We start from the raw sequence: 55,985 nt of genomic DNA on the forward strand, positions 1-55,985 counted from the left end.
GATTCGCCCTACGGGGCACCGCCGCCGGCCGAGCGTTGCCGAGACGCGCGAACACCAGTTGTCCGTACTCACCGGTTCTGCCTGACCTACGATGACGCGATGAAGTTCGTGATGGTGCCGGGCGGCCGGCAAGGCGGATGGGCGTTCGACCCGGTCGCCGCCGAGCTGCACCGAAACGGCCACCACGTCGAGGCAGTGACCCTGTCAGGACTGGAGCCGGACGGCCCAGCCGATGCGGACCGTCCCCCCAACCCCGACACCCACATCGACCAAGTCACCGAGATCATCGACCACAGCGACGCCACGCCCGCCGCACTGTGCGGACACAGCTACGGCGGAATGGTCATCGCCGGCGTCGCCGACCGGCTCAGCCACCGCCTCCATCACCTCGTCTTCATCGACGCCTACGTCCCCCACCACGGGGACTCATGCCGGTCCCTGACCAGCAACACCTTCCGGGAACCGTTCATCACCGGCGCCCGCCCCGACGGCCGATGGGTCACCGCCCCCCCAAGGACTCGCCCCCCCGCGCCCGACCCCACCCCCTGACCAGCCTCATCCAGTCGATCACACTCCAAAACACCCCCAGCCCCACCCTCGGCCGAACCTTCATCAGCGGCGGCACACGGCCCGGCAGCCCCTTCCTCACCCTCACCGAACAACTGCGCAACAACCCACACTGGCACGTCTGGTGACGCCGCCGGCGCCGCGGCCGCGTACGCCGAACTCCTGCCGGACATGATGCGAGTACAGGGCGACGACCACCCCCACACCCTCGCCACCCGCGAGGATCTGGCCTACTGGCGAGAGCAGGCGGGAGATGCCCCCGAGTGCGACGAGCTACTGGATCTGGGCGACGACTACTTCAACACCATGCACGGCTGCCACAACGAGGCCTCCTGACGGGCGCAAGCAAATTGCACCCGTCAGGCGTGTCTGGGGCCGTGTGGCCACGCGAGGAGAGCCAGCAGGTCAGGCAGACGCCAAGCCTGATGTTCCTCAAGTCAGAGTCCAACGCGCCTTCTGCTGGGCATCCTTGGCCCATGTCGCTTCCGGTCATCGCCATTGTCGTGGCGTCGCTGAGCGCCCTCTTCACAGGGGTTAACACCGTGATCTCCTACCGGGCGTTCCGCAGAGTCCCGCCCAAGGTGACGGTACAGATATGGCCCAAGAGCTCGTAACACGATCATGCGACCCAGCCCCAGTAGTCGTTGGCTTTGTTCACGAGATCGGACAGTAGTTGTTCAGCACTTCCGACAGCACCCCGGCCGGGCGCTATTCGAACGTCCGGCGTCGGGTTGTCGAGGAGTGATCGTGGTGAGAGACCCGCGAGCACGATGTGATTGGTGTCGAAGGGGCGGTGCGGTGCCTAGCCCGGGTTAGGGTCTGTCCGGCGGATCTTGCCAGGCTCTTCCTGAGCACAGCCGGTGCTGTGGCACTTGACGGTGCTTCCGATCAATTGGGTCGACACCCGTTCCGAGCTGCGGGAAACTCCTCGCGATGACTCAACGAACCGACACGCCTCTCATGTGGGACGAGCGTACGCAGCTGGTCACCTTCCTGGACTACGCCCGTGACACCGCGCGAGCCAAGTGTGAGGGCGTGTCCGCCGAAGACGCCCGCAAGGCCCCGCTTCCGAGTTCACCGCTGATGACGTTGTGCGGGCTGATCAGCCATCTGCGTTGGGTCGAGTACTACTGGTTCCAAGTGATGTTTCTGGGCGAGGAGCTCGCGGGGCCGCTCGCTGAGGCAACCGACGATGATCCCGACCCTGAGATGCGGACAGCAGCCAACATCCCGTTGCCCCAGCTTCTTGCCGAGTACGAGGAGCAGAGCTCCCGCTACCGTCGCCTGGTGTCCGACCACGACCTGAACTCAACGGCCAAGCGTTCCATCAGCGACGGCCGCCACGTCGACCTGCGGTGGGTGATCCTCCACCTCATTGAGGAGACGTCCCGCCACAACGGCCACCTCGATGTCGTGCGTGAGCTCGTCGACGGGCGGACCGGCGCCTAAGACCTGTCGTGCGGGTCATGGGCGAAGCCACAGTCGGATCGCTGCCACGGAGACCGTGCCGTGGAAAACGTAGGCCCGCTTGTCGAACCGGGTGGCCACAGCCCGGAAGTTCTTCAGCGCATTGATCGTCCGCTCGACCTCGTTCCTCCGGTTGTAGATCGTCTTGTCGAAACCGGCAGGCCGTCCGCCCTCGCTGCCACGGCGTTTCCGGTTGGCTCGCTGGTTCTTCGGTTCGGGGATGGTGTGCTTGATCTGGCGCCTGCGCAGGTAGCGGCGGTTTCGCCGGGAGGAGTACGCCTTATCACCGCCGAGATGCTCCGGCCGGGTGCGAGGGCGGCCTCCACCGAGCCGGCCGACGCGGACGCGTTCCATGACGGGGATGAGCTGCGGGGCGTCGCCCCACTGGCCCGGAGTGATCAGCAGGGCCAGCGGGCGACGGCCGCCTTCACCAGCGAGATGGATCTTGCAGGTCAGTCCGCCCCGGGAGCGTCCGAGTCCCTCGTCGGGACGGTGCTGCCGGGGCGTGCGTCTTTTCCCCGGCACCCGCGGAGGTCTTCTTCGCGCTCCGGCAGCGTGCTGGTGAGCCCGGCAAGTAGTGGAGTCCACGCTCACCATGGACCAGTCGATGCGGCCTTCCGCGTCTGCGTCGACCAGGACGGACGCGAAGAGCTTGTCCCATGTGCCGTCCGCCGACCAGCGCCTGTGCCGCTCGTACACCGTGTTCCACTTCCCGAAGCGCACAGGCAGATCCCGCCACGGCACCCCCGGTCCGATTCCGGTACAGGATCCCGTTGATGACCCTACGGTGGCCAGCCCAACGGCCGCCGCGCTGCACGGACTTCGGCAGGTGCGGCTTCAGCCGGGCCCACTCCTCGTTCGTGAGATCTCCCCGCAGCATGAACACGCCAACGAACGGCCTCTCCCGGAAGTCACATGACCTGCCGGACAGGCCCTAGTCCGATGGCTTGGCCGTGAGCGCCGCGCCTGTCCGGGTACGCAGGTGCACGGCCGTACGGCCCGTGCGGCGAGTCGTCACCAGCCCCGCATCGCGCAGAGCGCCGAGGTGCTGGGAGACGGCGCTGGCGGTGACACCCAATCGGGCGGCGAGGTCGGGGGTGCTCAGCGGTTCGCCGAGCTCGGCGAGCAACGCGGCGCGGGTGCGGCCGAGGACGGCGGTGAGGCCGGCGGACGTCGCACGGGGCTGTTCCCAGAGCAGCCCGACGCCGGACGCCGGGTAGCGGATGGAGGCGGCAGTGCGCGGGGAGTAGTCGACGATCACGTCCGGCCAGCCGAAGACGGACGGCATCAGCACCAGTCCGTGCCCGCCCGCCTCGACCGTCCACACGGCACCCGGGCGGCGGCGCCCATGCACCACCAACTCGCCCTCCCGCCACACCACATCGCGGTGCAACTGCGTGAAGAGTCCCTCCACCCCGCCGTCCACCAGCGCGACCGCACGTTGACCCAGGTCCGCCTCCAGCACCGCCCGCATTCGCCCCCAGTGCGGGGCCACCAGCCGGGCGTAGCAGCGCGTCAGCGCACCGGCGACCCGTTCCAACAGCAACGTCGGCCCCGGCAGTTCCCCGGCCCGGGGCCCCAGAGCGGCGGCGCACTGCGCCTCGACGTACGCCGGGTCCGTCGCCCGCAAACCCGTCAGCTCGGCGTCGAACGTCGGCAGACGCTCCTGCGGCACCGGGAACAGGAACGACGGCAGGCAGCCTTCGAGCAGCGTCCGCAGCAACGGCAACTCCGACTCCCCTGCCAGCGCCAGTTCCGCGTTGCGCACCCACGGCCGGTGCACCTCGTGCCCGCCGATACCGAGCGCCGCTCGTACCCCGAGCACCGTCTCGGCCAGCGGCGACACCGCGAGCCGCACCCGCGCCACCTCGGCCGCCGAGAGCCGGATCTCCACCGCCATGTCCGCCCCGCCCTCTGATCGTTTAGCCGTGGCTGAACGATAGCCGGGCCCGACCCCCACCCCGCAGGCTGTCCGCCATGGATTTCTTCACCTCGTACGACGGAACCACGCTCGCCTTCCGCACTCTCGGCGGCGGCCCGCCGCTGCTCTGCCTCCCCGGCGGCCCCGGCCGCGCAGCCGAGTACCTTGGCGACCTAGGCGGCCTGTCCGCCCACCGCACCCTGATCCTGCCCGACACGCGCGGCACCGGCGCCTCCGCGACGCCCGCCGACCTGGCCACCTGCCGAGTCGACCGCCTGGTAGCCGACGTGGAGGCGCTGCGCCGCCACCTCGGCCTGGACCATTTCGACCTGCTCGGCCACTCCGCCGGCGGCAGCCTGGCCATGCTCTACGCCGCCGCCCACCCTGACCGGCTCGACAGCCTGACCCTGGTCGCCCCCTCGTTCGCCGCCGTCGGACTGCCCTCCGACACCGGCGTGGACGAGGTGATCGCCGCCCGCGCGGCCGAGCCCTGGCACGCCGAGGCCGTGACGGCGCACCAGCACATGAGGGCCGCAAATACCTTCGCCGAGGCCGCGCCGTATCGATTCGCTTTCGAGCCGCTGATGTACGGCCGCTGGGACGACGCCGCCCGCGCCCACGCCGCCGCTGACCCCACCCAGCGTGCGCTCCCCGTCAGCGAGCACTACTACAAGGACTACACACCTGACACCAAGGAACTCCGGCGCCGCCTGGGCGCTCTGCCCTGCCCCGTCCTGCTCGTCGTGGGCGAGGTGGACCTGTGGCCCACCTCCAAGTCCGCCGCCGATGCCGCCTCGCTCTTTCCCAAGGTGACGCTCGCCATCCAGTCGGGCGCCGGCCACTATCCGTGGCTGGACGACCCCCAGGCATTCACGGCAACGGTGGAGGGCCTCCTCTCCACAGTCGGCTGACAGCACGCCCCGAGCAGGCTGCCGCCATCGGCAGGCGAGTCAATTTAACGGCTGATCTTGGTTGTTGGCGGTCGGTTGTTGCTCGGGGTCAGGCGGCCCTCGAAGGCGATCTGGAACGCGTTCAGCGGTGCTTTCCAGCGCATGGTCCACCGCTTGCGGCCCTTCCCGGTCGGGTCCAGGCTCATCAGTGCCGGGTCAGGTCACGGTGGCTTCGCCGGTGAGAGCCTGTGTCTGAACTTCAGGCGCTGATTGGAGCCGTTCCCAGCGGTCGAGGCGCTAGCCGGCGACGTTTTCGGCTGGGATGCGGACGACGAGGTCCGTGTCCATGTAGATCCAGGGGATGAGGAGTGTCTGGTAGCGGGCCACTTGGATCGGGTCGGTGATGCGGGTGGCCCGGCCGGTGACCATGACGCTCCAGCAGGTGCGGGTCTGCTGGTCGAGGTGGTCGGCTTCGTATGACGTCTGCCGCCGCCTGGGCACTACGATGCGATCATCCGCCCGAGCAGGGACAACCTGGCTCGGCCGCTGTCGCTCGCGACGGCCGGGAACCGTAATCCCGGCGCCGCGACGAACGTGTGGCGGTGCCGGTCGAGAACACCGCACCCGGCACGCCGCCCGGCGGCGCCACACCACGCTCGACCCGTTCTCGACCAGTAGCACAATCCGTCCCACTCGGGGTGACAGTGATGACGCCGACGTCCGAACCCGCGCGCGAAGCAGAGCCCCTGCACATCGCGAAGAAGTACGTCTCCTGCTACAACGACCAGAACTACGACGAGCTGACCGCGATCCTGCACCCGAGGTCGTTCCGCTTCTCCCACCACAATCGCGGCGTCTACGCCGAGTCCGCGGCCGAGTTCGTGGAACTGCTGCGCCGCATGGGTGCCGAGGTCTTCCCGGACCGCCGTTTCACCGCGATCCGCAGCGCGCACGTCTTCGACGATGTCGTCCTGCTGGACACCAGGTGGAGTGGCCGGCCGATTGTCACCGTCCCCGGCCGTTTCGAGGCGGGCACGGAGCTGGTCATGTACATCAAGTCGTTGATCGTGGTCGATGACGGTGTCATTAGCGAGATCCGCGACCACAACTGACATTCAGCCGCCTCGCCAACCGTGCCGCGACGAGGATCGCCGGTACCGGCAGACCGACGGTCCGGTATCCGGGTGTGCTGGCGATGGCCACCGAGCTGACGCTCCTCAGCATTACCGATGAGGTCAGCGCGGCACGGCGACCGAATCGGTCGGCATACAGGCCGAGCCGACCAGGGGCCGAGCGGGCGCATGAGAACACCGACGGCGAACACGACGGCGGTGGGCACGGTCGCGACAAGTGAGCTCACCGCAGGGCAGAGGGGTTTCCGGTGGGCGCGCCGGTGTTGATCCAGACGCTCTTAGTCTCGCCAGCCATAGCGCCGCTCGGGCCGGCCGGCGGCGCCGTAACGCAGGGAGACATCCGCCGTGCCGGTGGTGTGGAAGTGCTCCAGGTAACGGCGGGCGCTGACACGGGAGATACCGGTGGCGGCCGCGCATTCGGCGGCCGACAGGGTGCCGTCCGCATCGCGGAGCGTGCGTTCGACGAGGTCGGCGGTCTCCACGCTCAGGCCCTTCGGGAGCCTGGCGACGGCCGAGGGGACGTGCCCTGCGCACAGCACGCGGTCGATGTCGGCCTGGCCGCGCACCACCGTGGTGAGAAGCCGGCCGCGCCGTTCGGCGTACCGGTCCAGGCGGGGCTTCAGGTCCTCGTAGTCGAAGGGTTTGAGGAGGTAGTCCACGACACCGTGGCGGACCGCGCCGCGCACGGTGTCAGCCTCGCGCGCGGCACTGATGACCATGAAGTCGCAGTCGTGTCCCGCGGTGCGCAGCCGCGGGATGACATCCAGGCCGAAGACATCGGGCAGATAGAGGTCGAGGAGGACCAGGTCCGGGCGCAGTTCGTCGACCGCGGTGATGGCCTGCTCTCCGGTCCCCGCGGTGCCCACGACCCTGAACGGCGGCACCCTCTCGACGAAGGTGCGGTGGACCCGAGCCACCATGAAGTCGTCGTCGACGACGAGAACATCGATCGTGCCGGAGGTGTCCCTCACTGTGCTCCTCCTTCCTCGATCGCTTCCGTCGAGTGGCTCACGGACATGCGCGCGGTGAACCGGGCCCCTTCGGCGGTGTTGGTCACCCTGATCTCCCCGCCACGCCGTTCACAGACGAGCTGGGTGAGGGCCAGGCCGATGCCACGCTCGCCCTCCGCGGCGGCCTTGGTGGTGAAACCGTGGTGGAAGACCTCCCGGGCGAGTTCGGGCGCTACCCCCGGGCCCGAGTCGCACACCACGATCTCCACGCTGGACGCGTCCTGCCGGAGTTCGACCTCGACCCAGGGCTCCCGGCCGTCGGGGCCGCTCCCGGCGGCGGCGTCGATGGCGTTGTCGACCAGGTTGCCGACCACAGTCGCCACGTCGGCGGCATCCTCCGGGGCGAGCCGGCCGAGAGAGGTGTCGTCCGAGACCTTCAGGGTGATCTTTCGTTCAGCCGCGAGGGAGTCCTTCGCCATGAGGAGAGCGGCGACGGCCGGATCGTGGACGCGGCGGCCGATGGTCATGTCCAGGGACTGGCGGCGCCGGGTGAGCGCCCGGACGTAGTGCACGACCTCGTCCTGCTCACCGATCTGGATGAGTCCGGAGATGGTGTGCAGCTGGTTGGCGAACTCGTGTGTCTGGGCCCGCAGCAGCTCGGACGTGCTGCGGAAGGAGCCGATCTCGCGTTCCAGCCGCGCCAGTTCGGTGCGGTCCCGCAGGGTCGTGACCGAGCCGAGCAGGCGGTCGTTCTTCGTGACGGTCATCCTGTTCATCACCAGCACACGACCGTGCCGTATGACCACTTCGTCGGGTCCGTGGTCCGCTTCGGGCCGGGTGCCGGTGAGTACGTCGTGCAGACGGCCGTCGATGCCGAGCTCGTCCAGCGTCCGGCCCACGCACTCGTCAGGCAGGTCGAGCAGCTGTCTGCCCACCTCGTTGACCAGAGTGAGGCGCTGCTGGGGGTCCAGGGCGATCACGCCCTCGGCGATCCCGTACAGCATGGCCTCGCGGTGTTCGGCGAGCCCGGTGATCTCTCGCGGCTCCAGACCGAGCGTCTGCCGTTTGACCCGTCGGGCAAGGAGCCAGGAGCCGGCCAGACCGAGCCCGCTGGCGATGCCCAGATAGGCGAGGAGATAGGAGGACGCCCCACTGAGCCGCTGCCACACCGTCGGGGACGCCTCCCCGATCATGACGATGCCCAGGGTCCGCCCCAGGTCACCGCTGGCCGCGCCGAGCACCGGCACCTGCGCCACCAGTTCGCGGCTGCCGTCCCAGGTGAGCGAGCCGGACCAGCCTCGTCCGCGGGCCACCCCCGGTCCGAACCGCAGCCGGTCACCGATGACCGTCGGGTTGGTCGAACTGACGATGCGACCGGAGGAGTCGGTGATGGTCACGGAGCTGACCCCGGACTGCACCAGCGTGGAATGCGTCAGCGGGGCCAGCGTCTCCTCCGGCGCTGGACGCGGGAGCTGGTTGCGCACCAGTGGATTGGCGGCCAACTGCTCGGCCATCGCACTCACGCGGCGGCCCTCGACCCGGCTGAAGGTGGCCTCCGACTGGGCGAGCGAGAGCGCCGCGACCGCCAGCAGCACGACCACGACGATGGCGAGCTGCAGCGCCAGCATCTCGCCCGCGAGGGTATGGCGGCGAAAACTGGTGACCACAACGAACTCAATTTCTACTGCTGACACAAACTGGGCGGCTCGCACCTCGGGCTGCACAATCATGACGTCCACCCCGGCGGCTGCGGAAGAGAGGTGCCATGAGAGGTCGCTCGCACGCCCTTCGCGGCGCCCTTCTCGCGCTGTCGCTGCTTCTCGTCACCGGGTGCCAGATGCTGCCCGACGGGGAATCGGCCGACACCGGGCTGCGGATCATGGTTCCGAACACCGCCGGTGGCGGATACGACACCACGGCCCGGACGGTGGCCCGCGTGCTTCAGGAGACCGGCGTGGACTCCGGCGTGCAGGTCTTCAACCTGCCGGGAGCAGGCGGCACGGTCGGCCTGCAGCGCATCGTGAACGAGCGGGGCAACGGCAGGCTCGTCCTGCAGATGGGTCTCGGAGTGATCGGTGCGTCGTACGTGGCGCACACGAAAGTGTCCGTCCTCGAGACCACTCCGCTGGCCCGGCTGGTCGAGGAGGCCGGCGCGGTGGTCGTGCGTCGTGACTCGCCCTACCGGTCGATCGACGATCTGATCGCCGCCTGGAAGAGGAACCCCGCGCGCTTGAAGGTCGGGGGCGGATCCTCACTCGGCGGACCGGACCACCTGCTGGCCATGGAGTTGGCCAAGGCCGTCGGTATCGGCCCGCACCGGGTCGGCTACGTCGCCTACGACGGCGGTGGCGGCGACCTGCTGCCCGCTCTCCTCGACGGCAAGGTCGACTTCGCCACCACCGGCTTCGGCGAGTTCCTCGACCAGATCGACGCCAGTCAGCTCAGGGTCCTCGCGGTGACCAGCCCACGACCGATCGGCGCGCTGCCCGGAGTACCGACCCTCAAGGCGTCCGGCATCGACCTGGTCTTCAGCAACTGGCGGGGAGTCGTGGCGCCGCCCGGCATCCGGGGCGCCGACCGGAAGCGGTGGATCGACGCGCTGACAGCGATGCACCGGTCCCGGCAGTGGAAAGCGGAACTCCGCCGCCACGGCTGGACCGACGCGTTCACCACCGGCGACGCCTTCGCCGCATACCTTTCCGAACAGGACACCTCCGTAGCCCGTCTCGTCAGGGATCTCGGACTGGACTGACCGGGCCACCGCCCGCCCCTCCTGACACCAGCCGCACCACCACCCTTCTGCGCTGCGGCTCACTTCGCCATGCCCATCAAGCCGTCCACCTCAACCCGTCTGTCGAAAGGCGCACCCGCATGACGCCGCACACCTGGTGGTTGCTGCTCATCCTCACCATCGCGATCACGGCCCTGATCTACCTCATCAACTCCCGCCTGCGCATCCATCCGTTCGTCGCGCTCATCGTCGTCGCCGTCAGCACCGGCCTCGCCGCCGGAGAGCCCGCCACCAAACTGGTGGAGTCCCTCGAGGACGGTGCCGGCGGCACCCTCGGGGACGTGGGCATCACCCTGGCCCTGGGCGCCATGCTCGGGCGTCTGCTGTCCGACTCGGGCGCCACCGACGCCCTCGCCCATGCCCTGATCGACCGCTCCAGCACCCGCAGGCTGCCCTGGCTGGTCACGGCCGCGGCGTTCGTGATCGGCATCCCGATGTTCTTCGAGGTCGGCCTGATCGTGCTGCTGCCGCTGATCTTCAGCGTGGCGCGCAGGCTGGAGGCCCAGGGAGGCACGAAGGGCTCCCCGTACGTCCTGCTCGGCGTACCGGCCATCGCCGCGCTGTCCACCCTGCACGGCATGCTGCCGCCGCACCCGGGGCCGCTCACCGCCATGACCGGCCTCCACGCCGACCTGGGCCTCACCATGGTCGTCGGCTTCGTCTGCGCCGTCCCCACCGTGATCCTGGCCGGCCCCGTCTACGCCCGTTGGATCGCTCCGCGCCTTGCCGAGGTTCGCCCGGACGAGGCTCTTGTCGCGCAGTTCACGGGTGCGTCGCAGTCTGTCCGAGAGAAGTCGCCCGTCAGCGTGACGGTCGGTGCTTCGAATACGTCATCGGCGGATACGGACGTCACCTCCCGTTCCGGGATACCGACCGGGTTGGCCATCACCGCGGTGCTCGTCCCTGTCGCCCTCATGCTGCTGCGGACCCTCGCCGAAACTGTGCTCGACGAGACGAGCACCGTGAGTTCCGCGCTGACCTTCCTGGGCGAGCCCGTCGTGGCGATGCTCGCCGGGCTGCTCTTCGCTCTCGGCGTGACCGCTCTTGGCACGGGCCGCTCCGGCGAGGAGATCCGCGCGTCCCTGACGGACAGTCTGAAGTCCATCGCCGCCATCCTGCTCATCATCGGTGGCGGTGGTGCGTTCAAGCAGGTTCTCCAGGACTCCGGCATCGGCGACGCGATCGCCTCCGCCGCCGAGGGGGCGCATCTGAACGTCATCGTGCTGGGCTGGCTGATCGCACTCCTGCTGTCGCTGACCACCGGTTCCGCCACCGTCGGCATCGTCTCCGCCACCGGCATCATCGCCCCCATGGTCAGCGGAGGCGGTCTGGAGGCATCGCTGCTCGTGGTGGCCATCGGGGCAGGTTCCCTCGGGCTGAACTACGTGAACCACGCCGGTTTCTGGCTGGTCAAGGAATCCTTCGGCATGGATCTCACACAGGCCACGAAGACACAGACCGTGGTGCAGACGTTGGTGAGTGTGCTCGGCCTCGGAATGGCGCTCCTCCTGTCCGTGTTCGCCTGACAGCCACCGAGCGGTGTGCATCGTGAAGGTGCACACCGCTCAGTGAGCTTCTTCGCGCTGGTCCCTGACAGGTGACAGGCCGTGAAGCGCAACGAGCGAGGCCCTCGAGCTGTTGATCGAGATGTCTGACGTCTCAACCACGCTGGTCGGGGGCCTCGTTGGTCATCTGCCCTGCCGCACTCGACCTGCCCCATGCACGCGTGGAGTGGGTAACCGTGCTCGTCGTCACCCGTGCGGGTGGCCGGCGCTGCAAGCTCCGTCCATCCCAGCGCGCGATGGTGGCACGGGTGTACCTGCGCGAGCACATCACCCTGGCGAAGATCGCTTCCGGGTCGGGATCAGCGAGTCCACCGCCCACGCCTACACCAGCCAGGTCATCGACCTGCTCGCCGGATGTGCGCCTGGACTGCTGAAGGTCCTGCGCGAGGCCGACGCGGACTTCAATCCTGCTGGACGGCACGCTCGCCGAATGCGACCGGGTCGGCGACGGACGCGCCGACTACTCCCACAAGCACCGCAGGCATGGGGTGAACGTGCAGGTGGTCACCAATCCGGACGGTCGGCTGCTGTGGCTCTCACCCGCGCTGCCCGGCCGGGCTCACGACCTGACCGCGGCCTGCACCCACCGGATCATCCGCATCTGCGAGCGCCAGGTCGTCCCCATCCTGGCCGATCTCGCGTACCAGGGCGGCGGCCCCTGGGTGACCACCGGCATCAAACGCAGGCCCCTGCAGGAACTCACCCCCACCGAGAAGACCGTCAACCGGGCCCTGGCGGCAGCACGGGCACCGGTCGAACGCGGCGTCGCGCGCCTGAAGTCCTGGCGGATCTTCCGTAGATCCCGCTGCAGTCCAAACTGCATGACGTCATCCATGAAGGGGCGGGGCCGGTCAAGTGCGGTGCTTATCCGGGTCTTTCCTACTGCTCGTTGGGATGAGGGCGTGCTCGGCCGGGAGGACGGGCTGTTCCCGTTCCCCGGTATGTGCTGTGGGCCCGCCCGCGGGCGGGCTGTTGTAGGGGTGTGCTCTTCACCAGTGTGATGTCCGAGGTGGCGGCGCTCGGGCTGCCGGTCATCCATCCGCCGCGCCCGCGTCACGCATGGTACGTGGGGCGGCATGGTGTGGTTCGGCACACGGCCGGCGGGATCAATCAATCGCGCGGCCTCGCCGCGGTGCGGGGGCCAGACGTCATAGCGATCGCGCGCCGGTCGTGGGTCCGGATGCTGCTCACACCGGGTCCCGGCGGGTCAGGCAGCGGACCTCGCCGTCGCGCAGCCCGTAGTAGACCAGGGTGAGCAGCTTGCGGGCCGCGGCGGCCTTGGCGATATTGCGTGCCCCGGCGCCGCGGCGGGCCTCGATGCGGTCCCTGTGGGCGCGCATCGGGGTGCTCTCGGGGGCGTGCTGGACGGCCTCGCCGGCCGCCCAGCGCACCAGCTTGGAGCCCTGCTTGGTCAGATGCCCGCGTCGGACCACCGTGTCCGACTCCCGGTGGCGCGGGGTGAGCCCGGCCCATGAGCACAGATGCTGCGGGTCGGGGAAACGCGTAACGTCGGCGATCTCGACGGTGAAGACCGCGGCCAGGACCGGACCGATACCGCCGATCTTCTGGATCGCGCGGTAGCCGGTGTCGCTGGCCAGGCGGGCGGCGGTCTCCTTGTCCAGCATCCCGATCTGCTGGCGAGTTCGTGTGGGAGGAGACCTCAATCGCCTCCTGTCAGGCGCTGGAGCGGACCGGGAACGACGCCAAGCCGGCGTTCATGGCCGAGCGGCTCGCCGGTCCGCATCGGGCATCGGTGCGGGGCACTCAGCCGCCGGCCTCGAACGATGCCCGCCGCAAGGCCCGTCTTGGTCACCAGTAGTGGCGTCGGCCAGCGACCGCGTGACCCATGGACCCCATGATCCACATCACGGCGCCGACCACCGCCAGGATGATGCCGATGGTCCACAAGATCGATATGCCGGTGAGGAAACCGACGACAAGCAGGATGATGCCGAGAGCGATCATGACGTACCTCCTGGCGTGGGCTGATGCGCTGGCTTCCGAGTGCCCCGCCTCCTGGGTGCCATTCCCCGGAACCAGCCCGGCAGCAGCTTTCCGCCCGCCAGGATGGTGCGGGTGACCATCACCCCAGACCTCTGGCACCACTACGGCCGGACCCGCGCAGAGCAAGACCGCGCTGTCCCCGACGCCTTCCACTGGATCTGGAGCCAGGACAGCGGCGTGGGTGTGGGATGCCGCCTCCCTGTCGATGTGGTCTGGCTGCAAGGTGCTACACGGACCGTCTGAACTGCACGTTTCCCCTCCGAGGAGAGCGATGCCGTACACGCCGCCTACCTGGCCCGTCTCCGTCAAGGGCGTGGCAGTGGACAGCCGCCGACGCGTCCTGCTGCTGAAGAACGAACGCGAGGAGTCGGAGCTGCCCGGAGGCCGCCTCGAACAAGTCGAACCCACACCGGAATTGACGGTGGAGAGGGAGATCGAGGAAGAGACCGGCTGGACGGTGAAAGCACGTCAGCTCCTGGACGTGTGGACCTACCAGCCCTTGCCCGAGACCCTGCCGGGCCGGCGCGTCGTGATCGTCACCTATGGCTGCACCGTGCTCACCCCTGACATGAAGCCGGTAGTGAGCAACGAGCACCAAGAGCTCGGCCTGTTCACCTCCGCCGAAGTCCCCGGGCTGACCATGCCCGACGGGTACAAACAGTCCATCGTCACCCGGTACGAGCGGATGTAACCGGCCTCGACGTGCTGACTGCCCATCACTCTGGTGGCCGCCGATGCCTTGGAGACGGGTGGCGCGAGAGAACTCACCAAGGTGTGTCCCGGAACGCCGACCGCCTCAGCGCCACGGTGAACCAACGTCAGGTCGACAACGCGGCTTCGGCCTCCAGCGGGGAGACCGTGGCCGGTGAACAGCCGAGCCGGTCACCGAGGGCGGCGACCGTCCAGGACCGGTGCACGCGGCCAAGACGGATGAGAGCGCAAGGCCGCCGTTGGAGTCGAGGCATCTCAGCCCGGCTTCTGCGGCGGCGCCCGCGACGGGATGCGCCCGGCGGGCCCCCGCCGGAGGCGCCGACACCGGCGACGTACGGACCTCACCGAACAGCTCCGGCCGCAGGGAACTCAGCGTCTCCGCGGCCACCTGGATCGGCACGGCGTCCGCGTCCGCGTCCTCGTCGTCGGTGGCCAGCAGACGCTCCGCCTCCACCAGGTCCTCGCCCTCCGCGCCGAGCGCCACCAGAGCAGCGCGGCGAAGCGCCGCCGCCGATACCACCGGCCTGACGCTGTTCGCGACGGTGCGGCGCGCTGACGAGCCGGAGTGATCCCCCCGCAGCCGGCATCGAGTTCCTCCCTGACGCGGCATCCGTCGTCAGTCGAGGCCTTCGATGATGCGGAAGTCGCGCTCGACGCAGTCAGCAAGTACGGCCAGCGCCTCCTGGTAGGCCGTACTCGCGCGTGCGGCGACCGCCTGTTCGAAGCTGTCGAACTCGATCAGGATGGTGCGCTCGGCGATTCCGGCGTCGTGTGCGACGACCCGGCTGCCGCGGGAGAGCGTCCGCCCGCCCGCGGCCTTGACGGCTGGACCGGCCAGCTTGTCGTAGGCAGCAAGCCTCTCAGGGTCTGCGATGGTGCGGTAGACGCTGACCCAGTAGCCCTTGGCCACGGTACCTCCTGTGTTCGGAATTGATGATCAGAAGCATGCTCGGATCCATGGCCGGCGCGCGGTGGGTCAGCCGGCCGACGCAGACGGCGTCGAAGTCGGACGGCTTCGATCAACCGGCTGGGGCTGCGAACGGATGGGGCCCGGGTGAACGTCGGCGGGCGAGGACGAGCCAGAACCGGTCGAGTCGATGACCGGCCTCGCCGGAACGGCGGCGGCCCGGACGGACACGAAGAGGAGCCGACAAGCAGGTACGAGTCGCACCAGCACGACGTGATCGGCCATCACCCCTTCGCCCCTGCCCCGGATGCCGCCAGAACCGGCCCGGCTCTCACAGGAGCAGTGGGACCTGGTGCGCACCGGCACCCTCGCCTTGAACGCGCAGGCCTCATCGCATGACCTTGCGCACGATCGCTGCCTGGCCGCCGACTCGGATCCGGTGTCCCGTGCGGTCGCGGTGGACGGTCGCTGTGACGGTGGATGGGCTGCCGAGGTGGTCACCCATGTCGACAGCGAGGCGGTATGTGCCGAACCCGGCAGCATGCGCTGCCAGACAGGCCGTGCTGTTGGCGTTGGCGATGTCCTCGGGGACGCCGATCGACGGGGCGAACATGCGGGCTGCTGCTCGGCCGTGTCGGTTGGGGGGCGAGTAGGCGTAGCAGCCCAGCAGACCGTAGCGGTCACAGGCTGCGCGCAACAGGGTTGAGTCCGGGGCGAGTTCGGCCAGTGCGGCGCGGGATCGGAGGGGCAGCAGAAGCCTCGGCCGCCCGTTCGACGCCACGCAGGCGTAGTCGCCGACCGCGTCCTTTGTCAGTCCGAGGCTGCTTGCGACTGCCCTCAGTTCGGGTCCACCGGCGCTGCGCAGGCTGACCGGGCCCGGGTCGAACGACGCCGTCAGGCCGTCACCGTTTCGGCTTGCCCGACCGTCGAAGCGGCGGTGGGCCGTACGCAGGACGGCGCGGTAGTCTTGGTCGCCCCCTTCCCGTTCGGCGAGCACAGCGAGGGCGGCGACGGTGCCGTGGCCGCAGGCGGGCAGTTCGCCGTGGGCGGTGAAGAACCGCAGTGTGTACGCGGGCCGACGACGTTCGATTCTGGTAGCGCGGAGGAAGACGGCGTGCGATGTTCCCAACTCCGTGGGAATGCAGCATCGCTCCTCGTCGGTGAACGGCGCATCATCCACAACGGCGGTCGGGCTGCCACCCGCGCCGTCTCGCCGGCATGCGTCGACGACCGTTACCTCGGGCATGGCACCGGGCCGGTGGTCAGCAGCATGGTCAGGTCCAGTGCGGGCGCGCTGTGCGTCAACGCCCCGACCGAGATGAGGTCGACGCCCGTCCCGGCGATGGCGCGAACTGTGTCCAGGCTGATGGTGCCCGAGGCCTCCAGCAGGATCCGGGAAGCGTCGGCCCGCCCGGCCCGGACCTTCACGACCTGCTCGATGTCGGAAACCGGCATGTTGTCGAGCATGATCCAGCGGGCTCCGGCGTCCAGGGCCTCGACGGCCTGGGTGACAGTCTGCACCTCGACATCGCTCTCCACGGTCTGCCCGGTGCGCGCCGTCCCGCGCCTGACCGCCTCGATCGCGGCGGTCACCCCGCCCGCCGCGGCGATGTGGTTCTCCTTGAGCAGGACCATCGCCGCGAGATCGAGGCGGTGGTTGTGGCCGCCGCCGGCGGTGACGGCGTACTTGTCCAGGGCGCGCAGGCCCGGCGCCGTCTTGCGCGTGTCCAGGATGCGTGCCCTGGTCCCTGCCACAGCTTGGACGTAGCGGTCGGTCAGCGTCGCGATGCCGCACATGCGCTGCAGGAAGTTCAGCACCGTACGCTCCCCGGTGATCAGGCTGCGCGCCGAACCGGACAGACGCACCAGGACCTGGCCGTCGGCCAGTCGGGCGCCGTCGGCGACGGCCGGCTCGACGTTGGCCTCGGGGTCGACCTGCGCGAAGACCTCGGCGACCATGGGGAGGCCAGCGGCGATGCCGCTGTGCCGGGTGCGGATTTCGGCCGTGGCCGCCAGGTCCTCGGCAACGCTTAACTCGGTGGTGATGTCCTTCCCTGACGCGTCCTCGGCCAGGGCGGCAGCGGCGGCGGCCCGCGCTGCCGCCGAGGGGAACTCGGTCGTGGTCATCCGGTCTCCAGCTCTGAGTGGACATGGGGTTGGTGGCGGCAACCGCTGACGAGGCAGCACTGAAGTTCCGCCGGGCCGGTTTGCAGGACCTGATCGATCCTGTACTCGATCTCCCGCGTGCCGGTCACCCGTCCCGCGCCACGAACAGGTCCCGGGTGGGAGCCGTCCGTGCGACTCGGCGCCGACGTCGAACCCGGGACACCATGCGCATGGACCGGTCCTCCCAGCCGGTCGCGCCTCCGTCGACACGGGACTTCAGGAACGCCTCTCACCCGGCTCGTCAGGGCAGGTGCCACAACGGGTCCCCTCCGTTTCGATTTCCGAAGCGGTCACCGATGCTAGCGTGTCGGAATCCGAAGCATCAACCCTGCAGAGCTGGACATCCCGACGTGACAACACCCAGACCTGGCAGTCCTGTTCGCGGCTCGACCACCGGCCGCCCCCTCATGGCCGCACTCGATCTGTTCGGGCGGCGGTGGAGTCTGCGCATCCTGTGGGAGCTTCGCGCGGGTCCGCTTGGATTCCGCCCCTTGCAGAAGCAGTGCGACGACATGTCCTCCAGCGTGATGCGCCAGCGCCTGACCGAACTGCTGGACGCCCAGGTGATTCACCAACTACCGGACAGCCGCTACGAACTCACCCCGCTCGGACAGGAGGCGCGCCACGCCCTGAACCCCCTCGCCCGCTGGGCGGAACACTGGGCGGCCACGATCGACCCGCAAGAGCCGGACCACACCGACGACCCGTCCGCCGGCCGCGTCCCACATCCGGACACCATGGACGACAGGACGCCGCAGAGGAACGCCGCGGACTGACACCCCGCCTCGGGCCGAAAGCGGGGCGGGACCGCCGGGGTCACCAGGTTGCCGTGGCTCGACCTAGCGCCCAGGACAGGCGCAACCCTCCGCCGATCCTCGCGGACGCAACCCCCAGGTCAACACCGAAGACCGCGCGCACCCCATACGCTGCACACGACTTCGCGAACCGAACGGCCGGTGACGTTGTCACGACCCGTCAGAGCGAGCCACCCCATCCCCCGCTGGGCGGCCCTCCGCGCCAAGGCCTCGGGACGGGACGCGCCGCAGCGCATGGCACAGCTGGACGCTACGTGGAAATGCATGAGCCGCTCCACGTACGCCTGGATCCGGCGACGGTATCCCTTCCGACATCGCCCATGTCAGCGGGCCTGATCCGACTGCCTGTGATCATCATCGATCCTGCGGGGCATCACGCCGAGGATCAGATTTTCGAGGGCGTACGGCATCGGCCCGAACCTGGCGACCCACGTCTCGACAAGGTAGATCTCACTGCCCTCATCCATACCGAGAAAGAATCGGCCGTGATCGAGCTCGCCGAGGGGGAAGAGACGTCTCCCCAAGGATTCGCTCCACTCGGAGAACCGGTCATCCTCTCCCCAAGCCAGCTCCGGGTCCAGCTCGAATGGTTCCCGGGCACGGTTGACTCCCGGGCCGCCGATGTTCACGGTCAGCCCTCCGAACTCCTGGAGAAACCTCTCCGCAGCGTCGTGCATGACCATGCCGACCGCTTCGAACACGGACCGCCAGCCGGTCGTGTCGACCTGCCTGCCCGCCGTCCATCCGGAAGCCTCGAGGACCTCGAGCACCTCCGGCGACCACTCGCTCATGACGGGCCCAACCCCCCGGCTTGAAGCATGAGGCGATCATCCCAGCAGACAACCCGAGAGAGAACAGCATGTGGCCGCACCACAAGTGGACCAGAGCCCTCGCAAAGTGACACAGCCATGCCGCTGCCCGGACCGGCGAGTCCGGGCAGCGGTGTGCTGTCTTTGGGTCAGGGCGTCAGCTGCCAGCGCGCGATGTATCCGACGTCGATGGATGCCCGGTCCTGCACGCGCAGTTTCCAAGTGCCGTTCAGCGGCTGCGCGGAGGCGTCGACGGTGAAGGTCTGGTCGACGTTGTCGGCGGAGCCGCCGCTGCGGTTGAGCAGGGAGTAGACGGTGCCGTTGGGGCCGACCAGGTCGACAGTCAGGTCACCGCGGTAGGTGTGGACGATGTTGACGTAGACGGAGGTGGTCTCGGAGGCGTTGCCGTCGCGGCCGGTGATGGTCACCGGTGACTCCACGGCGGGCCCGTTGTCCGGTATGTCCACGCGGGTGGCGTTGGCGTAGACGTAGGCGATCCGCCAGCTGAAGGTCTTCGAGACGGACGCTCCCGTGCTGTCGGTGACCTTGACGGTGACGTCGCCGGTGCCGAGCGTCGTCGGCGTGCCGGTGATCAGACCGCGGGGGCTGATGCTCAGGCCGTCGGGCAACCCGGTGGCCTCGTAGGTCAGTGTGGCTCCGGTGTTGGTGGTGTAGGCGTCGAGCTGGAGGCTGACCGCCTGGCCGATGCCGCTGGTCTGGTCGGCGATCGGGGCGAGGTTGACCCCGAGGGCGATGCGGTTGCCGACGTTGATCGCCGCCCAGGCGTCGGCGACGGCGAGGTAGGTCGGGCTGTAGGCGCCGAACAGGTCGGCAGCGGCGGACAGGGTGGCGGTGCGGGCGCCGGCGTAGTCGGTGGTCGAGGTCATGTACGTCGTCAGGGCGCGGTACCAGATGGCGGCGGCGTTCTGGATACCGATGCCGGTGACCGGCTGACCGTCGTAGGTCGGGCTGTCGTAGGAGACGCCGTTGACGGTCTTGGCGCCGCTGCCCTCGGAGAGCAGGTAGAAGAAGTGGTTGGCGGGGCCCGAGGAGTAGTGGACGTCGAGGCCGCCGAGGGAGGGGCTCCAACTGTCGGCGGAGGCACCGTCCTTGGAGGGCTTGTCCATGTACCGCAGCGGGGTGCCGTCGCCGTTGATGTCGATCTTCTCGCCGACCAGGTAGTCGCCCGGGTCGGCCGGGAGGTTCTCGTAGAACTCCACGGCGGCGGCGAAGATGTCGGAGGTCGCCTCATTCAGGCCGCCGGACTCGCCCGAGTAATTCAGGCCCGCGGTGGCGGCGGTGACACCGTGGCTCATCTCGTGGGCCGCGACGTCCAGCGCGGTCAGCGGGTGAGTGTTGCCCGAGCCGTCGCCGTAGGTCATGCAGAAGCAGGAGTCCTGCCAGAAGGCGTTGACGTAGTTGCTGCCGTAGTGGGCGCGGCTGTAGGCGGCGACACCGTCATTGCGGATTCCGTTTCGGCCGTACACCTGTTTGTAGTAGTCCCAGGTGGCCGCGGCACCGAACGCGACGTCCACGCCGGCGGTCTGACGGTTCGACGGCAGGCCGTCGCCCCAGACATCGTTGTCGTCCGTGAAAAGGGTGCCGGTGCCCGACGTGCCCTGATTGAGGTCGTACGTCTTGTGCCCGGCACGGTCGGGGTCGGTGAGCTGGTACGTCGATCCCGACTGGGTCGTGCCCAGCGGGACCGTGCCGACGTACTGGCCGGTGCCGGTACCGGTGTCCACCTTCTCGGCCGCCAGGAGCTGTTTACCGGTGGTGGCATCGGTGACGACCTGCAACTCGCTGGGGGTGCCGTCCCGTTGGACGCCTTCGACGACGCTCTCCCAAGCCAGGACGGGCTTTCCGGAGCCGGCCCAGATCACCAGGCGGGGCTTCCGCTCGACCTCGGAGCCCTTGACGCGGGCGCGCTTCGAGGCTGCCTCGGCCTTGTCTGCGGCCACAGCCGCCGTGTTCTTCGGACTCAGCGAGGACACCGCGAGCGCGGCCCGGTTCGCCTTGGTGACGGTGATGCGACCACTCCTGTCGTGGACGACGAGATCGCCGCCGAGGACGGGCAGGCCGGCATAGGTGCGCTCGTAACGGGTGTGCGTGGTGCCGTCGGCGTCCGTGATGACGTCTTTGACGACGAGTTTCTCCTTGACGCCGAGGCCGATTCGGCGTGCGGTGTCGGCGGCCGACGTCTGGGCGTTCTTCAGCAGAGCGGTGCGGCGGGTGGGCGTCAGGGACACCGGCAGGGCACCGACCCGGGGCTTGGCGGTGATTTTCGCGGGGCTCGGGCCGGTGGGGGCGGCGGTGGCGTGGCCGGGAAGGGTCAGGGCGAGTAGAGATCCCAGGGAGCTGAGAGCGAGGGCGGTGGCGCGTCTGCGCCGGACAAGGGTGCGGTCTCGCAGGGGCAACGGTTTCTCCTTCGATATGACGGCCCATGGGGCCGCGGGCGGCACAGAGCAGCAGAGGGCCCGGTCTGGAGGCTGCACGGCATGCGGGTGGAAGGAGGTGGGGGGTGAGGGCGGGGCTGGGGGTGACGCTGCGGGTGCACCGCGTGGTGAATATGTCAAGGAATGGTGAACTTCCTGCAGAAGAGTGGCACCACACAGCCGAACTGTCATGCGCCGGTCAACTGATCGGCTGGAAATGGCTATGCAGATCAGGCAAATCGGAACGGACGACGCCGGTTTTCGGCCGCACCCCGCGCCAGACAGTCGTCATCGTCGCGGATGTCGACGGGCGGTGACATGCAGGAGCGTCGACTACGCGTGCCCACACCGCCTCAATCGGCCAGGACGGCCCCGTCACGCCGAGAGCAGCCAGGAGCATCGCGACCAGCTGACTCGCGGGGTGCTCACGGCCGCCCACGCCGCGCACCGGGAACCGCGGCGGAACCCTCCGAACCCGAGGAGTAGACAGCCATGGGCTCTGGGCGTCCCGGCAGGGCAGACACAGGCGATGCTCGGCGATGACCAGCCGGCCCGTCCACCGGCCGGGAAAGCCGCGCAGGAGGCTTTCGTCTGCAATTCTCTCCAACTCGCCGTGCATGCGCCGGCGCACCGATGGACTGAGGCAGACCTCGGCGGCGGCCCGAAAGGCGATCTCGAAACCGGGACGCCCTCCGGCTAGGCTGAGCGCACCGATGACCTTGGGGACTTCGATGCGCACGTTGGATGCTTCCCTCACGCTTGCCACCGCCGCGGCGATCGCCGCGGGACTGCTGTTGGTGTGCGGCTGCTCCAGCGGCAGCAGCGCCAGCCAGAAGCGGTCACCGGCACCGGTGGTGAAGGCTTCCGAGATCACCGGCGCGTTGAAGGCCTATGCGAAGTCCTTCGACGTGGCGCCGGCGAAGGAGATCTGCGGGAAGTTGTTCCGGGCCGCACCCACGGCGCTCGACCCGAGCTCCTCCGGTCCCACGGTTACCGTCACCCTGATGTCCCTGACCTGCGAGTTCTACGGCACCGACTGTGACGCCGACTTCGACGTGTCGGCGATCTCCAGCGGTCGCGACGACCCCAAGGGCCTGACCCCGTACAACGGTCACTTCGCCGATGGCGGCGTCGACCACGGCATCCATATCGGCGAGTCCGTGGGCTCGGACTCCACCTCGACTAACGGCTGCAAGGTCTCCGTCTCCACCGCCAAAACGTCGATCACCTATCTCAACGACGCCCTCGCCCGCATCTCCGGCGACTGACGAGGTTGTCGGCCATTGATGTTGAGGCGTGATGGTTGAGTGTTCACCCAATTGGCGATTTAGCAGTTCATCGGGCTAACGGGTACGAGTTCGGTGCTCGGTTTGGGGCGGGTGGGGCGCTGGGCGGCTCGGTCGGGGACCAGGCCGGCGATGGCCCGATGCGTGGCCGGGTAGTGCTCGCGGCGTCAGAGGAAGCGTTGCAGCGGGCGCCATTGCTTGTGTTCGGCGTTGGCGTGTTCGACGCAGATCCGCGCCGAGGACTGGCGGCGCCGGTGCTCACGCCAGGCGTACTGGTCACCGAGAACGACGTCCTCCTTCGGCTTCTTCGGCGGTGCACTGACCTGTTCGGGGAATTCGTTCGCCAGACCCCGGTAGCCCTCATCCACCTCGGCTCTCACGTCCGGGTGGAGACGGAACTGCTCGGCGATGCCCTCGGTGCGCATCGCGGTCTGGTCGTGCATTCTTCCGGGCCGGTCGGCCCCGGACCAAAGGATGCGGCCCTGTCCGTCGCTGATCGTGGTGGTCTTCATGGTGTTCTGCTTCTTCTTGCCGGAAACGAACGCGCAGGGGCCCGGCCGGTGGGCCTTCGGTCGGCGGACCTGGGTCTCGGTCCCGTCGATCCGCAAGGTCACGCCCTCCGCATCGGCGTATACGAACACGTCGGCCCACGTCCGCAGACGCACTCCGGGCCGACCGGGGACGGCGAAGCCGCGGTCGGCGAGCAGCGGGCGGGTCTCGCCGATGGCTTCGGTGACGGTGGAACGGCCGACCCCGTAGAGCTCGGCGAACGCGGCGTGCGGGAGCTGAGTGCGCAGGTGGACCAAAGCGACCAGCTCTCGGTCGGTGAACACCAGCTCGTGCTTGCGGCCGGCCCCGGCGACACGGTGACGCTTCCCTCCCCGCCGCTGCTGCAATGCCGATTCACGCCGGGCCTGCCACGGCCCGGCCAACTCCTCGATCAGACTGCCGAGATGTGCGCGCGAGATGCCCGTGAAGGCAGGATGAGACATGGCCGCACGAGCCCACTTCTTGGTCACACTCGAAGAACCCGTGCGGCCGTCCGCACGTCACGGCCCGTGACCATGCTCATGTTTGGCGGGCAGGACGGAAGTCTTCCTCCAGGAACGCCGAAACCGCCTCGGTGAACGCCTCCGGCGCTGCGTGGTGGATCAGGTGTCCCACCGGGATGGTGACCATTCGCCCGCCAGGGATGCAGCGAGCGAGCTCAGCGACTCCGGCCTGGGGAACATGACTTTGTGGGCCGCCGGCGATCACGAGGGTCCCGGCGGTGATCCGGTCGAGTCGCTCCAGCCACCTGGGATCGGGCTGGTCGATCTGCCGTCTGACAGCCAACACCATCTCCCAGTCGAAGGTCAGGGCGCCGTCCGGTCTGGCCGGGGTGCCCGGCTCCCGGGGACGGGGAACCGACACATCCTCCAGGACAAGCCGGCTCACCCGTTGCGGATGGTCCTCCGCGAGCAGATAGGCCACGAGCCCGCCCATGGAGTGCCCGATCAGATCCACTGGTCCAATTCCCAGTGCGTCCAAGAACCGGAGCACATCGGCCTGCATGAGTTCGAGTGAGTAGTCCCCCGGCCAGTCGCTTCGGCCGTGACCGCGAAGATCGAGGGCATACACCCTTCGACCCCGGGCGAGGGCGGGCACAACCGCCTCCCAGTCGGTGGCATCCTTGCCCAGCGCGTGCAACAGAACGAGCGGCGGACCATCCGCAGGACCCCACAGCTGATAAGCCAGCCGGACCTCGCCAACGTCGACCGAGCGTTGATCAACCATGTCCGGAGGATATGCGGACGGGTCCCGCCGGAGATTGGCGTTCACCAGCAGCCGAACCACCATCCCCAGTCAGCAGCCCGGATTCTCAGCCACACGGTTCCGGCCCCGACCTTCAATAGCCGACAACGCCGTAACCCTGGCTATTCATCGGAATTGAGTGATCTGACGTCACACTCAATCGCTGGTGGCGAGCCTGGACGGACAAGGGCCCACCCTCCGAGCTCCAGACCCTGATCGACGCGGTCACCACCGGACACGGCATTGACCTCTACCTCCGGATCCAACGAACTACCGGTGAGTGGCGCCAGCTGACGGCACAACCAGTTCCCCTGAACTGGGATCAGGGTGCCTCAACTGGAACAGCAACGAGCGGTCGCCGGACACTGCGGCCGATCTGGCGCACGCGGGGATTGCACAAGGCGCCTTCGTCGCGGAAGCGACGGCGGCCTGCAACTGTGGGACGTGCCGGCCGGGCAACGGATCGGCGGGCTGCTCACCACTCCCGGGGACGCGGTGTACACCCTCGCGTTCGACGCCCGCGGCACCACCCTGTACGCGGGCAGCGCCCATGTCCCCCTCCAGCGGTACGATCTCGACCCTGCCCGCGCCCTGTCGCGGGTGTGCGCCCGCACAGGCGGGTCCGGTCTGAGCCCGTCCCAGTGGCAGACCTACGTTCCTGACGCCCCGTACCGGCGGGTGTGCAGCCCTGCGTGAGGATCAGCGGCCTCCGCGTTCCCGAACGCGCCGGCTGGGATGCCCTCCAGGAGCGGATCCAGGCTGGAGCGATGGAGGGTGTCAGCTGCTGGGCCGGACGGCGGAGGACACCGTCGGACGGCCCGTGACAGACCTGCCGGCCGGAGCTACGGCATCCGCACGACCCCCTCCGGGCTCATCTGCCTCGTCACCGGGACGGATCGTCGGTGGACGCCGTGGTGACGACGCACTGGTGGAAAGCCGCGATCGCGCCGTCGACCGGAAAATCACTGAACTGCTGCGGGTCCTGAACCACACGATCACCTCTCTTGAGGAGCTGGGTGACACGGTGGTGGACGCGATCCTCCCCGAACGCCGCACCGGGCGACGCCGCTCTGCTACTCGCTCGCTACTCACGCGCTGCCGCGGTGTGCGGGACGGTAGTGCGGACCCGTCCCGCGCACCGCGGGATGTCCGGGGCGCAGTCCCGGACGGCTGCTGAGGTGCGGTGGCGTCAGCCGAGTTTCCACTGCTGGTTGCTTTGTCCGGTGCAGGTCCACAGTTCGAGCTTGGCGCCGTCGGCGGTGGACGCCCCGGTCACATCGAGACAGAGCCCCGACTGCTTACCGGTGATCGTGCCGTCGGCGTTGAGGATCCACTGCTGGTTGGCGCCGCCGTTGCAGTCCCAGATCTCCACCGGGGTGCCGGGGGTCGTCTGGTTGTTGGCGGCGTCCAGGCACTTCCCGGCGCCGTAGACCGTGAGCTGGTTGCTCGCGGTGTGTGTCCAGGTCTGGTTGCTGCCGCTGTTGCAGTCCCATATCTGCGTCACTGTCCCGTTGGTCTGCGTTGCGCCGGGCACGTCCAGGCACTTGTTTGCGCCGACCGCGTGGACGGGGCCGGTGGCGCCGCCTTGGCCGCCTGTGCCCCAGCCGTACTGAAGCCGGTCGAGACCGGACTGGTTGTTGATGCTCAGCGTGTAATTCGGCGCGCTGCCCTGCAGGGAGGTGATGGCGCAGGAGGCGTTCTCGCACGGGCCTGGGCCCTGGGTCTGGTCGGCGAACTTCACGCCGGTCCACAGGATCGAGCCCATGCCCTGTTTGCGCACGGTGTCGGTGAGCGCGTAGAGGAAGGACACGTCGTTGACGCCGTCGCGTGGCCCGTTGTAGTTCACACCGGTGTTCATCGGGACACCGAACTCGGTGAGTACGGCGCGGCTGTCGTATCCGCAGACGTTGTTCTCGAAGCTGGTGATCCACTCGGCCTCGGTGGGGTGGGTCTCTCCGCCGAGGGTGTAGTCGTGGAGCGAGAGCAGGGTGCCGTCGAGGCGGGAGTCGGCGCCGACGGCGCACAGGTTCCCCTCCCAGGCGCCGGGCACCAGGATCCGGCCGCGGGGTACCTGGGAGTAGTGCGCCACCCAGGCCGCCGCGATGTTGTCCTCGTCGGTGGTGCTGTAGCCCCAAGGCTCGTTCATGATGCCGAAGTACACCCGGCTGTTGCCCGCGTACTTGCTGATCACGGTGTCCCACATCGCGTAGAACGAGTTGGTGTCACCGATCACACCGCTCTGCAGCCACGGGACGAGCACGACGTTCATGCCCAGCGCGGTGGCCGCATCGAAGGCGGCGGTGTAGCTGTTCCACCAACTGCCGGTAACAGTCGCCCGGTTGAAGCCCATGCGCACGGTGTTGGCTCCCAACGCCTGGAAGCCCTTGAGGATGGAGGTGGCCTTCGCGTACGTCGTCGAATAGTCATCCGTGTTCGACAGGCCGACCGGCGTGATGTTCCCGGTGACGAAGTTGTCGTTGGGGTCGGCCCAGTTCACGCCGTGGAACTGGTTGGTGGTGGCGTGCGCTCCGGTCCCGGTCGCCGCCTGCAGTCCGAGCAGGCTCAACAGCATCGCGACGACCAGGCCGACCGGGGTTAAGCGCCGGAGGCGGCTTCCACAGGTCTTCATACACTCTCCTTCAGGAACAGGGTTCGCATTGCTTGGTGCCGGCTCCGCTGAAGGCGCGGCTCACCCGCCGTGTCGTCGCAGCGGCCGGGCAGCGGGACCCGGACCGCGCCGACATCACTGCGGCCAGACCTGAGCGCCAGGAGATACCGCTGCCGGAGTACCGGTGCCTGAGCGGGTCAGGCCGCGCCGAGCGCAAAGAAGGCGGTCTGGCCGTTGCGCCTGTCCGAGCTTTCGCCGCTGGTTACTGCCGCCGTTGCAGACCCAAAGCGTCAGGTCGGCACCGTCGCCGGTGGAATCCCTGGTCATATCCAGGGACAGCCAGGGTCGGTTGTGCACCAAGACCCTCGGAGTCGGCTGCCCGCCGCAGCCACGCTTCCGCAGCTGCGTCACTGCCGTCGGGGGCGCTGGGAGCCTGCCGCGCCGACGCGGACGGTGACTGCTTGCGCGCGGGCCACGACCCACGGGATGCCGGTCATGCCTCTGCCGCCGGTCGGCGTACCGCAGTAGGTACCCGCCGAACCGCCCGCACCGCTCGCATCTCCGTCGGCGCCGTGCCGCTCCGATCCGGACCCGCCCCCGGGGTCCGGACCGGGGGCCGACTCGGTCGTTGAAACTCCTGTTCTGCGCGGGACAGCCAGTTCCGGCGGCGAGGGCCCTCGTGGACATTGCGCGCGGATCTGCTGTCATGTTGCCTCGTGTTTGATTTTGTCTGTCGCGTTGCACTGCTTACCGACGGGCACCAGCTGAGATGGCGAGGGCGACGAAGTCGATACATGGGATGGATGCGGCGAGGGTCGCCCAGGCGACCCTCAGCGTGCAGTCCGGCGTACCAGTCGCTGGGACAGCTGAGAAGCAGGATGAGCATGCCCCGATCGAACGGGACGGTCAAGGGGTGCCGCACAAGACTGCGGGGCATACACATGGGGTGTCTCGCACCACTCTGGCGTTCGCGGCTCGTTGTCCGCTCGGCGCAAAAGAAGGGCTGCCGAGACCCTTGACTGTGCGCTTCTGGAAGCAGTTCCCTGTTCTCGCGTTTGATTATGAGCTGTTGTGATCGGGTGTGGCTGGCCGTAGTTGCGGCTTGATCACCGCAATCGATGAACTAGGGAGTTCATGTTGCCTGCCCAGCGCGCACCTACGGATTCTCCAGCCAATCGGGGTACCAGGTGCGAAACCCGGGGCTCACAGGTATGAAGCCACCCCAGTCGGGATCGATCTGCCAGACCTCGCCGGCTCGCGGGCCGTTCAGGACCAGCCGGATGAACATGCCGCAGCCTTGTTCGGTCAGCATGAGCGTGCCCCGGGTCAGCGCATCGGCCGGTGCGCCGATCCGCCCGGGTTCGGCCAGAGGGAATGGCTCGGCGAGTCGGCCCGGCAGTCGGTCCTTCTGCCACTCGCCGTCCACGGCCCACTCCTCGCCGGCCTCTGGGCGGGGGACGGTCAACGGCATCAACCCCTGGCAGGGACCGGCGGGGCCGTTTCCCACCTCAGCGGCGAAGGACCGATACCACATCGGCAGATCGATGCCATGGGATTCCTCGAACGCCCGGATCTCCGCCTCTGACAGCCGAGGCGCCAACTCGTACCGGTGCGTGTGCGCCCCGAAGCACTCCCGCGGATCCCGTGCTGCCATCTCCCGTATCCGTGCGCGCACGGCATCCTCGTCCCAGCTCTCCATCCAGCGACCGTCACAACGACGTTCACACCCCCGGCCCGCCGCACTCGCGGTACGCGGCTGCCGGTGGCCGGCTTAAGCGGCTGCACCTCTGACCAGCGCACTCAGACTTCCCTGACGTTGGTGAACCTTCGCTGTAAGGCAGCCTTCTTCTCCGGCAGGGGCACGCTCCGTATGGGTTCCTTCAGAACGCTGGTCGGACGTCACTCGTCGTGCCTCTCTTCAGGGAAATTCTGTCCGCCGTGGCCGCTGGGCGAAGGAAGCGGATCACGGGGTGACCGGGGTCGGACGTGACCTCGGCGCGGACCCCGTAGACCTGCTCGATGAGGGTGGGGGTGAGGACCTCGGCCGGGGTGCCCTCGGTGACCGCGCGGCCGTCGCGCAGGACGAGCAGGCGGTCGCAGTACATCGCGGCGAGGTTGAGGTCGTGCAGGGCGATCACCGTGGTGACCGGCAGGCCGGCGATCAGCTCCAGGAGGTCGAGCTGGTGCTGAATGTCGAGGTGGTTGGTGGGTTCGTCGAGGAGGAGTTCGCGGGGTTCCTGGGCGAGGGCGCGGGCGATCTGGGTGCGTTGGCGTTCGCCGCCGGAGAGGGTGTGCCAGGACTGGCCTGCGCGGTCGGTCAGGCCGGCGCGCGCGAGGGCCTCGTTGACGGCTGCCGTGTCGGCCGCCGTGGTGGGTGTCCAGGCGCGGCGGTGCGGGATGCGGCCGAGGGCGACTACGTCGCGGACGGTCAGTTCGGTCTGGGTGTCGGCGTGCTGCTCGGCGGTGGCGATGCGGCGTGCGGTGACTCGGCGGCCGACCTCGGTGAGCGGGCGCCCGTCCAGGGTCACGACTCCGGCGGTGGGGGCGAGGACACCGGCCAGCAGTCTCAACAGGGTGGATTTTCCGGAGCCGTTGGGGCCGAGGAGGCCGACGGTCTCGCCGGGGCGGAGGGTGAGGGTGACGTTGTCGACGACGACCTTGTCGCCCAAGCGCCGTACGACGCCGTCCGCGTGGAGGCTGGTCATGCCCTGCTCCGTCCTCGGTAGAGCACGGCCACGAACGCCGGTACGCCGATGAGGGATGTCACCACGCCCACCGGGACCTCCTGGGGGTCAAGGACAGTACGGGCCAGGGTGTCCACCCACACCAGGAACACCGCGCCGGTCAGCGCCGTGACGGGCAGGAGACGGGCGTGCCCAGCGCCGGTCAACGCACGGGTGGCGTGCGGCAGGACCAGGCCGACGAAGCCGATCGCGCCGACGCAGCTGACCAGGGCAGCGGTCAGCAGCGCGGTCGCGCAGAGCAGGACCAGGCGGGTGCGGACGACGTGGACACCGAGTCCGGCGGCGGCCTCGTCGCCGAAGGCGAAGGCGTCAAGGGTCCGGGCGTGACCGAGGCAGATCGCGAGGACCACACCGAGCACGACGGCGCACAGCAGCACCTGGCCCCAATCCGCGCCCGTGAGCGAGCCGAGCAGCCAGAACAGCACGCCTCGGGTGGTCTCGGCGTCGGCCGAGGTCAGCACGATGAAGGAGGTCAACGCGGAGAACAGCTGCATGGCGGCCACCCCGGACAGCACGACCCGGTCGGAGCTGCCGCCGAGGGTGTAGCTGAGCAGCAGCACCAGGGCGAAGGAGAGCAGCGCGCCAAGGAAGGCGCCCGCCGAAAGGGACACCGCTTCCCCGCCCACGCCCAGTACGACCACGGCGACCGCTCCCGTGGACGCGCCGGAGGAGACCCCGAGCACGAACGGGTCGGCCAGCGGATTGCGCAGCAGGGACTGCATCACCGCACCGCACACCGCGAGTCCGGCTCCGCACACGGCGGCGAGCAGGGTACGCGGCATCCGCAGATTCCACACGATGCCGTCCCGCAGTGGCGCCAACTTGCTGTGCGACGTGAGGCCGCATTTCCGGAAGTGAGGTGATTCTCGTGGAGAGGTTCAGACAAGGGATTTCCTCCTAATCAGTGTCGCGATTTGTCCCCGCGCTCACATGCGTCGTCGGTGACGGCGGGGTGTGAAGCTGAGCGTTCACGCCCAAGGGCACCTCGGCCATCGAGGGCCACAGGCAAGGGGAAGGCTGGACGGGCGAACGTGCGTGAACTCCTGGTTGATGCCTCGATATGGGACCCCCGAGATGGTCTGTTTTCGCGGGGGATGGCCCGGTGCTGCAAGGCACAGGCGGCCTCCGGTGCAAGCAACATCGGAGGTAGGACACCGCTGGCCACGGGGTATAGGGAGCGCCCACCCCAGCCGCATCTTCGGAATGCGGAACACGGAAACCCTGTCGGAGTCCGGTTCGACCGGTAAGCCAACCGTAAGGAAGGCCCAACTCCCCGGCAGGAACAGGATGGTCCAAGAAGCGAATGCCGGTTGGCCGAAAGGTCAGGGGAAACCGGACAGCGACTCTCCACATGCTGTCCGCCATAACCCGCCGGATACGGGCCCTGGTGGCCCGGCCCGAAAGGGCGCCCACGTGGACCAGGTGAGCCTTTGAAGCCCCAACGCAAAGACGCTAGAACCAAGGGACAAGTTAGATGCCGGAGGCGCGCATGAGCACCACAGTGGCAGATGCGACTGCCCGCGCGTCCGAGGTGAACGGACCTGAGGACGGGCCATTCACACAGGCGTGGCACAGCATCGACTGGACCACGTGTGAGAGGAACGTACGGCGGCTGAGGCAGCGGATCTTCAAGGCATTGCGGGAAGGGGACCTGAAAAAGGTCCGGAACTTGCAAAAGCTCATGTTGCGAAGCCGCAGCAATACGCTGGTGAGCGTGCGCCGGGTGGCGCAGCAGAGCAGTGGTCGCAAGACCGCTGGCATCGACGGAGAACGCGCCCTCACTCCGGCGGCGCGGGCCAAACTGGCAGCGCACAGCCACCGGTCGTCCACTCCGTGGAAGGTTCAGCCGGTCAAGCGCGTGTACATCCCCAAGGCGAACGGTAAGCAGCGCCCGCTCGGCATCCCGGTCATCCGTGACCGGGTGCTCCAGGCCCGCGTGAAGAACGCTCTGGAGCCCGAGTGGGAGGCCCAGTTCGAGGCGAGAGCCTATGGCTTTCGCCCCGGACGAGGCTGCCAGGACGCGATCTCCGCCATCCGGGCCTCCACACGAGGACCGAAGGCGAAGCGCCGTTGGGCGCTGGATGCGGATCTGGAAGGGGCCTTCGACCGCATCAGTCACGACCACCTGATGGCCATGATCGGGCAGTTCCCCGCCAGGGACCTGGTCCGTGCCTGGCTGCGGGCCGGCGTGATGGAGAACGGCCGTTGGGCGCCGACCGAGGAGGGAACTCCCCAGGGCGGCGTCGTCAGCCCTTTGCTGCTGAACATTGCTCTGCATGGGATGGAGAAGGCCGCGGGATTCCGCTATGAGAAGCACAAAGGGCGGGAGGGCCATACCGCTCCAGGGGTACCCGTGTTGGTCCGTTATGCCGACGACCTGGTGGCGTTGTGCCACAGCGAGGAGGAGGCATATCGGGTCAAGGAGGATTTGGCGGCCTGGCTTGCGCCCAGAGGTCTGCGTTTCAACGAGGCCAAGACTCAAGTGGTCCACCTCGATGAGGGGTTTGACTTTCTGGGGTTCACCGTGCAGCGGCACGGGGACAAGCTGGTCATCCGGCCGAGCAAGGCAGCGTGCAACAAACTCCGGAAACGGCTGCGGACGGACATGCGCGCCCTGCGGGGCGGCCCCGCCAAGGCCGTGATCCGTGCCTTCAACCCGGTGGTGAAGGGTTGGAGTGCGTACTACCGGGGTGTGGCGTCGCACCGAGTGTTCTGCTCGATGGACTTCTACATGTTCACGCTGCTCTACAAGTGGGCGAAACACAGCCACCAGAACCGTTCGGGGTTGTGGATCAAGCGCCACTATTTCGGTCGATTCAACAAGTCCAGACGGGACAACTGGGTGTTCGGCGACCACGCCAGTGGGGCCTACCTCCAGAAGTTCGCCTGGACTGCATATACCCGCCATGTCCCGGTGAAGGGGGCGGCGTCTCCGGACGATCCGGCCCTGAAGGGCTATTGGCGGGCGCGTCGCCGTATCAAAGCGCCACCGCCGATGGGAAAGACGAGTCTTCTCCTGGCGGCGCGACAGAGGGGCGTGTGTCCTTTGTGTCGTGAGGCGCTGATCGAAGGAGCCGAATATGAGCCGGACAATATGCGCGAGTGGATTGCCTGGTTCTCGGCGTCGAGGAAGCTGCTCAACAAGCACCACCTCGTTTACCGGAGAGACGGCGGTACAGACGCACGAGCCAACCCCCGCCTCGTGCATGCCGATTGTCACCGTCAGCATCATGCAAACGACGGAGATCGGACCGTAAGTTCCTGTCCCACGAAGCCCAAGTGGCTTGCTTGAGCCGGATGCGGTGAAAGCCGCACGTCCGGTTCTGAGGGGGCCGGGGCCCAGCGATGGGCTCCGGCTACCCGACCTCGCCGAAGCCGAGATGGGCCGCGACGGACGCCCACACGTCGCCGGTGGAGATGTCTGCGGGCCCGATCGTCACGGGGACGGCGACCGAGGCGAGCAACGCGACCAGGCCGCCGCCGGTCAACAGCAGCGCGCGCAGGCTCACTTGGCGAGCCCGAAGTCGCGCAGTCCCGCCGCGACCTGCTCGATCCCCTCGACCGTTCGGATGGACGGGTTCATCGCCTGCCCACTCAGCAGGACGTACCGCTTCTTCTTCACGGCGGTCAGGTTGCGGGTGGCTGGGTTGGTCTCCAGGAAGCGGATCTTCGCCTTCGCGGTCTCGGCGGTCTGCTGCTTGCGGGTCAGGTCGCCGATACACCTACGACCAGGGCTGAGGGCCTGGTAGATGCGGGCTGAGGGGCCCGCGCACTTCGCCGCAGGGGTGAGGGTCCCGCGCGGCGCGACTGGGAAGAGGGCGGGAAGCGCGAGTGCGGCGCTTCCCGCCCTCGGTCCGTTTCACGCCCGTCCGCCGCGTGGGCCACCTCACCATCCGGATGGTGGACGGGACACGCCGCGTCCGGAAGTGGGCCCGTAGGCTGGCCGGTGCAGCTGGTTCGCCCCGTCCGCCAGGCGGGATGCGTCGTAAGAGGGAACCCGGTGGGAATCCGGGACTGCCCCGCAGCGGTGAGCGGGAACGACCGCCGTCATACGCACTGAGTCCGACATACCGGGCCTGGGAAGCGACGGCCAGTAGGTGTCCTCCGTCCGGAGGATGGGCCCGCGAGTCCGAAGACCTGCCCGCTGCCCGTGTGCGACCCACTCGTGCGCGGATATCCCGGTGACCTCGTGGGCGGGTCGGCGTACACACCAGACGGACGGTCGTACGGCCGCTGCCGTCCGGTCCGTCACCCCTTCGCGCTCTCGTCCCGTCACCCGGGATCTCAGGGATTCATCTCGCGAAGGAGATCTCCGTGACCACCAAGACCGCAGCCGCGGCAGCACAGGCCACCGTGTACGGCTACCCCCGCCAGGGCCCGGACCGGGAACTGAAGAAGGCAATCGAGGGCTACTGGAAGGGCCGCGTCACCGCCGACGCCCTCCGCTCCACCGCCGCCCTCCTGCGCGCCGCCAACTGGCGGCAGCTCGCCGAGGCCGGCATCGACGAGGTCCCGGCCGGCGACTTCTCGTACTACGACCACGTCCTGGATACGACCGTCATGGTCGGCGCGATCCCCGCCCGCCACCGCGAGGCCGTCGACGCGGACCCGTTGGACGGCTACTTCGCGATGGCCCGCGGCACGCAGGACGTGGCACCGCTGGAGATGACGAAGTGGTTCGACACCAACTACCACTACCTGGTGCCCGAGTTGGCCCCGGACACCGTGTTCACGGCCCACCCCGCCAAGCAGGTCGCGGAATTGAAGGAGGCACTCGCCCTCGGTCTGACCGCCCGTCCGGTACTCGTCGGGCCGGTCACCTACCTCCTGCTCGCCAAGCCGGCCCCCGGCGTGCCCGCCGGCTTCGACCCGCTCACCCTCCTCGACCGCCTGCTGCCGGTGTACGCAGAGGTCCTCGCCGACCTGCGCGCGGCCGGCGCGGAGTGGGTGCAGCTCGACGAGCCCGCCCTGGTCCAGGACCGCACTCCCGCCGAACTGAATGCCGCCACGCGCGCCTACCGCGACCTCGGTGCCCTGACCGACCGGCCAAAGCTGCTGGTCGCCTCGTACTTCGACCGGCTCGGCGACGCGCTGCCGGTACTGGCCAAGGCTCCCGTCGACGGTCTCGCACTGGACTTCACCGAGTCCGCCGCCGCCAACCTCGACGCGCTCGCCGCCGTGGGCGGGCTGCCCGGCAAGCGCCTGATCGCCGGGGTCGTCAACGGCCGCAACATCTGGGCCAACGACCTGGAGAAGTCGCTGTCCACCCTCGGCACCCTGCTCGGGCTGGCCGACCGGGTCGACGTGGCCGCCTCCTGCTCCCTGCTCCACGTGCCGCTCGACTCCGCCCGGGAGCGGGACATCGACCCGCAGATCCGGCGCTGGCTCTCCTTCGCACAGCAGAAGACGAGCGAGATCGTCACGCTCGCCAAGGGCCTCACGCAGGGCACCGGCTCGATCACCGGCGAACTCGCCGCGAACCGCGCCGACCTGGCCTCCCGCGCGAGCTCGCCGATCACCCGCGACCCGGCCGTACGGGCTCGCACCGCCGCCGTCAACGAGGCGGACGCCCGTCGCTCGCAGCCGTACCCCGAACGCACGGCGGCTCAGCGCGCCCACCTCGGTCTGCCCCTGCTGCCGACCACGACCATCGGCTCCTTTCCGCAGACCGGCGAACTGCGCACCGCCCGCGCCGACCTGCGCGCCGGGCGGATCGACACGGCCGGCTACGAGGAGCGCATCAAGGCCGAGATCGGCGAAGTCATCTCCTTCCAGGAGAAGGCCGGCCTGGATGTCCTCGTGCACGGCGAGGCCGAACGCAACGACATGGTCCAGTACTTCTCCGAGCAGCTGACGGGGTACCTCGCCACGCAGCACGGCTGGGTCCAGTCCTACGGCACCCGGTACGTGCGTCCGCCGATCCTGGCCGGCGACATCTGCCGCCCCGAGCCGATGACGGTGCGCTGGACGTCGTACGCCCAGTCGCTGACGCAGAAGCCGGTCAAGGGCATGCTGACCGGACCGGTCACCATGCTGGCCTGGTCCTTCGTCCGCGACGACCAGCCGCTCGGAGCCACCGCCCGCCAGGTCGCCCTCGCCCTGCGCGACGAGGTGAACGACCTTGAGGCGGCCGGGACTTCGGTCATCCAGGTCGACGAGCCAGCATTGCGCGAGACCCTGCCCCTGCGCGCCGCCGACCACCCCGGCTACCTGGCATGGGCCACGGAAGCCTTCCGGCTCACCACCAGCCGAGTACGGCCGGACACCCAGATCCACACCCACATGTGCTACGCCGAGTTCGGCGACATCGTCCAGGCCATCGACGACCTCGACGCCGACGTCATCAGCCTGGAAGCCGCCCGCTCACACATGCAGGTCGCCCGCGAACTCGCGGCCCACGGCTACCCGCGCGAGGCCGGGCCGGGTGTGTACGACATCCACTCCCCGCGCGTCCCGAGCACCGAGGAAGCCGCCGAACTGCTCCGCACCGGCCTGAAGGCGATCCCCGCGGAGCGCCTCTGGGTCAATCCCGACTGCGGGCTGAAGACCCGCGGCTGGCCCGAGACCCGATCCTCGCTGGAGAGCCTGGTCACCGCCGCCCGTACGGTCCGTGAGGAACTCTCCTCGTCCTGACCGCAAGCCCAGTCCGCCGGGGAAGGACGCATCTGCCGTTCTTCCCCGGCCCCGGCACCGGAGAACGCATCAGCCCTCATTCGCATTCATGCCATTCCGCAGCACAGCGGCCGAAGCCGGCCTGTGGACCGCGATCCGCCGGCTGGAGACGCTGTTGCCCACCTTCGCCTCTGTGACCTACGGCGCCGGCGGCTCCACGAGAGGCCGGACCGTCAACGTCACCGGGCGGATCGCCCAGGAGACCACCCTCACCCCGGTCGCCCACCTCACCGCGGTGGACCACAACGTCGCCGAGCTGCGCAACGTCCTCGGCCACTACGCCGGCCAAGCCGGGATCTTCGGGGCCTTCAGTTCGCGCACGGTTCCGACTTTGGCAGGCGTCGATATCCCGTCAGGAAACTCATCCCGCAGATCGCACAGGGGCTTCGCGGTCACATAGTGAGTACCGCCACGGTCACGCCAGCACCAGCACTGGTTCACTCCCTGACCGCGTCAGCCTCACAAGACCTGCATTGGCATGACCTTGACCAGCACAAGACGGCAGCCTCATGGTGAGACCACCCGACCCCGCAGCTCACCTCACATGTCTCCTGACATGCCGTCTGTCAATGCCGCTCTTCGCCATGCAGCCCTCCCGAATCGCCTCAAACCGCGCGGAGGCTCGATGCACCGACGCCAGATACCCTCCGGATCCCTGGTGATCCACCGCCACGAACCGACACGCCCGCTGCGGCGGACGGCAGCGGCCCTCACCGCGATGCTCACACTCACCGTCACCGCCCTCACCGTCGGCCTGGCCACCAGCGCTCAGGCCACCGCGGTCTCGTCCGCCCCGCTCACGTCCACCTCCGCGAGTACGACGGGCTTCGGCTGCGCCCACCCCTCGCAATCCGGACAAGTCCGCTGTTTCGGCCTCCTGAAGGACCACCGCACCGCCTCGGGCCGCATGTCACCGTTCACCACCGGATCCCCGACCACGGCGGGATACAAGCCGTCCGATCTGCGATCCGCCTACAACCTGGGCGACACCTCGGGATCCGGCCGGACGGTGGCCATCGTCGACGCCTACAACGACCCGAATGCCGAATCGGACCTGGCCGCTTACCGCAGAGCCTACGGCCTGCCGTCGTGCACCACCGCCAACGGCTGCTTCCGCAAGGTGAATCAGCATGGCCAGGCATCGCCGCTGCCCTCCGGCGACTACGGATGGGCCGAGGAGATCAGCCTCGACCTCGACATGGTCTCGGCGACATGCCCTGGCTGCCACATCCTCCTGGTCGAGGCGGACTCGTCGGACGTCACGGATCTCATGAAGGCCGAGGACACCGCCGCCACCACGCCGGGCGTCGTCTCCGTCTCCGACAGTTGGGGCGGGCCCGAGGACAACACCATCACCTCCTTCGACTCCCACTTCCACCACCCCGGCGTCGCGATCACAGCGAGCTCGGGTGACTCCGGTTACGGCGCCTCCTGGCCCGCCTCCTCCCCGTACGTCACCGCCGTGGGCGGCACCGCGCTGAGCAAGGCGTCCAACTCCCGCGGCTGGACCGAGACCGCCTGGAGCGGCGCGGGCTCGGGCTGCTCGGCGTACGAGGCCAAGCCCTCCTGGCAGCATGACTCCGGATGCGCCAAGCGCACTGTCGCCGATGTGTCGGCGGTCGCCGACCCCAACACCGGGGTGGCGGTCTACGACACGTACAACAGCTGCGGCGGCGGACTGGTGTGCGACACCGAGCTTCAACTCGGAGTCGCACAGGGTGCCGACGGATGGGTCGAAGTCGGAGGCACCAGCGTCTCGTCGCCGATCATCGCGAGCGTCTACGCACTGGCCGGAAACACCTCCCAGGTCGCGGGCGGCTCGTATCCGTACAGCCACACCTCGGCGCTCAACGACGTCACCTCGGGCAGCAAGGGCTCCTGCGGAGGCAGTTACCTCTGCACCGCAAAGCCGGGATACGACGGGCCGACCGGCCTCGGCACACCCCACGGCACCGGCGCCTTCTGACGACGCCGCTCTCAGCCCGACGACGGCTGGGCCCGCGCTGCACCTGCAGCGCGGGCCCAGCCCCTGCGGAATCACCGGCGCGAACCGGATCCACACGCAAGGGTCCCGCACACGACGGGCCGGGCCTGTCGTGTGCGGGATCGGGTGCCGCAGGGGTCAGCTGGTCGTCAGGGCGGTGTCGTCCACGACGAAGCTGGTCTGCAGGGAGGAGTCCTCCACACCGTTGAACTTGAGGGTGACCGTCTGGCCTGCCAGCGAGGACAGGTCGAAGGTCTTCTGCGCGTACCCGGAGTTGTGGTTGAGGTTCGAGTACGTCGCCAGGGTGGTCGAACCGACGGTGACCGTCAGCTTGTCGTACTGGGTGCTGCTGGTGGTCTCCGAGGTGTCGATGTGCAGGTAGAAGGTGAGCGTGGCCTTGCAGCCTGCCGGGATCGTCACCGACTGGGACAGGGTGTCGGTGTGCGAGGAGCCGTAGCCGTCGAGCCAGGCGTAGTACGAGCCACTGTGGGCGGCCTCACCGGTGTCGTTGACGATGACGCCGCTGGTCGCGCTCCAGCCGGTGCTGCCCGACTCGAAGCCCGGGTTGGCCAGCAGCTGCGCGGACGTGCAGCCGCCACCACCGGAGCCGACGGTCCAGGTGAAGGACGTCGAGCCGGAGGCGCCGGTGGAGTCCTTGGCGGTGACGGTGACCTGGTAGGTGCCCGCGGTGGACGCCGTACCGGAGATCAGGCCGGTGGAGCTGTTGATGGACAGGCCGGTCGGCAGGCCCGTGGCGCTGTAGGTGAGGGAGGCGCCGCCGCTGTCGGTGGCCTTGATCTGCAGGCTGACCGAGCCGCCGGTGGTGGTGGACTGGCTGCCGGGGTTGGTGACGGTCACCGTGTTGCCGCTGCTGGAGCCGGCGGTGAAGGCGGCGGTGCCGTTCGGGGTGCCCCAGCCGGTCGGGCCGTCGTAGCCGGTACCGGCCGTGCAGAAGTACGACGGGGAGCAGGAGCCGTTGTTGCCGCTCGTCACGTCGTACAGGTTGCTCGTGTGGGAGTACGGGTACTTCGCCGGGTAGTCGCTCGCGCCCGGGGCGCCCGCGAGCGCGTAGACGCTCGCCAGGATCGGCGAGCTGGCGCTGGTGCCGCCGTAGACCGCCCAGCCGGAACCGCCGTACGTGTCGTAGACCGCGACGCCGGTGGCCGGGTCGGCCACGGCGGAGACGTCGGCCTCCATGCGCTTGCTGCAGCCGGTGTCGGTCTGCCAGCTCGGCTTCGGGTCGTACGCGGAGCAGCCGGAGCCGGTGCCTTCCGTGGAGTTGGTGTGCCACACCGACTCGCTCCAGCCACGGGAGTTGGAGGCGGTGGTGAGCGCGGTGCCGCCGACGGCGGTCACGTACTGGGAGGTCGCCGGATACTCGGCGCCGTAGGCGGAGTCACCGGAGGAGACGGTGATCGCAACACCCGGGTGCTTGAAGTACGAAGTGTCGTCGCTGGTCTGGGAGGAGGACTCGGAGCCGCCCCAGCTGTTGGAGACGAATTTGGCGCCGAGGGCCACGGCCTCGTTCTCAGCGGTGCCAAGGTCGGCCATGGTCGCAGAGTTGGCCTCGACCAGGATGATGCTGCAGTTCGGGCAGACGGCGCTGACCATGTCGATGTCGAGCATCTCTTCACCGGCCCAGCCGGTGTCGTTGGTCGGCAGCGAGGTGGTCGAGCCGGTCTGACTGACCTGCTTGAAGCAGCCGTTGGCCTTGGTGCAGGACGACAGGCCGTAGGTGGAACGGTAGGTGGCCAGGTCCGACTCGGCGTTGGGGTCGTTGTAGGCGTCGACGATGCCGACGGTCATGCCCGAACCTGCCGTGGTGGGCAGGTTGTAGGCGCTGTGCAGGTTGGCCGGGGACAGGCCGGAGGGCGCTGCGGCGGCGAGCGCCGAGGCGAGCCGCTGCTCGATGTCGGTGCGGCGCTGGGCGAAACAGGACGCCAGGCCCGGCTCGGCGGTGGCACACAGGTGCTGGGTCGGCACCTTCTGGCCGGCCTTGCCGGTGGAGTGGTAGGTCTGCCGCTCGGGAGCGGTCAGCGCCTTGTTGTTCTGCGTGACCTTGGAGGTCTGGGGGTGGGTCGCGGCAGGCTGGGCACCGGCCGTGGGCGCGGCGGTGAATCCGGCGACGGTCAGAGCGAGGGCGGGGAAGGCGACGGCGACGAGTCTTCGCAGACTCCGTCTCCGCCCGCGCGGGCGTGACTCACGCATGGGTACTGCCTCCGTTTGACGTGAGGTAATCGCACTGGATGGGCAGCCCGTGACGCGCGTTGCGGCGGTGGAACCGCGCAGTCAGGAGCATGACACTCACAGCATCCCGTTACGCCGAGTGAGCGTGACATGACAGGATGCGGGAGGACCGTAGCCCCGAACACGGACTACCGGGCAGTACCGGGTTGAATTCTTTACCCCTCCATAGGAAGGACATAGCCCCCTCATAGCGGGAGGCCGGCCGCACTTGATACGGATCCCAGCGCTACGCCGTGCTGTTCAAGCCGGGCGCCTACAGCGCCGATGTCAACGTCGGCTGCCGACCTGCTGGCCCCGGCCGGCGCTCTGTCCTCATGTGTTGGGCCGGGCCGCGCTGATGTCGCCGAGGGCGGATTTCTCGTCGCGTTCCATTGCAAGGTCACCCAGGGAGAGGATGCCCACGCCCACCGGACGGTCGCCCTCGACGACCGAGAACTGCCGTACGGAGTGCTCGCGCTCAGCGGGACCGCCCGGTCCAGGCTGTCGTCCGGGGTGATGGTGACCAGGTCGTCGCTGGCCGCCTGCATCACCGTCGCCCGCTCAGGGTCGGCGCCTTCGGCGCAGGCCCACAGCACCAGGTCACGGTCGCTCACCAGGCACCGCAGATGTCCTTCCTCGGTCACCAGGACGGCGCCGACGTCCTGGTCCGGCATCAGCCGGGCCACGGAGGTCACCGACGCCACCGCCCCTCTCGGCGCGTCCGTTGGGGCCGGGCCACCCCGGGACAACCCGTGGGATGCATACGACGGTTGGGGGACGTTGCCGTCCCGGGTGTGGCCCGCCTGCGTGACCTACTTGTCTTCGGTGATGCAGGTGGTGTGGTTCAGGATTCCGACGGTTTCCGTCCCGCAGTTGTTGCTGAACCCGGAGGTGTTGCGGGAGTCGATGTTGGAGAGCAGGCCGCCGCTCGGTCAGGTCACCTCACGGTTGTCGTGGCGGTGGGAGTCGTACCGGGTTACACAGGTTCGGTCGTTGAGGAGGCCCACCCTGTTGGCGCCGCACAGGTTGGAGTGCGCCGAGGCGTTCTTACCGCTGATGTTGGACAGCAGACCGCCCGCCCCCAGGTCGATCGTGTCGGCACTCGCGGCCCCGAGGCATGCGGGGGAGGCCAGGACGGCCACGGCCATGCCGGACAGAACTGCGAATCGCTTCAGAACCCACTGGTCCGCCTTGTCATTTCGATGGGATACGGCACTGGTGAGAAGCAAGGCCCGCGCCGTGCGGCACTACCGCCTGCTCTCATCCGGTTGGCTTAACGGAATGGTGCGTTCCGATTTGCGATCCGAAGACCTGGAAAGCGGCAAAATCGCCCGGGAGTGGGAATCAGCTCCCGTCGGCCGCTTCCGCCAGATCGATCAGTGCCCAGAGGTTGCGCCACCACTGTTCGAGAAAGCCGTAGTGGCGCACGGTGTGTGCCACGAAGTAGAGCCCGAAGCGGTTGATGGCCAGGTCCCTGAGGGCGAGGCGGTACCCGGTTCCCACTGGGGCCTGTCGCTGGCGATCTGAGTATGGTTCTGGAGCGAGATGCGGTGGACTTCTGAAAGCTCCTCGACCACCGTGGCGTTGATGTCGGCGGGCTCCAGGGCAGTGCAGAGCAGTTCCGCCAGATCGTGCTGGGGAATGTGCAGGGTGGCGAGTTCCCAGTCGAAGGCGCACAGCCTGCCGTCCGCACGGATGGCGAGGTTGCGGGGGTTGAAGTCGTTGTGTACGAGGGTTCTCGGCATCGCCTCGATCTGCGGCTACCAGCGTCCGATGGCGCCGATGTGCGAAACCAGCAGGTCGCGGTGGCGGCTGTCGACGAGTTCGGGGAACTCCTGTGCCGAGTGGTGGGCCAGGGCCAGCCACAGGTCGCTCATCTCCGTCATGTCAGCGGCGTTGGGAATGTGCCCGATCCACGGCATCCGGCGGAGCTCCGGTTCCTTGCCGTACCAGATGGAGTGGAGTTGCCCGAGGTCGCGCAGGGCAATTTCGAGATGCCGGCGTGACCATCCGCGTGCATGGTCCGAGGTGTCCATTCGCTCCATGTCGCCGAGGCATTCCATGACGATGACATACGCCTCTCTGCGGTCATCGCGGTAGGTTCGGTACTGTTTCGGGACCAGGCTGGTGAAGCGGGTGTCGGTCTGCTCGTACAGGGCCAGTTCCCGTACATCGCAGCCCACGAATCCCAGGCGTTGGTCGAATCTGCCGTAGTGGGTTGCCACCGGGCCGCCGCACAGGGCGGCAGCCAGTCCGGCCATCTTGATGACTTCCCGGTCGGTGGGCTTGACCTTGACCATGACGTCGAGCTTCTGCTACACGTCGCCGTGGTCGACTCTCAGCTGCATCGGAAAGAGCCCGACGGCTTTCTTCACCGTCCGCGATGTCAGCTCCGACAGGACGCTGGGCCCCATGGGAATGTGGGCGGCTTCGACGTGTGTGACCTTGGCACCCGGCATTGCGGAGTGACCCAGCGCCGATTCGAAGAACTGGGCATCCAGCTCGTCGAGTTGCAGCCAGCGCACCGGCCGGTTGCGCCCAAGGCGTTCGTGGGCACTGGCGAACTGTCCGGAAACGGCTGCCGAGACCGTCGAGAGGTCCAGGGCAGTGCGAAGCCGGCGATGACTTCTGCCAGTCGGGTCGCGCTGCCGCGGCCCGTGCAGCCCATCACTTCCAGGAGTTCCTGTTGCGTGGGGAGGTGGGTGCCACCGCCGACCGTGCCGATTGCCAGGCCGGGGAGGGTCATGCTCGCATAGACGCCGTCCGGAGTCCGTTCGAGGATGAACTGTCCCACGCCTGACTCATGAACGCAGGCGACGTCCTGACCCGTCGCGGTGAAATGGCCCGGAATTCTTCCAGGGCTCATGCAGCATCACTTTCCTTTTGCGGACACACACGTGTCCGATGAGCTTCTTCGAGGGACGGCGGCGCCGTCAGGCTCGCTGGGGAGCGAGGAAGATCGCAGTACGAGGAATGGGATGACCAAGGCGAGGGTGCCGACAGCTAGGCCGTTCCACAGCCCGAGCCAGGTCCCGGCGGCGCCGGCGAGGAGGGCGGCCACCGGCTGGGAACCGTAAACGACCCAGCGACTCGTGGCGAGCATGCGGCCCTGCAGCGCGGGGTCACAGGCGGCCTGACGGACGGTGCGCTGGGTGGAACCCTGGACGACCGCGCATCCCAACTGGACGAACATCCCCAAACCGACGACCACTTGCCACGGGCGACCGGGCGTGGCGAGCAGGAGCGGCACCTCGGTGAACGGGGCGAGGGCCAGGGAGGTGAGCATGACGCGCACCGGTCCATACCGCGCGACCACCGGGCGGACGAGGAAGGCGCCGCAGAACCCGCCGAGCGCGGCCACGCTCAACGTCGTACCCAATGCCACACCCGAATAGTGAAGGTGGCGCAGCACGTAAAGAGACCACAGCGTGGTGAGGAAAGCCATGCATTCCCTCGGCGATCTCGGCCCGGAAGGTCGCGTTCCTTGTGGGCCGGGCCACCGCCGGTTCGGTGGTGCGGATACAAAAGAGGAAGAGGGCACAGGCCAGGTAGGAAGCAACGTCCAGGTAGATGGCAGGGGCAGCTCCCAGAACAGTGATCAAAACACCGCCGAGCTGAGCGCCGGCACTGTCGGCCAGCGAATTGACACCGCCCAGCTTGGAGTTGGCCTCCAGCAGCCGCGAACGGGGCAGCAGCGAGGGAAGGAAGCTGATACGAGCGGTGGAGCCGAACACCTCCGAAACCGCGCCCACCAGGGCCACCCCGTACAACAGCCCCAAAGACAGCCAGCCCAATTCGCAAGCAAGCGGGACGATGAGAAACGCGACACCGCCGACCAGCGCCGCGCCCACCATCACCGGACGCTTGCGGTACCGGTCCGCGAGCACACCGGCGGGGAGCGACACCAGCAAGGGCGGAAGTTTCTGCGCGAACGACAACAGCGCGACCTGCCAGACAGAGGCGTGCAGCGCCACCACCGCGATCAGCGGAATGGCCACCTGAGTGACACCGCTGCCCACGAAGTCGACAGCGTTCGCGCTCCAGTATCGGACGAAGCCAGGATGCCTCCAGAGGCTGCCTTCTGCCGTGGCCTCGTTCACCACACCCCGCTCCCGCCACGTCGTCGTACCGTCATACCTACGACAACGATCTATACGGGAAAGGGTTCGGCGGGGTCCGTAATCTGGTCCATTCCATCCGCGCGGGTACCGACAGGGCCTCGGCCGGGTTGGCCGTGGTGCGTTGGAGGGCGTGGACGTGCCACGGGGATGCATGCCTGGGCGAGCACGTGAGACCTCCAGGAGGTGCGCGTCCCACCACACCCAGCCCTCTGGCCCACTTCAGCAGGGCGCGGTTGCCAGCCGTAGTGGCCGGGAACTCGCCGGTGCCGAGCACCGAGCACTGCAGCCACGTGAACATCCCGGTGCGTGTCCACGCCCAGCACCACCTCCCCCGCCGACCGTCGACGGCGCACACGCGGGACAAGAGACTTACTGGACGTGCTCGTTCACCTTCCGGCCCTCGGCTCATCGCGTTGCCGGCACCGGGCCGCGTCGGGTGGTCAGAATCGTGATGACTCATCGTTGATCGGCAGGCCCCTATCGAGACACACCCCGTCAGCCCGATACCGACAACGCACCATCCCCGACCAACGGCCGACACTGTGTGATCAAGACACCCCCGTCAGATGTCTCATGAGTCAGACCCCGGAGCTGGGACAGCACCCGCCCATCCTCCCGCCCCTCACAACACGTGGCCCCCCTGTCCAAACCCGGCCGTCGGCCAGGACCATTCGACAACTGACGCCTGCCGACGACAGCAAGTGCTCAGAACAAGGAGACAGTCACGACGCCTCTGCTGCGATGGTGCCCGCCCTGGACGGAGCGGGCCTCATCCGCGCGCACGACCTCCCCGACCGGCTTGCTGGCGGCGATGTGCTTCAGGATGGAGGCCATCACGGTCCGCTTCTGCGCCGGATTCGCATACGTGGCAGCCGAACTGCCCGGCGGGGACAGCGCGCCGCTGTGCCGCATGCGCTTCACCGGTGTGCCGCACGCCTGGGGCTTCGCCCTCTACCAGGCCAGCAACGACAGCTACCCGGGACAACGTCCTGCCCAGGCGTCCTGGGCAGCAAGGTGTGGGGGGAAGCCCGCATGTTGATCGTGGTTGGCGGCGTGTCGCTGCTCTGGCGTCTGCTTCCTGCTCACCGAAGCTCGTGTCCGCCAGTTCCATGTGTTCAGGGACCATGTATTCAGCGGTCAGCTCACCGTCACATCGACCATGGCGGTGAGAACGCCGCGAGGGACGCGGCTGATCAGGTCGATCAGGAGGTCCTGTTCGTCGGCGCGTTGCCCGAAGCGTCCGAACCACTGCTCAGGACGGGCGCTCTCGCTGGAGAAAGTCAGCCGATACTGATACGGGCCCCTTTCCACAGGCCGGAACTGGGTGAAGACGGACAAGGGGAAGTAGCCGTCGTCTCGACCGGCGCTGGGGTCAAAGCTCTCGCCTGGGCGGAGCCGACGGAAGTGTGACCGTAGCAGGGGACCTACGAGGGGGTCCTCGACGAGTGGTCGGTACACGGTACGTCCGCCGTGCAGGACCGCCGTGCGAAAGTGAGGGAAACGCATTCCCGCCTCGGAACCGTCGAGTACGCCGACGACCCACACCGCCGCGTCACTGATGTTGCGCAGTTCCACTTCGATGGGCAACGGTTCGCCGACGGGGTGCGGACCCGTCGGCGCACGCAGGACCATGCGGAGGGCGACGGCCGCCTGGCCGCCGCCCGTGCTGTGGGAGGGGAAGGGGCGAGACATGGCTACCGGCGGGTGATCTCTTCCTTGGTCCGTTCCGCCTCCGACCGGATGTCCCGCATGACGTGGGGCTTGAGGTTCTTGCGGTCGAAGATCTCCACCATCTCGTCCATCACCTGTGTCGCCCGTTGCGGATTGCCCGCTTTGGCCTCCACCCGTGCCAGCCGCCGCATCACCTGGCCGAGAGTGATGTTGTCGACCCCCTCGTCACCGGCCGAGGATTCCACCACCTTGCCGAGCTGCCCGATGCTCTCCTCGGTGTTGGCGTGGCGGATGCGGAGCTCCTTGCCGGGGGTGAGGTCCTTGAAGTCCCTTGAGACGCCGAAGCCCTTGACCATGCGTGGGTAGACGGCGAGCGGGTGCTCAGCGTACTGGTCCAGCACCTGATCGAGGGCCCGGTTCCCGGACTCGAGGCTCTCGGCGCGGGAGCCGAGCAGGTAGAAGAGCGTGCCCTGCTCATCGCCGGACATCATCAACTCGGCGACATCCTCGTCGGCCTCGGTCAGCGGCCTGCGGACCGTGAGCCGGTGGATGCCGGAGACCACCCGGGAACCGTCCGAAGCGTTGTACTGGGCCCGCAGTTGGTACTGGCCGGGCTGCTGGAAGTAGAAGCCGTCCTTGCCGTAACCGACGTAGGCACTCTCGTAGATCGCCGGCCGGTCGGCGTCCAGGACCGTCCGGTGCTCGTGATCCGCGCAGCGGATCAGTGGCGGCCGGTAGGTCCTGGTCTCGCCCGAAGGGGTGCGGATGGCGACGGTGACGAATCCGTCGTTGGGGTGCAGTCGGCCATGTGTGCTGCGGCCGCGCAGGTCGGTGGTGGCCAGCTTGATCTCGACCACGACCGGCTCGCCGAACCGGAACGTTCTGTTGGACCGCAGTTCCAGGGCCAGGCCGGAGTTGTCGACGACCGGGTCGTCGAAGAGGTCCACGTCGACCTCGGCCGCACCGACACCGAACGGGTTGCCGCCCATGATCACGTCACGGTGGAAGCCGTGCCGCAGATGCACGAGTTCACTGTCGGTGAACTGGAAGGGGAACGCGGCCCAGTAAGCGGCCGTGCCACCCGGTGCTGGTGGCGGCGGCTGGAAGTTCTGCACGTAGTTCATCCAGGACAGGTCCCCGAGACCTCCGTTGGGCCCGAGCGGTTGAGGCGGTTCGGCCAGGTCCTTCTGCCACGAGTGCAGCAGGTTGAAGGCGTGACCGAGTTCGTGGACGTACGTACGCAACTGCGCACGCTGGCTGGCCGGGTCCTCGCCCTTGATCGCGTCGTGGAACACCGCGCAGCCCTGTCTCTGGAAGGCTCCGCCGGCATCGAACATGATGCCCCGGACACCGTCCTCGACGTACGAGGAGGCCACCAGCTGCCACACCTGCCACCGGGGGACATCCCGCCAGAGGCTGAAATGGTTGACCATGGCGTTGTGCAACTCCGCGTCGTTCCACCGTGCGTCGGCGCCCGCGGCACCGGCGGGGACGACATCGGGAGCCCCGGCGATCTGCACCTCGATCCCCGCCTCCGCGTACGCGGCGGGCACGCTCAGGACACGTGCCGGGCTCGACGGCGGCTGCGCCAGGGACCCGGTGTCGTACGAGACGAACGGGACGGTCCCTGTCACGGAGTCCTGTTCGAGCTGGACGCTGCGGAAGTGCGGTGAGACGAACGCGCACAGGTAACTCGCGCTGGGGCTCCCGCCGTCGGTGGAGAACTGCACGGTGGCCTCGCCCGGCGTGTGTGCCACATCCGTGCCCCGGACAATGCTCACCTCCACGTGCGAGGACAGGACGGGGAAACTGAACCTCCCTCGTCCGGTGAGCTTCACCAGCCCCTCGGTGACGGCGGCGGTGAGCGTCTCCACGACGAAGGAACCGACGTAGTTGGTGGTCGCCCCACTGGTCTGGAAGAAGTCTCCGCTGATCCGCATCAGCGGCCGCGGGCCGTCCACGTCCACTCGCAGTTCGAGCTGAGTTCCGGCTCCCGTGCTGCGGAAGCGCCCGCTGACCATGGTCGCTGCGGCCTGATCGGCCGGCCGCGGCAGGGCCTGTGCTTCGAGTCGCGCCACACGAGCCCTGAGCTGAACCATGTCCTCGGCCTCCGGCTCCACGAGCACTGCCTCCGTGGCGCCGCTCTGCTCCGCCCTGTGGGTCGGCGTCAGCCCTTCGAGGTCATTCCTCTTGGCCGGCCGCACCATCCCGTCCAGCGTTGTGGGGTCCGACATGATCGACATGGGTTGCCTCCTTGTGCGGGTCTTGCCCTCAGGCGGTCAGAACCGCCGTCCCCAGTTGGCGGTCGAGGACGTGCAGTCGTTCCAGCCGTACTGGCTGAGGTGGTAGCGCGTGTTCCCGCCAGGGATCTCGAGCCGGGAGCCGCGGTATCCGGGGGTGTCCCAGAGCGTGATGTGCCACCGGCACCAGTTGACCGACGAGATGATGTCGTTCCAGTCACCCGTACCGAGGAAGCCTCTGCGGACCCTGCGCAGATCCCGCCAGGCGCGTCCCGGGCCGTTCTGCAGCCAGTCCCCGCCGAGGTCGTCGTCTTCGTAGTAGTACGAGAGCTCGGACAGCGAATCCGGGTTGGTGGTGCCGATGTCGCTGTGCCGCGCGCCGACCAGGTGGTCGTGGAGCGCTTCGAGCGTCGTGAAGCTGTACAGCACGGGGTCGCCCTGGGCGTTGACACCGGGCGTCGAGTACAGCTCCTGCCCGTCGAACTCACGGACCACACTGGGCTCGTTGGTCTCGCCGTCCAGCACCACAGGTATCTCGGGCGGCTGGTGCGGTTTCGGTGGGGGCGACTCGCCTTCGGCCCGGATGCCGCCAATCATCATGACGGCGTCCTCGTGGAGGATCGGTGGGTCGACTTCCGCCAGGCGGTCGACCAGCGCGTCGAACGAGTCGATCCCCGAGTCCTCCAGGCCCTCACGGACCTGCCTCCGCGTCCGCTCGCGGACGTCGCCGGAGGCCCCGGAGCGTTCGGGGCTGAGCTGTCGGCTCATGGTGTTCCTCTTGTTCCGCCCCGGACCGGGAAGAGACGGTCCGCCGCTCCCGCGCAGCGCTGTGGGTTCGCACGGGGCGGCTCGTCTCTCGGGGCCGCGGGCTGTCGTAGCACCAGGATTGACGGGTCTGCGCCGTCACGGGCGCACTCGGACGCGGGCGCATTCGGTGTGCCGCGGGGGCTTTCGAGCGCCGTGTCGATCTCCATCCGCAGAACGCCCCTGATTCCAGTAGGCGTCGCATCCGCGATGGTGTCAACCGGACCACGAGCGCCATCTGGCGCCGCAACTCTGCTGGTTGACCAGTCAATTTACGCGATGTGACCCTTCTTGACCCTCGCGTCATCATTTGCTATTGCAAGCGCTAATGCGTTCGCAAGCGAAGGAGCCGGACGGCCATACGGGAGGCGAAGAATTCGTAGTAAGTGCCGCACCGCGGTCCCGAGTGCGTCCGCCGAACAGCGCAACCTCTTCTCGCGCGTGGGCGGGTTCCACGGCCTGGAGCGGGACCGGTAATAGCTTGTCGGACGGCGGGCGGCCGGGTCCCGTTCATACGTGGCACGCGGCCGGCACCCGATCCAGCTCCGTACGTCGAGCGGGTTCCCCGAGGAGAACAGATGTCTAGCTCACCACTGCCAATCTGCGAGCACGCCAAGGCCGGCCTCGCGAAGGCCAAACTGGAGACAGCTCGCAGGCTGAAGGAGCTGAACGACGCCGAGCACAAGCTCCACGAGCTGGAAGCCGCACAGCCGCCGGACGAGGCGGCGATCGAGGCTCAGAAGGCCAAGGTCGACCAAGCCCGGGACAACTGGCTGGAGGCAAGAAAGAAGCAGAAGGACTGGCAGGAAGCGGTGGACGAACTCTGCAATCCGTAGCACGGCCGGAGGGCGCCGGCCACCCTCATCCGAACGGACCTTCCCAGGCGCTGGCGCGATCACCAGAGATGAGACTCAGACCAGGGGGCCTTGGGCGGTATGTGCCATAGGGGCTCGACACCGCCATCTGCGCCGGAGGTCAGCGCCATGCTTCAGGTAACCGTCCAGATCTTCAGTGGCCGGCCCAACCCCACCTGGGTCGTCACCGATGAGGATGCCACTCGCACACTGCTGGAAACCGCCGCCCAGGAGGCCGGCGACGCGATCGGGCTGCCTGGTGCCGGATACGACGGTCTGGGCTACCGGGAGGTGGTGGTCACCACAGCTGCCGACGACCAACTTGCCTGGCCCGAGCGACTGCCGCAGGCATTCGCGCTCGGCACCATCGCCGCGGCCGATCCGTCGAGTTCCGGGGAGTTGGCCCGCCGGCTCATCGCCACCATGGACCAGTACCGTGATGTCACGCTGGCCGAGCACGCTCTTACCCCGATCGGCTCGCAGACCCAGGACTTCGTTCTGGAGCAGCTCGACACCTTCCTGGAGAATCCGCCCGCCTGGAACCGCGCCATGAAGGCTCCTTCGCAGCCCGCGGAACGGTCCAGCAGACAGGAGAAGGATGTCGCGGAGACCTGCACGTACGAGGTGAGCCAGTTCAACCCGGACTACTGGAACCGACCGGAGGTACAGCCGTACAACAACTGCTACAACTACGCTCGTAACTACCGCACCGACACCTTCGCCCAGCCCGGCCGCGCACACGGCGCCCAGACCAGCACCATGGCCTGCTCCAACGTCACCCAGGCAGCGCTCGCCGACGGGCTGGTGTACCGGTACCACTGCCTCCCGGACTCGGAGTACCCGCGCCGGCTCATGGCACTGGTCGTCTGGCCCGGCTGGGACTACCACTGGTACCGGGAACACAAGGGTGACTTCTGGGGACACAAGCCGGGAGCCACCGCGGCCCGCAACTACGACAACAGCGGAGCGCTGATCACCAACCCCGAGACCTGCGACCGCGGCGGCTACACCGACTTCTGCCGCTACTTCTACGCGGGCAAGTCCGTGGTCATCAACTGAGCTGCCCTCACTGATGGGGTATCGGAGCCCGCCGGAGACCGATGTGATCGTCGAACTGGACCTGTACAGCGGCCGACCCAACCCGCGCTGGCGACTGGACGACGAGACGAGCAGGACCTTCCGCGGGCTGGTGGCAGACCTGGCCCCGACGACTGCCCCTCCGGCCACCCCGCCCGGCCTGGGCTATCGCGGCTTCGTGGTCACCGACGGCGCCCAAACCTACCGGATCTTCGGCGGCCTGGTCGCCACCGGTGACAGCGTCCTGGCGGACTCCGGGAGAACGCTGGAACACTGGCTGCTGGGCGGGCTCCCGGAGCGATACGAGGCGCTACGGCCAACGGTCACCCAGGCGATGGGGAACGGCTGACCGTTCGGATGCGGACGGGGCTGCGGCCCGGCATACTACCGGGCCCCGTCCACACTGACCGGCGACAGGAAGCGAGCACGGCCTCCCTGCGATTCCGCAAGTCTGCCGTTTGCCCGCTGGCCGAGCAGGCCGTAGTCCAGTACATCGGAAACATGACCCCGCACGGCGGCTACCCCAGCGACCTGTCCGAGGAACGCTGGGAACTGATCGCACCGGTCCGTGAGGCATGGCGGGCCGAGCGGCGCGGGCGCGGCCTGGACATCGGTCGCCCGCCCGAGCACGACCTGCGGCAGATCATGAACGCGATCCTGTACGTGGACCGCACGGGCATCCCCTGGCGCTATCCGGCCCACGACTTCGCCCCCTGGGCCACGGTGTACGGCTACTTCGCGAAGCGGCAGCGGGACGGCGTCTTCGAGCGGCTCACCGGACTGCTCAGGCGCCTGGTGCCGGCGCCCGCGGGTTCACGATCATCCCGAGACGGTGGACCATCGAGCGCAGCATCGGCTGGCTCATGCACCACCGACGCCTCGCCCGCGACTACGAACGCCACCCGCCCCGCTCCGAAGCCATGACCCACCTCGCGATGATCGACCTCATGGCCCGCAGACTCACCGGCGTAGCCACCCTGAACTGGCGCGGAACCTGACCCGGGACCAAACACGAATCACCGGACCAAACGCCCAGTCAGTGCAGTGAATCCGAGAGCCGTACGAACCTATGGCCAGAAGCCAGCAGCCGGGGTACGGCGGCGGCGACGCCCCGGGCCGTGCCGCCCTCGGGGTGGTTCATGTGGCAGATGACTATGGAGCCGGCGGGCGCGGCCCCGACGGTTGTACGGACCTGCTCGGGGCTGAAGGTGGCCCCGGCGTCACCGTTGACCGAGAAGCTGACGAACCGCTCGCCCAGGGCGGTGACGATCCTGGCCGCGACGTCGTCGCAGTACGCGGTGCCGGAGCGGAAGAAACGCGGCGGGCTGCCCAGCAGGTCGGTCAGCCTCGCCCGGTTGCCGGCGATCTCGTCGTAGACCTCGGCGGCGCTGCGGGTGCCGGGGATGCCGTAGGCGGAGCGGCCGGTGACGGAGAGGGGGAGGTGGCGGGTGCCGTGGTTGGCGATCTCGAACAGCGGCTCGGCGGCCAGTCGGCGGAAGACGGCCGGATTGGCGTCGATCCAACGCGAGTTGACGAACAGGGTCGCCGGTATCTCCCGCCTGCGCAGGAAGTCGATCAGGGCACGGTCGTAGCCGCTGCCGCCCCGGCCGCCGCAGGCGTCGAAGGTCAGCGCGATCCCCTGGCGCCCGGGCAGCCTGTGCACCACGCCGGGCGCGTCGAAGCCCCAGGTGTGAGGCACGGCGTGCCCGTAACGGGCGACCATCTCGGCGCGGGTGGCCGCGGGCAACCGGGCCGGCCTGACCGTCACCGCGGGCGACGGGGCAGCGGAGGAGCGGTGGGCCGAGGGGGAGGCGGAAGCGGCCGTCTCCGGCTTGGCAGCCCTCGTCGGTGCGGTACAGCCGGCCAGGGCTCCCCCCGCCAAAGTCGCCAGCACCATCCGCCGACTCGTTCCCATCCACTCCCCCACTTGCTCGGACGTTGCACGGCAAGGCTAGGCAGCGCACACCCGCCACCCGCCCGCACACCGGACAAGCCTTGCCCAACAATCCTTTGTGGATCATTTGCCCCGCCCGACCGAACCACCCGCGCCCGGCGTCAGCTCGGCATCAGCACCACCGCATGGCCGCCGGAGGGGGCCATGGCCACGCTGAGCACGGTCGCCGAGGTGACGGTCGGGGTACTCACCACGACGGGCTTCTGGTAGGCGCTGGTGCCGGGCGTGCCGTCGGCGTACACCGTCGCCGTCCAGTTGCCGCTGCCGAGGAAGGACAGCGGGAGCGACAGCGTCCGGGCCGACTCGTCGGTCATCGCGCGCAGGTACCAGGTGGTGCCCTGCCGGCGCGCGACCGTGATGAACTGGCCGATCGAGCCGTGGAGGGTTCGGTTCTCGTCCCAGGTGGTGAAGAGGGCGTCAAACCATTGCAGGCCGGGCCAGTTGGCGGTGTTGGAGTGTTTCGACGGTACGTCGTACAAGCGGAGGAAGTTGAGCGGCTGGTAGTGGACCGCCGCCATCGCTATCTGATGGACGTTGGTGGTCTGGTCGCGCGGCTGGCCGTAACAGATCGTGTAGTCCGTCGGTCCGCCGGCGTTCCGGGCGAACGGCAGGGTGACGTTGTGCGAGGCCGTTGCGAATTGCGCTGCCGCCCCTACTGGGTCAACCGCAGCCTCGCCCGCGTCCTGCTCGGCCAGAACACAGCAGACTGGGACGACAGATCGGCGCCGCCCTCGTCGTGGTCTGCCGGCATCACGGAACTCGAGGTCCTCCACTCCGCCCGCTCGGCCAAGTCCCGCGCACGATTGAAGGAAGCGCTCGACGCCCACTGCGTGTGGTGTCCGATGCCCGGTGGCATCTACCGCCGCTCCCGCGTGGTTCAGGAGCAGCTCACCGCGAAGGGCGAACACCGCAGCGCAGACCCGGTCGGTCTCCTCGTCGCCGCTGCCGTCGCAGAGGCGGGGCTCACCCTGCTCCACCACGACCGCGGCTTCGACACCATCGCCCGGACGACAGGGCAGCCGGTACGCACGATCGACCTGAGACCGTAGCGCCCGCCGGCGCCCGGCTTTGTCGCGCAAGTCCACCGAAAGAACGGACGCGACATGAGCCAGGCCAGCAGCAATCGGAGACCTCTGGCGCACGCGAAGGTCAGCTGCTGGAACCGAGCCCGCAAGTCGACTGGCGGGAAGCCAGGGCTGGATGGCGGAGCGGGGTCACGGCCTATCGCCGCACCCGGCGGACGGCCGCTTCCCAGCGAGGCCGGGATCGCGCGGCCGCCCGAGAGCGCGTGGGCCTGTGCCCTACGGCGGGACGGCGAGGTCCAGAACCAGGCGCACCTGTCCGCGAGTTCAGGGGCCCACTTGCTTCGGCGTCGGCACCATCGACGCCGAAGCGGAACCGTACGGTGGCACCGTGCTCTCGGCGCGTCGCCGCGATCGGCTACAGCTGGGCACCGATTCCGGTCAGCGCCCGGACCTCCATCTCCGCATGCTTGTCAGGATCCGCGGGGCGCCTGCTGAACACGGTGCCGAGGTATCCGCACACGAACGAGAGCGGAATCGACACGATGCCGGGATTCATGAGTGGGAAGCAGTGGAAGTCGACGTTCTTGATGATCGACGTGGAGGTACCCGAGACCGCCGGCGAGAAGACGATGAGCACGAGGCAGGACACCAGACCGCCGTAAATGCTCCACAGCGTGCCCGAGGTGTTGAAGCGTTTCCAGTACAGCGTGTAGAGCATCGTCGGCAGGTTGGCTGAGGCGGCGAGCGCCAGGGCCAGAGACACGAGGAAGGCGACGTTCTGGCCGTCGGCCACGATGCCGCCGATGATGGCCAGGAGACCGATCACGATCGCTGTCAGGCGGGCCACCCGTATCTCGGACCGGGGATCGGCCTTACCGCGCCGTATCACGTTGGCGTAGACGTCATGGGCGAAGGAAGCCGAAGCGGCCAGGGTCAGACCGGCCACGACAGCCAGGATCGTCGCGAAGGCCACCGCTGAGACGACTCCCAGGAGCACAACTCCGCCGATACGGAAGGCGAGCAGAGGCGCCGCGGAGTTCTCACCGCCTGGTGCGTGAACAATCGCGTCGGAACCGACCAGGGCGGTGGCACCGTAACCGACGACCAGGATTCCCAAGTAGAACGTGAACATCGACCAGGAGCACCACACCACGGACCTGCGCGCCTCCTTGGCATTGGGCACGGTATAGAAGCGCATCAGCACGTGCGGCAGGCTGGAGATACCCAGGACCAACGACAGGGCCAGCGAGACGAAATCGAGTTGGCTCGTCGCGTTCTGGCCGTAAAGGCTGCCCGGATTGAGCAGTCGCTCGCCCAATGGGCTGTTCTGCGTGGCCTGGTGCAGGAGCGCCGAGAAGTTGAATCCGAACTTGCCGATGATGAACACACTGATGAAGGTCACGCAGACCAGGAGCAGGCCGGCTTTGATGATCTGCACCCAGGTCGTGCCCTTCATCCCGCCCACCAGCACATAGAGGAGCATGACGACGCCCACGCCGCTGATGAGGAGCGCCTGCCCGCCCCTGGTGTGCACGTCCAGCAGCAAGGCGATCAGCCCACCGGCGCCGGCCATCTGGGCGAGCATGTAGAAGAACGTGATCACCAGGGTGGCGTTGGCCGCCGCGGCCCGCACCGGGCGCTGCTTCATACGGAAGGCCATCACGTCACCCACGGTGAATCGCCCGGTGTTGCGCAGTCTCTCACCGATGAGCAGCAGGGCGACCAGCCAGGCGACGAGCCATCCGACGGAGTAGAGGAATCCGTCGTAACCATGGACGGCGATCGCCCCGGAAA

50 protein-coding genes, 11 pseudogenes and 1 riboswitch (1 of these 62 running past the window's edge) are annotated in these 55,985 nt (G+C 68.3%); of the genes and pseudogenes, 23 read left to right on the forward strand and 38 right to left on the reverse strand.

The genetic code is table 11. The annotated features are described in order from the left end of the window. The first annotated feature begins 99 nt into the window (after window positions 1–99). The 3 genes from IH68_RS50820 to IH68_RS0143940 all read left to right on the forward strand — a co-directional run bounded on the left by IH68_RS50820 (window position 100) and on the right by IH68_RS0143940 (window position 2,016). A complete protein-coding gene (locus tag IH68_RS50820; RefSeq protein ID WP_051834027.1) occupies window positions 100–549 on the forward strand; it encodes an alpha/beta fold hydrolase in 450 nt (149 codons plus the stop codon). Between the two features lie 189 nt (window positions 550–738). Next, complete coding sequence (locus IH68_RS56790) at window positions 739–903, forward strand: hypothetical protein (RefSeq protein ID WP_159403834.1); 165 nt, start codon at window positions 739–741, stop codon at window positions 901–903. A 597-nt stretch (window positions 904–1,500) separates the two neighbouring features. Next, the gene (locus tag IH68_RS0143940; protein WP_030947998.1) at window positions 1,501–2,016 is read left to right on the forward strand and encodes a DinB family protein; all 516 of its coding nucleotides are present in this window, start codon (window positions 1,501–1,503) and stop codon (window positions 2,014–2,016) included. 15 nt (window positions 2,017–2,031) lie between these two features. On the opposite strand, the gene IH68_RS50825 is transcribed toward IH68_RS0143940, so the two are convergent. Then, a protein-coding gene (locus IH68_RS50825) for an IS5 family transposase (protein WP_107057638.1) occupies window positions 2,032–2,914 on the reverse strand; the annotation gives its coding sequence in 2 pieces (ribosomal slippage) (window positions 2,032–2,781 and window positions 2,783–2,914; 882 coding nt in all). Between the two features lie 54 nt (window positions 2,915–2,968). Then, on the reverse strand, window positions 2,969–3,934 hold the full coding sequence (locus IH68_RS50830) for an ArsR/SmtB family transcription factor (protein ID WP_037886270.1): 966 nt from the start codon (window positions 3,932–3,934) through the stop codon (window positions 2,969–2,971). Between the two features lie 77 nt (window positions 3,935–4,011). Here IH68_RS50830 and IH68_RS0143955 point away from each other — a divergent pair, with 77 nt between their 5' ends. Continuing rightward, entirely contained in the window at window positions 4,012–4,866 is an 855-nt protein-coding gene (locus IH68_RS0143955; RefSeq protein WP_030948001.1) for an alpha/beta fold hydrolase, read from the forward strand. Between the two features lie 44 nt (window positions 4,867–4,910). Here IH68_RS0143955 and IH68_RS56795 read toward each other — a convergent pair whose 3' ends face one another. Both IH68_RS56795 and IH68_RS58720 read right to left on the reverse strand, forming a co-directional pair. Further along, on the reverse strand, window positions 4,911–5,051 hold the full coding sequence (locus tag IH68_RS56795) for a hypothetical protein (RefSeq protein WP_159403835.1): 141 nt from the start codon (window positions 5,049–5,051) through the stop codon (window positions 4,911–4,913). A 91-nt stretch (window positions 5,052–5,142) separates the two neighbouring features. Further along, entirely contained in the window at window positions 5,143–5,346 is a 204-nt protein-coding gene (locus tag IH68_RS58720; protein ID WP_078912884.1) for a pyridoxamine 5'-phosphate oxidase family protein, read from the reverse strand. A 206-nt stretch (window positions 5,347–5,552) separates the two neighbouring features. Here IH68_RS58720 and IH68_RS0143970 point away from each other — a divergent pair, with 206 nt between their 5' ends. Next, entirely contained in the window at window positions 5,553–5,957 is a 405-nt protein-coding gene (locus IH68_RS0143970; RefSeq protein WP_030948006.1) for a nuclear transport factor 2 family protein, read from the forward strand. A 299-nt stretch (window positions 5,958–6,256) separates the two neighbouring features. Here IH68_RS0143970 and IH68_RS0143975 read toward each other — a convergent pair whose 3' ends face one another. Then, window positions 6,257–6,949, reverse strand: coding sequence for a response regulator (locus IH68_RS0143975; RefSeq protein WP_030948008.1), 693 nt, complete (start codon window positions 6,947–6,949; stop codon window positions 6,257–6,259). Beyond that, a complete protein-coding gene (locus IH68_RS0143980; RefSeq protein ID WP_030948010.1) occupies window positions 6,946–8,595 on the reverse strand; it encodes a sensor histidine kinase in 1,650 nt (549 codons plus the stop codon). The genes IH68_RS0143975 and IH68_RS0143980 overlap by 4 nt, the downstream gene beginning before the upstream one ends. A gap of 98 nt (window positions 8,596–8,693) precedes the next feature. On the opposite strand from IH68_RS0143980, the gene IH68_RS0143985 reads away from it, so the two are divergent. The 3 genes and pseudogenes from IH68_RS0143985 to IH68_RS54405 form a co-directional block, all read left to right on the forward strand. Further along, window positions 8,694–9,680 carry a Bug family tripartite tricarboxylate transporter substrate binding protein gene (locus IH68_RS0143985; RefSeq protein ID WP_030948013.1) on the forward strand — a complete coding sequence of 329 codons (987 nt, stop codon included), beginning with the start codon at window positions 8,694–8,696 and terminating at the stop codon, window positions 9,678–9,680. Between the two features lie 119 nt (window positions 9,681–9,799). After that, window positions 9,800–11,245: a GntP family permease gene (locus IH68_RS0143990; protein ID WP_030948015.1), complete on the forward strand. Its 1,446-nt coding sequence runs from the start codon at window positions 9,800–9,802 to the stop codon at window positions 11,243–11,245. A gap of 158 nt (window positions 11,246–11,403) precedes the next feature. Continuing rightward, a pseudogene (locus tag IH68_RS54405) lies at window positions 11,404–12,123 on the forward strand (transposase family protein); the annotation flags it as partial. A gap of 348 nt (window positions 12,124–12,471) precedes the next feature. Here the strand turns inward: IH68_RS54405 and IH68_RS0144000 are convergent. Both IH68_RS0144000 and IH68_RS57455 read right to left on the reverse strand, forming a co-directional pair. Next, entirely contained in the window at window positions 12,472–12,909 is a 438-nt protein-coding gene (locus IH68_RS0144000; RefSeq protein WP_199931991.1) for a transposase, read from the reverse strand. 184 nt (window positions 12,910–13,093) lie between these two features. Then, on the reverse strand, window positions 13,094–13,249 hold the full coding sequence (locus IH68_RS57455) for a DUF6131 family protein (protein WP_199931992.1): 156 nt from the start codon (window positions 13,247–13,249) through the stop codon (window positions 13,094–13,096). 102 nt (window positions 13,250–13,351) lie between these two features. Here IH68_RS57455 and IH68_RS58725 point away from each other — a divergent pair. The 3 genes and pseudogenes from IH68_RS58725 to IH68_RS56800 all read left to right on the forward strand — a co-directional run. Beyond that, window positions 13,352–13,471 (forward strand): annotated as a pseudogene (locus IH68_RS58725) (SAM-dependent methyltransferase); the annotation flags it as partial. Between the two features lie 88 nt (window positions 13,472–13,559). Continuing rightward, window positions 13,560–13,979, forward strand: coding sequence for an NUDIX domain-containing protein (locus IH68_RS0144010; protein ID WP_030948020.1), 420 nt, complete (start codon window positions 13,560–13,562; stop codon window positions 13,977–13,979). Window positions 13,980–14,238: 259 nt separating this feature from the next. Then, window positions 14,239–14,568, forward strand: coding sequence for a hypothetical protein (locus IH68_RS56800; RefSeq protein ID WP_159403836.1), 330 nt, complete (start codon window positions 14,239–14,241; stop codon window positions 14,566–14,568). A 47-nt stretch (window positions 14,569–14,615) separates the two neighbouring features. On the opposite strand, the gene IH68_RS0144015 is transcribed toward IH68_RS56800, so the two are convergent. From IH68_RS0144015 to nadC, 3 genes are all read right to left on the reverse strand, one after another. Next, complete coding sequence (locus IH68_RS0144015; RefSeq protein ID WP_030948021.1) at window positions 14,616–14,909, reverse strand: DUF1330 domain-containing protein; 294 nt, start codon at window positions 14,907–14,909, stop codon at window positions 14,616–14,618. Window positions 14,910–15,294: 385 nt separating this feature from the next. After that, window positions 15,295–16,152 (reverse strand): PhzF family phenazine biosynthesis protein, encoded by an 858-nt coding sequence (locus IH68_RS0144020; RefSeq protein WP_030948024.1) that lies wholly within the window; start codon window positions 16,150–16,152, stop codon window positions 15,295–15,297. Next, window positions 16,140–17,033, reverse strand: a complete 894-nt coding sequence (gene nadC / locus IH68_RS0144025) for a carboxylating nicotinate-nucleotide diphosphorylase (RefSeq protein ID WP_051834028.1) — start codon at window positions 17,031–17,033, stop codon at window positions 16,140–16,142. The genes IH68_RS0144020 and nadC overlap by 13 nt, the downstream gene beginning before the upstream one ends. A 446-nt stretch (window positions 17,034–17,479) precedes the next feature. Here nadC and IH68_RS0144030 point away from each other — a divergent pair, with 446 nt between their 5' ends. Next, window positions 17,480–17,848, forward strand: a complete 369-nt coding sequence (locus IH68_RS0144030; protein ID WP_051834029.1) for a winged helix-turn-helix transcriptional regulator — start codon at window positions 17,480–17,482, stop codon at window positions 17,846–17,848. A 362-nt stretch (window positions 17,849–18,210) separates the two neighbouring features. Here the strand turns inward: IH68_RS0144030 and IH68_RS0144035 are convergent, their stop codons facing one another. The 3 genes from IH68_RS0144035 to IH68_RS56805 form a co-directional block, all read right to left on the reverse strand. Continuing rightward, window positions 18,211–18,678: an SUKH-3 domain-containing protein gene (locus IH68_RS0144035; RefSeq protein WP_051834030.1), complete on the reverse strand. Its 468-nt coding sequence runs from the start codon at window positions 18,676–18,678 to the stop codon at window positions 18,211–18,213. A 167-nt stretch (window positions 18,679–18,845) separates the two neighbouring features. Further along, window positions 18,846–21,113 (reverse strand): M4 family metallopeptidase, encoded by a 2,268-nt coding sequence (locus IH68_RS0144040; protein ID WP_030948035.1) that lies wholly within the window; start codon window positions 21,111–21,113, stop codon window positions 18,846–18,848. A gap of 217 nt (window positions 21,114–21,330) precedes the next feature. Then, complete coding sequence (locus IH68_RS56805; RefSeq protein ID WP_159403837.1) at window positions 21,331–22,005, reverse strand: hypothetical protein; 675 nt, start codon at window positions 22,003–22,005, stop codon at window positions 21,331–21,333. On the opposite strand from IH68_RS56805, the gene IH68_RS0144045 reads away from it, so the two are divergent. Next, entirely contained in the window at window positions 21,986–22,399 is a 414-nt protein-coding gene (locus IH68_RS0144045) for a hypothetical protein (protein ID WP_234341782.1), read from the forward strand. The two genes, IH68_RS56805 and IH68_RS0144045, sit on opposite strands and share 20 nt — an antisense overlap. 188 nt (window positions 22,400–22,587) lie before the next feature. Here the strand turns inward: IH68_RS0144045 and IH68_RS50840 are convergent. Further along, window positions 22,588–23,409 (reverse strand): annotated as a pseudogene (locus tag IH68_RS50840) (transposase family protein); the annotation flags it as partial. 76 nt (window positions 23,410–23,485) lie between these two features. Further along, window positions 23,486–24,193, reverse strand: a complete 708-nt coding sequence (locus tag IH68_RS0144055) for an alpha/beta fold hydrolase (RefSeq protein WP_037886289.1) — start codon at window positions 24,191–24,193, stop codon at window positions 23,486–23,488. A 462-nt stretch (window positions 24,194–24,655) separates the two neighbouring features. Between IH68_RS0144055 and IH68_RS0144060 the strand changes: the two genes are divergently transcribed. After that, window positions 24,656–24,907, forward strand: a complete 252-nt coding sequence (locus tag IH68_RS0144060; RefSeq protein WP_030948043.1) for a hypothetical protein — start codon at window positions 24,656–24,658, stop codon at window positions 24,905–24,907. A gap of 493 nt (window positions 24,908–25,400) precedes the next feature. Here the strand turns inward: IH68_RS0144060 and IH68_RS0144070 are convergent, their stop codons facing one another. The 4 genes and pseudogenes from IH68_RS0144070 to IH68_RS0144085 all read right to left on the reverse strand — a co-directional run. Then, window positions 25,401–26,840, reverse strand: coding sequence for a ricin-type beta-trefoil lectin domain protein (locus IH68_RS0144070; protein WP_030948046.1), 1,440 nt, complete (start codon window positions 26,838–26,840; stop codon window positions 25,401–25,403). 1,135 nt (window positions 26,841–27,975) lie between these two features. Then, entirely contained in the window at window positions 27,976–28,518 is a 543-nt protein-coding gene (locus IH68_RS0144075) for an SMI1/KNR4 family protein (protein WP_030948050.1), read from the reverse strand. A 181-nt stretch (window positions 28,519–28,699) separates the two neighbouring features. After that, the gene (locus tag IH68_RS0144080; RefSeq protein WP_030948053.1) at window positions 28,700–29,524 is read right to left on the reverse strand and encodes an ABC transporter ATP-binding protein; all 825 of its coding nucleotides are present in this window, start codon (window positions 29,522–29,524) and stop codon (window positions 28,700–28,702) included. After that, window positions 29,521–30,390 (reverse strand): annotated as a pseudogene (locus tag IH68_RS0144085) (FecCD family ABC transporter permease); the annotation flags it as partial. The gene IH68_RS0144080 and the pseudogene IH68_RS0144085, both read right to left, overlap by 4 nt. Before the next feature lie 662 nt (window positions 30,391–31,052). On the opposite strand from IH68_RS0144085, the gene ltrA reads away from it, so the two are divergent. After that, window positions 31,053–32,855: a group II intron reverse transcriptase/maturase gene (gene ltrA, locus IH68_RS0144090; protein WP_030948057.1), complete on the forward strand. Its 1,803-nt coding sequence runs from the start codon at window positions 31,053–31,055 to the stop codon at window positions 32,853–32,855. Window positions 32,856–32,928: 73 nt separating this feature from the next. Here ltrA and IH68_RS55875 read toward each other — a convergent pair. Both IH68_RS55875 and IH68_RS54420 read right to left on the reverse strand, forming a co-directional pair. Then, a pseudogene (locus IH68_RS55875) lies at window positions 32,929–33,072 on the reverse strand (iron ABC transporter permease); the annotation flags it as partial. Beyond that, window positions 33,069–33,281 (reverse strand): annotated as a pseudogene (locus IH68_RS54420) (ABC transporter substrate-binding protein); the annotation flags it as partial. The pseudogenes IH68_RS54420 and IH68_RS55875, both read right to left, overlap by 4 nt. Before the next feature lie 218 nt (window positions 33,282–33,499). Continuing rightward, window positions 33,500–33,723, forward strand: a riboswitch (cobalamin riboswitch). A gap of 154 nt (window positions 33,724–33,877) precedes the next feature. Between IH68_RS54420 and metE the strand changes: the two are divergent. From metE to IH68_RS0144115, 3 genes and pseudogenes are all read left to right on the forward strand, one after another. Next, window positions 33,878–36,196, forward strand: coding sequence for a 5-methyltetrahydropteroyltriglutamate--homocysteine S-methyltransferase (gene metE, locus IH68_RS0144105; protein ID WP_030948058.1), 2,319 nt, complete (start codon window positions 33,878–33,880; stop codon window positions 36,194–36,196). A gap of 76 nt (window positions 36,197–36,272) precedes the next feature. After that, a pseudogene (locus IH68_RS0144110) lies at window positions 36,273–36,524 on the forward strand (methylenetetrahydrofolate reductase); the annotation flags it as partial. 429 nt (window positions 36,525–36,953) lie between these two features. Then, entirely contained in the window at window positions 36,954–38,201 is a 1,248-nt protein-coding gene (locus IH68_RS0144115; RefSeq protein ID WP_030948062.1) for a S53 family peptidase, read from the forward strand. Between the two features lie 156 nt (window positions 38,202–38,357). Here IH68_RS0144115 and IH68_RS0144120 read toward each other — a convergent pair whose 3' ends face one another. The 13 genes and pseudogenes from IH68_RS0144120 to IH68_RS0144170 all read right to left on the reverse strand — a co-directional run bounded on the left by IH68_RS0144120 (window position 38,358) and on the right by IH68_RS0144170 (window position 49,245). Beyond that, a complete protein-coding gene (locus IH68_RS0144120; RefSeq protein WP_030948066.1) occupies window positions 38,358–40,427 on the reverse strand; it encodes a putative Ig domain-containing protein in 2,070 nt (689 codons plus the stop codon). A 351-nt stretch (window positions 40,428–40,778) separates the two neighbouring features. Further along, a pseudogene (locus IH68_RS58730) lies at window positions 40,779–41,194 on the reverse strand (CBS domain-containing protein). 183 nt (window positions 41,195–41,377) lie between these two features. Further along, window positions 41,378–41,593, reverse strand: a complete 216-nt coding sequence (locus tag IH68_RS0144130; RefSeq protein WP_030948069.1) for a hypothetical protein — start codon at window positions 41,591–41,593, stop codon at window positions 41,378–41,380. A 196-nt stretch (window positions 41,594–41,789) separates the two neighbouring features. Then, window positions 41,790–41,948: a hypothetical protein gene (locus IH68_RS58735; RefSeq protein WP_234341784.1), complete on the reverse strand. Its 159-nt coding sequence runs from the start codon at window positions 41,946–41,948 to the stop codon at window positions 41,790–41,792. 113 nt (window positions 41,949–42,061) lie between these two features. After that, window positions 42,062–42,190: pseudogene (locus tag IH68_RS60005) on the reverse strand (phosphotransferase); the annotation flags it as partial. Window positions 42,191–42,205: 15 nt separating this feature from the next. Then, window positions 42,206–42,745: a hypothetical protein gene (locus IH68_RS0144140; protein WP_030948071.1), complete on the reverse strand. Its 540-nt coding sequence runs from the start codon at window positions 42,743–42,745 to the stop codon at window positions 42,206–42,208. Between the two features lie 15 nt (window positions 42,746–42,760). After that, window positions 42,761–42,970 (reverse strand): hypothetical protein, encoded by a 210-nt coding sequence (locus IH68_RS57460; RefSeq protein WP_030948074.1) that lies wholly within the window; start codon window positions 42,968–42,970, stop codon window positions 42,761–42,763. A 140-nt stretch (window positions 42,971–43,110) separates the two neighbouring features. Further along, window positions 43,111–43,311, reverse strand: a pseudogene (locus IH68_RS58740) (hypothetical protein); the annotation flags it as partial. 256 nt (window positions 43,312–43,567) lie between these two features. Continuing rightward, complete coding sequence (locus IH68_RS54435; RefSeq protein WP_159403839.1) at window positions 43,568–44,548, reverse strand: MFS transporter; 981 nt, start codon at window positions 44,546–44,548, stop codon at window positions 43,568–43,570. A gap of 723 nt (window positions 44,549–45,271) precedes the next feature. Next, window positions 45,272–45,478: a hypothetical protein gene (locus IH68_RS0144155; RefSeq protein ID WP_030948076.1), complete on the reverse strand. Its 207-nt coding sequence runs from the start codon at window positions 45,476–45,478 to the stop codon at window positions 45,272–45,274. Window positions 45,479–45,703: 225 nt separating this feature from the next. Next, window positions 45,704–46,198 (reverse strand): hypothetical protein, encoded by a 495-nt coding sequence (locus tag IH68_RS0144160; RefSeq protein ID WP_159403841.1) that lies wholly within the window; start codon window positions 46,196–46,198, stop codon window positions 45,704–45,706. A 62-nt stretch (window positions 46,199–46,260) separates the two neighbouring features. Beyond that, window positions 46,261–48,480 carry a hypothetical protein gene (locus IH68_RS0144165; protein ID WP_030948081.1) on the reverse strand — a complete coding sequence of 740 codons (2,220 nt, stop codon included), beginning with the start codon at window positions 48,478–48,480 and terminating at the stop codon, window positions 46,261–46,263. Window positions 48,481–48,516: 36 nt separating this feature from the next. Next, window positions 48,517–49,245, reverse strand: a complete 729-nt coding sequence (locus IH68_RS0144170) for a hypothetical protein (protein ID WP_030948085.1) — start codon at window positions 49,243–49,245, stop codon at window positions 48,517–48,519. A 614-nt stretch (window positions 49,246–49,859) separates the two neighbouring features. Between IH68_RS0144170 and IH68_RS0144175 the strand changes: the two genes are divergently transcribed. The 4 genes and pseudogenes from IH68_RS0144175 to IH68_RS50855 all read left to right on the forward strand — a co-directional run bounded on the left by IH68_RS0144175 (window position 49,860) and on the right by IH68_RS50855 (window position 52,210). Next, entirely contained in the window at window positions 49,860–50,117 is a 258-nt protein-coding gene (locus IH68_RS0144175) for a hypothetical protein (protein ID WP_030948088.1), read from the forward strand. Between the two features lie 147 nt (window positions 50,118–50,264). Further along, a complete protein-coding gene (locus IH68_RS0144180; protein WP_030948091.1) occupies window positions 50,265–51,194 on the forward strand; it encodes a hypothetical protein in 930 nt (309 codons plus the stop codon). A 13-nt stretch (window positions 51,195–51,207) separates the two neighbouring features. Then, window positions 51,208–51,561: a hypothetical protein gene (locus IH68_RS0144185; RefSeq protein ID WP_051834032.1), complete on the forward strand. Its 354-nt coding sequence runs from the start codon at window positions 51,208–51,210 to the stop codon at window positions 51,559–51,561. 152 nt (window positions 51,562–51,713) lie between these two features. After that, a pseudogene (locus IH68_RS50855) lies at window positions 51,714–52,210 on the forward strand (transposase). A 38-nt stretch (window positions 52,211–52,248) separates the two neighbouring features. Here the strand turns inward: IH68_RS50855 and IH68_RS0144195 are convergent. Further along, a complete protein-coding gene (locus IH68_RS0144195; protein WP_030948096.1) occupies window positions 52,249–53,127 on the reverse strand; it encodes a polysaccharide deacetylase family protein in 879 nt (292 codons plus the stop codon). 140 nt (window positions 53,128–53,267) lie between these two features. Next, window positions 53,268–53,684 (reverse strand): glycoside hydrolase family 97 C-terminal domain-containing protein, encoded by a 417-nt coding sequence (locus IH68_RS57465; protein ID WP_030948098.1) that lies wholly within the window; start codon window positions 53,682–53,684, stop codon window positions 53,268–53,270. A gap of 102 nt (window positions 53,685–53,786) precedes the next feature. Between IH68_RS57465 and IH68_RS55885 the strand changes: the two genes are divergently transcribed. Continuing rightward, window positions 53,787–54,215, forward strand: a complete 429-nt coding sequence (locus tag IH68_RS55885; RefSeq protein WP_234341785.1) for a VapC toxin family PIN domain ribonuclease — start codon at window positions 53,787–53,789, stop codon at window positions 54,213–54,215. A 391-nt stretch (window positions 54,216–54,606) separates the two neighbouring features. Here the strand turns inward: IH68_RS55885 and IH68_RS0144210 are convergent, their stop codons facing one another. Beyond that, window positions 54,607–55,985: the 3' portion of a cation acetate symporter gene (locus IH68_RS0144210; protein WP_030948103.1), read on the reverse strand. 217 nt of this gene lie beyond the right edge of the window; only the last 1,379 of its 1,596 coding nucleotides appear in the window; the start codon falls outside the window, past its right edge; the stop codon is at window positions 54,607–54,609.

This window comes from Streptomyces sp. NRRL S-646, assembly GCF_000720765.1.
GTDB lineage: Bacteria > Actinomycetota > Actinomycetes > Streptomycetales > Streptomycetaceae > Streptomyces.

Excerpts from the sequence above, each read along its gene's own strand:
- IH68_RS0144120 (WP_030948066.1), bottom strand. The coding sequence starts at position 40,427 with ATGCGTGAGTCACGCCCGCGCGGGCGGAGACGGAGTCTGCGAAGACTC.
- IH68_RS0144070 (WP_030948046.1), bottom strand. The coding sequence starts at position 26,840 with ATGAAGACCTGTGGAAGCCGCCTCCGGCGCTTAACCCCGGTCGGCCTG.
- nadC (WP_051834028.1), bottom strand. The coding sequence starts at position 17,033 with ATGACCACGACCGAGTTCCCCTCGGCGGCAGCGCGGGCCGCCGCCGCT.
- IH68_RS0144170 (WP_030948085.1), bottom strand. The coding sequence starts at position 49,245 with ATGAGCCGACAGCTCAGCCCCGAACGCTCCGGGGCCTCCGGCGACGTC.
- IH68_RS0143955 (WP_030948001.1), top strand. The coding sequence starts at position 4,012 with ATGGATTTCTTCACCTCGTACGACGGAACCACGCTCGCCTTCCGCACT.
- IH68_RS0144195 (WP_030948096.1), bottom strand. The coding sequence starts at position 53,127 with ATGGGAACGAGTCGGCGGATGGTGCTGGCGACTTTGGCGGGGGGAGCC.
- IH68_RS0143990 (WP_030948015.1), top strand. The coding sequence starts at position 9,800 with ATGACGCCGCACACCTGGTGGTTGCTGCTCATCCTCACCATCGCGATC.
- IH68_RS56795 (WP_159403835.1), bottom strand. The coding sequence starts at position 5,051 with ATGAGCCTGGACCCGACCGGGAAGGGCCGCAAGCGGTGGACCATGCGC.
- IH68_RS0144035 (WP_051834030.1), bottom strand. The coding sequence starts at position 18,678 with ATGAGCGAGTGGTCGCCGGAGGTGCTCGAGGTCCTCGAGGCTTCCGGA.
- IH68_RS0143970 (WP_030948006.1), top strand. The coding sequence starts at position 5,553 with ATGACGCCGACGTCCGAACCCGCGCGCGAAGCAGAGCCCCTGCACATC.
- IH68_RS0143985 (WP_030948013.1), top strand. The coding sequence starts at position 8,694 with ATGAGAGGTCGCTCGCACGCCCTTCGCGGCGCCCTTCTCGCGCTGTCG.
- IH68_RS0144030 (WP_051834029.1), top strand. The coding sequence starts at position 17,480 with ATGGCCGCACTCGATCTGTTCGGGCGGCGGTGGAGTCTGCGCATCCTG.
- IH68_RS0144075 (WP_030948050.1), bottom strand. The coding sequence starts at position 28,518 with ATGGAGAGCTGGGACGAGGATGCCGTGCGCGCACGGATACGGGAGATG.
- IH68_RS0144165 (WP_030948081.1), bottom strand. The coding sequence starts at position 48,480 with ATGTCGATCATGTCGGACCCCACAACGCTGGACGGGATGGTGCGGCCG.
- IH68_RS0144055 (WP_037886289.1), bottom strand. The coding sequence starts at position 24,193 with ATGGTTGATCAACGCTCGGTCGACGTTGGCGAGGTCCGGCTGGCTTAT.
- IH68_RS50820 (WP_051834027.1), top strand. The coding sequence starts at position 100 with ATGAAGTTCGTGATGGTGCCGGGCGGCCGGCAAGGCGGATGGGCGTTC.
- IH68_RS57455 (WP_199931992.1), bottom strand. The coding sequence starts at position 13,249 with ATGATCGCTCTCGGCATCATCCTGCTTGTCGTCGGTTTCCTCACCGGC.
- IH68_RS0144020 (WP_030948024.1), bottom strand. The coding sequence starts at position 16,152 with ATGCCCGAGGTAACGGTCGTCGACGCATGCCGGCGAGACGGCGCGGGT.
- IH68_RS0144115 (WP_030948062.1), top strand. The coding sequence starts at position 36,954 with ATGCTCACACTCACCGTCACCGCCCTCACCGTCGGCCTGGCCACCAGC.
- IH68_RS0144130 (WP_030948069.1), bottom strand. The coding sequence starts at position 41,593 with ATGGCCGTGGCCGTCCTGGCCTCCCCCGCATGCCTCGGGGCCGCGAGT.
- IH68_RS56790 (WP_159403834.1), top strand. The coding sequence starts at position 739 with ATGATGCGAGTACAGGGCGACGACCACCCCCACACCCTCGCCACCCGC.
- ltrA (WP_030948057.1), top strand. The coding sequence starts at position 31,053 with ATGAGCACCACAGTGGCAGATGCGACTGCCCGCGCGTCCGAGGTGAAC.
- IH68_RS0144140 (WP_030948071.1), bottom strand. The coding sequence starts at position 42,745 with ATGGTCAAGGTCAAGCCCACCGACCGGGAAGTCATCAAGATGGCCGGA.
- IH68_RS0144010 (WP_030948020.1), top strand. The coding sequence starts at position 13,560 with ATGCCGTACACGCCGCCTACCTGGCCCGTCTCCGTCAAGGGCGTGGCA.
- IH68_RS0144185 (WP_051834032.1), top strand. The coding sequence starts at position 51,208 with ATGGGGTATCGGAGCCCGCCGGAGACCGATGTGATCGTCGAACTGGAC.
- IH68_RS0144080 (WP_030948053.1), bottom strand. The coding sequence starts at position 29,524 with ATGACCAGCCTCCACGCGGACGGCGTCGTACGGCGCTTGGGCGACAAG.
- IH68_RS0144175 (WP_030948088.1), top strand. The coding sequence starts at position 49,860 with ATGTCTAGCTCACCACTGCCAATCTGCGAGCACGCCAAGGCCGGCCTC.
- IH68_RS0144160 (WP_159403841.1), bottom strand. The coding sequence starts at position 46,198 with ATGGTCCTGCGTGCGCCGACGGGTCCGCACCCCGTCGGCGAACCGTTG.
- IH68_RS0144155 (WP_030948076.1), bottom strand. The coding sequence starts at position 45,478 with ATGCGGCACAGCGGCGCGCTGTCCCCGCCGGGCAGTTCGGCTGCCACG.
- IH68_RS57465 (WP_030948098.1), bottom strand. The coding sequence starts at position 53,684 with ATGGCGGCGGTCCACTACCAGCCGCTCAACTTCCTCCGCTTGTACGAC.
- IH68_RS50830 (WP_037886270.1), bottom strand. The coding sequence starts at position 3,934 with ATGGCGGTGGAGATCCGGCTCTCGGCGGCCGAGGTGGCGCGGGTGCGG.
- IH68_RS0144180 (WP_030948091.1), top strand. The coding sequence starts at position 50,265 with ATGCTTCAGGTAACCGTCCAGATCTTCAGTGGCCGGCCCAACCCCACC.
- IH68_RS0143940 (WP_030947998.1), top strand. The coding sequence starts at position 1,501 with ATGACTCAACGAACCGACACGCCTCTCATGTGGGACGAGCGTACGCAG.
- IH68_RS0144000 (WP_199931991.1), bottom strand. The coding sequence starts at position 12,909 with ATGCTGGACAAGGAGACCGCCGCCCGCCTGGCCAGCGACACCGGCTAC.